Source organism: Streptomyces sp. IBSBF 2435, assembly GCF_036815005.1.
In the GTDB taxonomy this organism is placed as follows: Bacteria; Actinomycetota; Actinomycetes; order Streptomycetales; family Streptomycetaceae; genus Actinacidiphila.
This window is the reverse complement of sequence record NZ_JAJSYW010000067.1, coordinates 1-57671: the sequence shown is the minus strand read 5'-3', so window position 1 is coordinate 57671 and position 57671 is coordinate 1. Positions and strand designations below refer to the sequence as shown.

Below are 57671 nucleotides of genomic sequence, written 5' to 3'. Positions count from 1 at the left end.
GGGAAGGACGCGGGGTACGAGCCGGCGGACGGGGTGCCCGCGAGGGCGTAGACCGCGGCGATGATCGGCGAGGAGACGCTGGTGCCGCCGAAGACCTCCCAGCCCGGGTCGCCGCCGTAGGTGTCGTAGACCGCGACACCGGTGGCCGGGTCGGCGACCGCGGAGACGTCGGCGACCGTACGGCGGGTGCAGCCGGTGTCCTTCTGCCAGGTCGGCTTGGCGTCGTAGCGCGAGCAGCCGGAGCCGGCGCCGGACCAGGCGGTCTCGGTCCAGCCGCGGGGGGTGCTCGACCGCTTCAGCGTGGTGCCGCCGATCGCGGTGACGTAGCGCGAGGCCGCCGGGTATTCGACGCCGTAGCCGTTATCGCCCGAGCTGACCGTGATCGCCACGCCGGGGTGGTTGAAGTACAGGCTGTCGTACGAGGTGTCCGAGGACGACTCGCCGCCGCCGTAGCTGTTGGACACGTACTTCGCGCCGAGCGAGACCGCGGTGTTCACGGACGTGCCCAGGTTCGCCATGGTCGCCGAGTTCGCCTCCACCAGCAGGATGTGGCACTGCGGGCAGATCGCGCTGGCCATGTCCAGGTCGAGCGAGATCTCCTCGGCCCAGCCCGCGTCCGGGCTCGGCAGCGAGCCCGTGCCGTTCTGGCCGACCTTCTTGAAGCACCCGTTGGCCGTGGTGCACGGAGTCAGGCCGAACGTCGACCGGTACGTCGCGAGGTTCGACTCGGCGTTGGGGTCGTCCTGCGCGTCGACGATGGCGATCGTCGCGCCGGAACCGCCGGTGGTGGGGAGCGCGTACGCGCTGTGCAGGTCGGCCGGGCCGTAACCGGACGGCGTGGCGGCGGGGTTGACCACGCCCGACGCCGAACGGGCGGCCGGGGCCAGCGAGTCGGCGCCGCTGGTGACCTTCAGGGCGGAACACGCCATCATCCCCGGCTTGCTGGCGACCGCACAGGATCGCGCGGTGGTGAGCCGGTGCGAGGTCGTGGACGCCGCCGCGTCGGCCGAGGGTGCGGCCAGGGCGGCGCCGGACAGGACCAGGCCGGTCACCGCGGTGAGTGCCAGGCCTGCGCGGCGTAACGAGAGCGGGCCGCCGGTACGGGGGGTGGAAGAGGTGCGCAACTGGTGCCTCCTGTCGGGGTGGGGCAGAGGGCTTGCGTGACGCGTGACCACTCGGCTGCGTGGTGTGAGCGGAGTGATGGGAGGACCGTAACCTGACGTGCCCGCGTCAAGCGAAAATTTGGCAGAGGTAATACACGCGCTTTGCCAATGCTGTGGCGTACGGGACGCCGGGTACGCCGGCGCGCACGGCGCGTGCGCCGGGCGGTCACGGGGGCGTACAGCCCGGCGCGCGCGGGATCCCTACGACCGGCCCCGGGCCAGTTCCCCCAGCAGGGCCCAGGTGCGGCGCTGATCGGCTTCGCCCGCGATCTCCGTGCCCGAGAAGACCACTTCCGTCGCCCCGGCGTCCCGGTAGCGCCGCACCTCGGCGGCGACCGTCGCCTCGTCGCCGATCACGGCCACATCGGCGGCCCGCTCGCCGCCGGACAGCCCGATGACCCGTGCGTAGGACGGGAACTGCTCGTAGAAGGCGAGCTGCTCGGTGGCCTTCTCCCGCACCGCGTCGGCGTCGTCGGTCACCACCCCGTACACGAGCGCCACGATCCGGGGCGCGGGGCGGCCCGCGGACTTCGCCGCTGCGGTGACGGCCGGGACGATGTGCTCGGCCAGGGCGCGCGGCCCGGCGAGATACGGCAGGATCCCGTCGGCGAGTTCGCCGCTGGCCCGCAGCGCCTGCGGCCCCATGGCGGCGACGAGCAGCGGCACCCCGCCCTCGGCGCCCGGCACCCGCGCGGGCACCGGAGTGGTCGCGGTCAGCAGCTCGCCGTGGAAGTCGGCGGCGCCGGTCTCGGTCAACTGGCGCAGTGCGAGCAGGAATTCGCGCAGCCGGGCGATGGGCCGCTCGTACGGGATGCCGAAGCCGGCCTCGGTGAGCAGCCTGGTGCCGAGCGCGAGCCCGAGGTGGTAGCGGCCGTGCGTGGCCGCCTGCGCGGTCTGGGCCTGGCTGGAGACGAGCAGTGGGTGGCGCCCGAAGACCGGGATCGCGGACGTGCCCACCTGGAGGTCCGGTACCTCGCGCCCGACGATCGCCGCGAGCTGCGGCGAATCGGCGCCGAAGGTCTGCCCGAACCACGCGGACCGCAGTCCCGCGGCGGCGGCCTGTCTCGCGAGCGCCACCGTGGCGTCGATCTGGTTGGCAGCACCGGTCGCGTCGAGTGCAACTCCTACAGTCATGTCAGGGCGAACCACCGGCGGGCGGCGGCACATTCCGGCCCGTGTGTGACAGGTTTGTGTCGTCGCGGAGCGTCATCGGCTGCCGAGCGGCGTGAGGGGGCGGACGGGTCAGCGGCGCAGGGCGCGGCGGGCCAGCCAGTTGCCGAGGAACTGCCCGGCCTGGACGATGACGACGATCGTGGCGACGGTGATGTAGACGACCGGCCAGTTGTAGCGCTGCGAGCCGTAGGTGATCGCGAAGTCGCCGAGGCCGCCGCCGCCGAAGAGCCCGGCCTGCGCGGACATGTCCACGATCGCGACGAAGACGAAGGTGTAGCCGAGGATCAGCGGCCCGAGGGCCTCGGGTATCAGCACCGTCAGCAGGATGCCGACCGGCCGGGCGCCGGTGGCGCGGGCGGCCTCCACCACCCCGGGGTCGACGGTGAGCAGGTTCTGCTCCACGATCCGGCTGATCGCGAACGCGGCCGACAGCGACAGCGCGAAGGTGACCGCGGTCGTGCCGATCGTGGTGCCGATGGTGTGCAGCATCAGCGGCTGGATCGCGGTGATGAAGATGACGAACGGCACCGGACGCACCACGTTGACCAGCACGTTGACGGCCAGGAAGACCGCCCGGTTGCCGAGCAGACTGCCCGGGCGGGTGGCGTACAGCACCAGTCCGAGGGCCAGGCCCAGCACGCCGCCGGCCACCAGGGAGACGCTGACGATGGAGAAGGTCTGCCGGATCGCCTCCCGGTAGACCGACAGGTTGTCCAGGAACTCGTGCATCTCAGGCTTCCTCCTCGACGAGGTCGACGCCGTCCGTGCGCAGCGCCGTGAGCGCGGCGTCCACCGCGCCGTCAGGACCGGTGAGTTCGAAGGTCAGGCTGCCGACCGGGCGCTCCTGGAGTTCGCTGATGCCGCCGAAGACGATGTCGGCTGCCACCTTGTGGTCCAGGAAGGTCCGCGCCAGCCGGGTCTGGAGGCCCGCCTGGTCGCGCAGCCGGAAGGTCACCAGCCGTCCGGGGTGCCGGGCGCGCAGCCGGGCCAGTGTCTCCGGCGACGGGCGGTCGCGCAGCGTCGCGCCGGCGAAGCGCGCGGCGGCCCCGGTCCGCGGCCGGGCGAAGACGTCGTAGACGCTGCCGGTCTCGACCACCCGGCCCGAGTCGAGCACCGCGACCCGGTCGGCGACCGAGCGGATGACGTCCAGCTCGTGGGTGATGATGACGATGGTGACGCCGAGGTCGCGGTTGACCCGGCGCAGCAGCGCGAGCACCTCGCCGGTGGTCTCCGGGTCGAGCGCGCTTGTCGCCTCGTCCGCCAGCAGCAGCGAGGGCTCGGTGGCCAGCGCGCGGGCGATGCCCACTCGCTGCTTCTGCCCGCCGGACAGCCGTTCCGGGTGGTCGTGGGCGCGGTCGAGCAGTCCGACGAAGTCCAGCAGCCGCGCCACCCGGCGGTCGCGTTCGGGCTGGCGCACCCCGCCGACCTTCAGCGGGTAGGCGACATTGCCCGCGACCGTACGCGAGCGGAAGAGGTTGAACTGCTGGAAGATCATGCCGATGTCGCGCCGCACCTCGCGCCGCCCGCGCTCGCTGAGCGCCGTCAGCTCGTGCGGGCCGACGTGGACGCGGCCCGCGGTCGGCACCTCCAGGCCGTTGATCAGCCGTACCAGGGTGCTCTTGCCGGCCCCGGAATGGCCGATGACGCCGAACACCTCGCCGCGGCGTATCTCCAGGCTCACATCGGCGAGCGCCACATGCGGCGCCGCCTTGCGGTCCTTGCCGGGGAAGGACTTCCCGACCTGGTCGAAGCGTACGTGCACCGGTGCGGGCACGGGGGTCGGCCGGCTGTCGGCGGGCATCGGTCTCCTCACTCGGGGCCGGCCCGGCGGCGGGAGGACGGTGCCGCCGCCGGGCCGGTGTGCTGGGGCGCCCGAGGGCGCGTCGGACTGCTGGGTGCCGGTGGCCGGCCGGGCTACTTCTTCGCGGCCTCGGCCTGCTGCTGCACGGTCGTCAGCTCGGCCTGGAGGTCGGCGGCCGAGGTGGTGCGGAAGACGGCTGTGCCGCCGTTGGCCTGCTGGACGCCCTTCTCGACGGACGGGTCGTGGTAGAGCGCGGCGAGCTTGAGGTAGAGCGAGTCGTTCACATCGGCCTTGCGGGCGACGAAGATGTTCACGTAGGGCGCGGCGCTGGAGCTGGACGGGTCGTCCTGGAAGATCGCCCGCGAGGTGGGCAGCTTGGCGCTGGTCGCGTAGTTGTTGTTGACGATCGCGGCGGCCACCGAGCCGTTCTGCAGCGCGCCGGCGGTCTGCGAGGCGTCGAGCGCGGTGACGTCGACCTTGTGGGTGAGGATGTCGGCGGTGGTGGAGAAGGCGCTGCCGCCGTCCTTGAGCGTGAGCCGGCCGGCGGCCTGGAGCACCAGCAGGCCGCGCGCCTCGTTGATGGCGTCGTTGGGGATCGCCACCTTCGCGCCGTCCGGCAGGTCGGACGCCTTGTCGTACTTCAGCGAGTACAGCGGCAGCGGGTAGACCGCGGTGGCGCCGATCGGCTGGAGGTCGTCGTGCGCGGTGACGTTGTAGTTCGCCAGGTACTGGATGTGCTGGAATTCGTTGAGGTCGAGCTGCTTCTGCTTCAGCGCCGGGTTGGGCTGGCTGTAGTCGTTGAAGTTGACGAACTTCACGGTGACGCCGAGCTGCTTCTTGGCCAGCGCCGCGTACGTCTTCCAGTACGGCTGGGAGGCGTCGACGACGCCGACGCGTATCGTTTTGGACCCGTCGGAGCCGCCGCTCAGTGTCAGGACCAGGGTGACCACCAGCGCGGCGGCGACGACCACCGCGGCCGACACGATCCACGTGAGGCGGCGCCGGCCGGAACCGCGAGACGGCAGCTGCGGCTCGTCGGGCGACGGCTCCGGGGTTCCGCTCGACGGGGACGGCTCAGCCATGACACGTACCTCCAGCAGTTCGGGGAAAGGCAGTTCGGTCAGAGGGCAGCCGCGACCGCGGCGGGCGTACCGGAGTACGCGCACCCGGACAGGCGGCTGCGGCGATCAGTCGGTGATCGCGGAGGGGGAAGCGGGCACGGCCGTAGGGAGGTTCTGTGCGGACCTCAGGCAGTGCGGTGTCGCGACGGTGTCAGCAACACAGGGAGCTGGCGACCTGGACGTAGTCGACCGCTCGTCGGCTCGTCAACAGGGGCGCACGCATGGCGGACACGCTAGCAGCTTCCCGGGCGGTGTTTCGACGCGCGGGTGATGTGCGTGATCACACGGTCGGCCCGCGTCCTCCCCGTCGGCGCCCGGCCGCCTCGGGCGGTCCGCCGGTCGGCCCGTGCACGGCGGCATTGACACACGGTATTCCGATGGTTGTCATGAGCACATGAAACGGTGAGTGGCCGGCTGCCGCGTCCCCGCGGCTCCGGACCAGAAGGAGAGGCCGCAACGTGCCGGAGCGAGTCGTCGCCGACGTATCGCCGAGCCAGCCGGACCCGCGGCAGGACCCGTGGCGGGAGGGGGCGGACGCCGGGTCCGGGAAGGGGGCGCCGGCGCGGGATGCGCTGCGGCTGCTGGGGGAGCGCAAGGCGCTGCTGGTCCACGGGCCGGCCGGTATCGGCAAGTCGACCCTGCTGGCCGGGGTGGCGGCTGCCGCCCTGGAGCGCGGCACCGCCGTCCTGCGCTGCTCGCCCGCGCCCGAGGACGCCGCGCTGCCCTACCTCGGGCTGATCGACCTCTTCGCCCGGGTGCCCGACGAGGTGGTCGCCGCCCTTCCGGCCGGGCCGCGCACCGCGCTGCTGACCGCGCTGCTGCACCGCCCGGGACCGGGCGGCAGGCCCGACGCCCTCGCGGTGCGCGTCGCCGTGCTCGACGCGCTGCGCCGGCTGGCCGGGACCGCGCCGGTGCTGCTGGTCGTCGACGGCGTCCAGTGGCTGGACGAACCCAGCGCCGACGTCCTGGCCTTCGTGGGCAGGCGGATCGACGACGCCGGCATCCGGATCGCCGTCGCGGAGCGGGTGGCCGAGGGGCGGCGCCCCGAGTACACCCACTGGTGCCCGCCCGGCGCCGCCGAGCTGGCCGTGCCGCCGCTGGCCGACGACGGCATGGTCCGCGTGCTGCTCGCCGCCGGGATCGTCCTGCCGCTGCCCGTCCTGCGGGCCGTCCTGCGCACGGCGGCCGGAAACCCCTTCTACGCCGCCGAGTTGGGCCGGTCCGCTGCGCGGGCGGGGTTGCCAGCGGAGAGCGGCGGCCTCCTGCCGGTGCCCGCGGAGCTGCGCTCCCTCGTCCTGGCGCCGGTCGCCGCCCTCTCGCCGTCCGCCCGGCACGCCCTGCTCGTCGCGTGCGCCGCCGCCCGGCCGACCCTGCCGCTGCTGCGGGCCGCGGGTGTGGCCGAGCCGGCCGCCGCGCTGGACGAGGCCGAGCGGGCCGGAGTGGCCGCGGCGGACGCCGAGCAGTCGGTACGCATCCGGCATCCCGTGGTGCGCGCGGCGCTCTACGGCGACGCCACCGACGCCGAACGCCGCCGCGTGCACGAGCGGTTGGCCGCCGCCGTGGCCGAACCCGCCGAGGCCGCACGCCACGCCGCCCTCGCCCGCCCGGAGGAGGACGCGGGCACCGCCGCCGCCCTGATGGCCGCCGCCCGTGCGGCCCGCCACCGCGGCGAACCGGACGCCGCCGTCGAACTCGCCGGACTCGCCGTCCGCAGGACCCCGCAGGCCCGCCCGCGCGAACGCGACGAACGCCTGCTGGAGGCGGGCGACTTCGCCTGCGACGCCGGCCGCTGGGAGGAGTCAGAGCGGGCCGCCCGCACGGTGCTCGCCCGCTCCGACTCGGCCCGGCACCGGGTCCGCGCCCGGCTGGTGCTGCTGCGGGGCGCGGGCCAGGCGCTGCGCGACCACGCCGAACTCATCGAGGACGGGCTGCGCGACGCGGCCGGCGCCCCCGAACTGGAGGCGGCGCTCTACCACTGGGCGGCGCTGCGCGGCCTGCTGACCGGCGCGCTGGCGGAAGCGGCCGGGCACGCCCGGCACTCCGCCCGGTGCGCGGCGCTGGCCGGGGACGGCGGGGCGCGGATCGCCGCGCTGTCCACGCTGGCCCGGGTGCTGTCGCTGGCCGGGGAGACCGCGGGCGCCGCCGACGCCCTGGCGCAGGCCGTCGAGGTCGCGGGCGGCGGCCCCCGGAGCTGGGGCCTGATCCGGATGCGCGCGGTGCTCGCCCTGGACTCCGACCGGGTCGAGGACGCCCGCCGCGAACTGGCCGAACTCCTGCCCGCCGCAGGGGAGTCGGACGGTGTCGAGTCGACCGTGGCGACCCTGGTGGCGCTCACCCGCGCCCATGTGCGGGCCGGCGCCTGCCGCGAGGCGCTGCACACCGCGGCCCGCTGCACGCGGGTCGCCGCGGCGGCGGGCATGGAGTCGGCGCCCGCGCTCTACGCCGCGGCCCTCGCCCAGACCTTCGGCGGCACCGCGGACGAGGCGCGGCGGCTGGCCGTACGGGCCGTGCGCGCCTCGGAGGCGGACGGCGACCAGCTCTTCCTGCTGCGGGCGCTCGCGGCGCTCGGCCAGGCAGGCCTTTTCAGCGGCGACCGCATGCAGGTGGCCGAAGCGGTCGAGTCGCTGCGCCAGGTGGCCCGGATCGGGGACCGGATGGGCGCGGCCGACCCCCCGCTGCTGGGCTGGCACGCCGACCTCGCGGAGGCACTGGTGGGCCTCGGCGAGACCGCCGCCGCCGGCGAGGTGCTGCGGGAGGCCCGCGGGCACGCCGGGCGGATGCCGGGCAGCGTCCTGGCCTCGCTGGAGCGGGCCGAGGGGCTGCGGGAGGCGGCGGACGGCCGCCCCAAGGAGGGCGCGGCCCTGCTGCGGTCCTCGGCGGAGCGGCTGCGCCCGCTGAATCTGCCGGTGGACCTGGTGCGTACGCTCACCGCGCTCGGCACTGTCGAGCGCCGGGCCCGGCACCGGAGCACCGCCCGGGCGCTGCTCTCCGAGGCGCGGCTGCTCGCGGAACGCGCCGGCGCCGTACCGCTCGCCGACCGGGCCGCGGCCGAACTCGCCCGGGTGGACGGGACGGTGGACGGCGCCGGAGTCACGGAACTGACCCCGGCCGAGGCCAGGATCGCCGAACTGGTGCGCGTCGGAGCGACCAACCGCGAGGTCGCCGCCGAGCTGTTCATCAGCGTCAAGACCGTCGAGGGCACCCTGTCACGGCTCTACCGCAGATTCGGGGTGCGGTCGCGCACGGCGCTGGCCTACGCACTGGCGTCCGTGCCCCGGGTCCCGCGCGAAACGCATCCGTAACAACAGGCGCAAGGGTTCCCACGCTTATGCGGCGCCACACCGCTCCCTAGCGTTGGTCAGGTCCCGAACCGTCCGGCCCCGACCAGGGGAACCGGATTCCCCATGGAGGACCTTCGTGACCCTACGTCTGAAACTGCTGGCCGCTGCCGCCACCCCGGCCCTGCTGCTCGCAGCCGTCCCGGCCGCGTTCGCCGCCACCGCGCAGCCGGACGCCGCCCGCACCACGCTGACCGGCGACGTGCTCACCGGGCTCAACTCCCACGCCGTACGCACCGGCACCGTCGCCGCCACCGACCGCATATCCGTCGCGGTCAGCCTGGCGCCACGCGACAACAGGGCGCTGGACACCTTCGTCGCCCAGGTCAGCGACCCCGCGTCGGCCTCCTACGGCCATTACCTGACCAAGAGCCAGTTCACGGCGCGCTTCGGCCGCACCGACGCCGAGGTCAAGCAGGTCACCGACTACCTGCGCGCGCAGGGCCTCAAGGTCGGCACCGTGCACTCGGGCAACCTGCTGATCGACGCGACCGGCACCGCCGCCCAGCTGGAGAAGGCGTTCGGCACCGGCCTGTCGACGTGGAAGGACAACGCATCGGGCCGCACCTTCTACGCCAACGACGCCGCGCCCACGCTGCCGGCCTCGGTCGGCGCCCTCATCAGCGACGTCTCCGGCCTCAACAGCCGCAACCAGCTGCACCACCAGGCGCCCGCGGCCGTCACCCCGCACAACGGCCCCGGCGGCGGCTACACCCCGGCGCAGATCAAGGGCGGGTACAACGTCTCCAGCAGCAACACCGGCAGCGGCCAGCAGGTCGCCCTGCTGGAATTCGACGGCTTCCAGCAGTCCAACATCACCACGTACGACAGCCACTACGGGCTCGCCTCGACGGCTCCCACCGTACACAAGGTCAGCGGAGGCTCGGGGCCGATCGGCGGCGGCCAGGTCGAGGTCGAGCTGGACATCGAGGTGGTCAACGCCGTCGCCCCGGCCGCGAAGGTCACCGTCTTCGAGGGTCCCAACTCCGACGCGGGCGAGGTCCAGACCTACCAGGCGATCGTGGACAGCGGCATCCCCGTGACGTCCATCAGCTGGGGCCTGGCCGAGACGCTGCGCACCAGCTCCAACATCAGCGCCGTCTCCGCGGTCTTCGCGCAGGGCGCCGCCGAGGGCCTGAGCTTCTTCGCGGCCTCCGGCGACAGCGGCTCCGACGACGCGGGCAGCGGCGGCACCTCCGTCGACTACCCGGCCAGCGACCCGAACGTCACCGGTGTCGGCGGCACCACGCTGACGGTGACCTCCTCCAACGCCTGGAGCCGGGAGACCGCCTGGTCCGGCGGCGGGGGCGGCAAGTCCAGCGTGTTCAGCATCCCGAGCTGGCAGGTGCCGGTCCAGAAGAGCCAGGGCGGCGGCAAGCGCCAGGTCCCTGACGTCTCGGCGCTCGCCAACCCCTCGCCCGGGGTGTCCATCTACTCGCAGGGACAGTGGGGCCAGGTCGGCGGCACCAGCGCCGCCGCGCCCGAGTGGGCCGCCTTCGCCGCGGTCTACAACCAGCAGGCGGCGGCCGCGGGCAAGGCCCGGCTCGGCTTCGCCAACCCCGCGCTCTACAAGGCGAACGGCACCGGCTTCCACGACATCACCAGTGGCAGCAACGGTGCCTACTCCGCGGCGGCGGGCTGGGACTTCACCACCGGCTGGGGCTCCTACAACGCCGCCACCCTCGCGGCGAAGCTGCTGAGCCAGTGAACTGACCGGCGGCGACCGAACCGCCCGCCCGTCCCCGACCGGGACGGGCGGGCGGCTCAGTCCGTGTCGGCGGCGGGCCGGGCCGGGCCCCGGTAGGGCAGCGTCTGGCTGTAGACGACGCTGGTCGTCGTGCTGCCGAAACCGGCCAGCTCGTCCATCAGCGCCTCCAGCCCCGGAGTGCTGCGCGAATGGGCGCACGTCGTGGAGGGGCTCGGCTACGGCCTGCTGATGGTGTCGGACCATGTGGCCGGCACGCCCGACGTGGCCGAGCGCTGTCCTGCGCCCTTCTACGAGCCGTTCACCACACTGTCCTGGCTGGCCGGCCCCACCACCCGGCTGCGGCTGGGCACCACCGTACTGATCCTGCCCTACCTGCGTCCGCTGCTGGTTGCCCGGACGGCCGCCAGCCTCCAGCAGCTCAGCGGCGGGCGGCTGGTGCTCGGGGTGGGCGCCGGCGGGGCGCGCCAGGAGTTCGAGGCGCTGGGCGTGCCCTCCACCGAGTGCGGCAGGCTCACCGACGAGCACCTGGCCGCCCTGCGCGAGGCATGGCCCGCGGAGGCCGGCGACGGCGCGGCACCGCTGCCCGTCTGGGTCGGCGGCAACAGCGCGGCGGCAGGCGCTGCTCGACTACGACGACCTGGGCGTGGACATCATCTCGGCACGAGGCTACGACCTGCTGGACGACGCCATCGGCTTCGGCCGGCACGTCATCCCGCTGGTGCGCGAGGAAGTCGCCAGGCGCGACGCGGAAAGGACCGGCAAGTGACAGCGACCACCCCGCACTTCGAGGTGCGCACGGCGACGATGGCCGACCCGCTGGTCCGTCCGCTGCTGGAGGAGCTGGAGTACGAGTACACCACCCGCTACCCCTCGCTGGCCGGCGCGAGCAGGGAACTGGTCCGCTACCCGCCGGAGGAGTTCGAGCCGGCCGGCGGCGGGCTGCTGATCCTGCTGCTGCGGGACGGCGAGCCGGTCGCCGGCGGCGCCTTCCGCCGCTACGACGAGCAGACCGCGGAATTGAAGCGGATCTGGACGCACAGCGGGCACCGCCGCCAGGGACTGGCCCGGCGGATCGTCGCGGAACTGGAGCGGGCCGCGGCGGCGGCCGGCTATCTGCGGGTCTATCTGACCACCGGGCCGCGCCAGCCGGAGGCCAAGGGGCTGTACCTGACCACCGGTTACACCGCGCTGTTCGACGTGGCGGCCGACCCGGAGACGCTGGGCGGCCCGCTGCCCTTCGCCAAGCGGCTGGTGGGCTCGGAGCCGGTGCGCCCCGGGGACTTCCGGCCGACCCCCCCGGGTCGACTTCGGGCGCACCCCGTGACGCGGAGCGCCGGGCGGCCGTGAAGCGGCACGTCCGGGGCGTCCGGCCGCCCGGCGGGCCGGACGCCCCGGACACGCGGCGGAGTCGAGGGCAGCGCCCGGGAGGCAGCGAACGCCCAGCGCGCTCCCATCGGGCGTCGAGCGGCCCTTCGACGGGTCTTCGTAGCGTGGGTGGCCTCCCGTTCACGAACCCCTCAGGAGGACACCGTGCGGCTCGCCGGGAAAGTCGCCATCGTCACCGGTGGTACCAAGGGCCTGGGACGCGCCATCGCCGAGGCCTACGTCAAGGAGGGCTGCCGGGTCGTGTGCGCGGCCCGCGGCGCCGGGCCGGCCGGTGAACTGCCCCCGCCCGGCGGCGACCTCGCCTTCCAGCAGGCGGACGTCCGCGACCCCGAGTCCGTGCGCGCCCTGATGCGTACGGTCCACGACGCCTACGGGCGGCTCGACGTCCTGGTCGCCAACGCCGGGGTCAGCCGGCCGGGGCCGAGCGCGGACCTGGAGCCGGACGCCTGGGCCGAGGTCATCGACACCAACCTCAACGGCACCTTCCTGTGCGCCCGCGAGGCCGTGCCGTACCTGGAGAAGAGCGGCGGCGGGCGGGTCATCACCATGTCGTCCGCGCTGGCCACCAGGGTCGCCCGCGGCTCGGCCGCCTATGCCGCGTCCAAGGCGGGCATCGAGATGTTCACCCGGGTCGCCGCGGTGGAGTTCGCCGCCCGCGGCGTCACCGTGAACTGCCTCAGCCCCGGCTTCATCGACGAGGGCATGGGCCGCGAGCTGGCCCGCAACGAACGGGTGTGGAGCCACTTCAGCGGCAAGATCTCGGTCGGCAGGGCAGGCGCCGCCGACGAGGTCGCGGACGCCGCGGTCTTCCTGGCCGCCGACAGCTCCCGCTATGTCAACGGCCATGTCCTGGAGGTCAACGGCGGCCTGAGCTGGTGACACGGTCCGCCGAGCCCACGCGTACCAGCAGCGGTGGCCCGCGCCACCAGCGACCCACCAGACCTCTCTCACACGCTCGTTCGCAAGCCCGCACGTCACAGCACCCATCTCCGACAGCCAGCAGCGGAAGGTCAGCGGAATGACGGACAAGGCAACGACCGACACCGCCCGGCCGGCGCCGGGCCGACGGGTGGTCATCACCGGCATCGGGGTGATCGCCCCCGGCGGGACCGGCACCAAGGCCTTCTGGGAGACGCTCACCTCGGGACGCACCGCGACCCGGAGCATCTCCCTCTTCGACGCCTCCCCCTTCCGGTCCAGGATCGCCGGCGAGGTCGACTTCGACCCGGCCGCTGAAGGGCTCGGCCATCAGCAGATCCGGCGGCTCGACCGGGCCGCGCAGTTCGCCGTCGTCGCCACCCGGGAGGCCGTCGCCGACAGCGGCCTCGACGCCCTCGACCCCTACAGGACCGGCGTCACCATCGGCAGCGCGGTCGGCGCCACCATGAGCCTGGACCGGGAGTACGCCGTGGTCAGCGACGCCGGGCAGTCCTGGCTGGTGGACCACGCCTACGGCGCCCGGCACCTCTACGACTGGTTCGTGCCGTCCTCCTTCGCGGCCGAGGTCGCCCGCGAGGTGGGCGCCGAGGGGCCGGCCGTGGTGGTCTCCGCGGGCTGCACCTCGGGCCTGGACTCGGTCGGGCACGCCGCGGAACTCATCAGGGACGGCTCGGCCGACGTCATGATCACCGGCGCCACCGACGCGCCGATCTCCCCGATCACGGTGGCCTGCTTCGACGCCATCAAGGCCACCTCGCCGCGCAACGACGACCCCGAGCACGCCTCGCGCCCCTTCGACCGGACCCGCAACGGCTTCGTCCTCGGCGAGGGCTGCGCGATGTTCGTACTGGAGGAGCTGTCCCACGCGCTCGCCCGCGGCGCCCGCGTCTACGCCGAGATCGCCGGCTTCGCGGCCCGCTGCAACGCCTACCACATGACCGGACTGCGCCCCGACGGACGGGAGATGGCCGAGGCGATCAGGGTCGCCCTGGACGAGGCCCGGATGAACGGCGACGCCATCGACTACATCAACGCCCACGGCTCGGGCACCAAGCAGAACGACCGGCACGAGACCGCGGCCGTCAAGCGGGTCCTCGGCGACCACGCCTACCGGACCCCGATGAGCTCCATCAAGTCGGTCATCGGGCACTCGCTCGGCGCCGTCGGCTCCATCGAGATCGCCGCCTCCGCGCTGGCCATGGAGCACAGCATCGTGCCGCCCACCGCGAATCTGCACGAGCCCGACCCCGAGTGCGACCTGGACTACGTACCCCTGGTCGCGCGCGAGCACCGCACCGACGCCGTCCTCACCGTCGGCAGCGGCTTCGGCGGCTTCCAGAGCGCCATGGTGCTGGCCAGGCCCGAGCGGCGGCTCGCATGACCGCGACCGCGGTGGTGACCGGACTCGGCGTCGCGGCCCCCAACGGCCTCGGCATCGAGGACTACTGGCGGGCCACCCTCAACGGCGAGTCCGGCATCGGCCGCATCACCCGCTTCGACCCCGCCGGCTACCCCTGCCGGCTCGCCGGTGAGATCGGCGACTTCGACCCCACCGAGCACATCCCCGGCCGGCTCATGCCGCAGACCGACCACATGACCCGGCTCGCGCTGGCCGCCACCGACTGGGCGCTGTCCGACGCGGGCGCCGTCCCGACCGACCTGGACGAATTCGGCATGAGCGTGGTGACCGCCAACGCCTACGGCGGCTTCGAATTCGGCCACCGGGAGCTGGAGAAGCTCTGGAGCCGGGGGAGCAGGCACGTCAGCGCCTACCAGTCCTTCGCCTGGTTCTACGCGGTCAACACCGGCCAGATCTCCATCCGGCACGGCATGCGCGGGCCCAGCGGCGTCCTGGTCTCGGAGCAGGCGGGCGGCCTGGACGCGGCAGGCCAGGCCCGCCGCCACATCCGCAAGGGCACCCCCTTCGTGGTGACCGGCGGGGTCGACGGCGCCCTGTCGCCGTGGGGCTGGGTGGCGTACCTGTCCAGCGGCCAGCTGAGCACCGGCGACGACCCGGCACGCGCCTACCTGCCCTTCGACACCGCGGCCGGCGGCTGGGTGCCGGGGGAGGGCGGGGCGATCATCGTGGTCGAGGAGGCCGAGGCCGCGCGGGCCCGCGGCGCCGCCAAGATCTACGGCGAGATCGCCGGCTACTCCTCGGGCATCGACCCGGCGCCGTACACCGGGCGCCCCCAAGCGCTGCCGCGGGTGATCCGGCAGGCGCTGGCCGACGCGGGGCTGGAGCCGGCCGACATCGGCGTGGTGTTCGCCGACGCGGTCGGACTGCCCGAACCCGACCGGGCCGAGGCCGAGGCGATCACCGAGGTCTTCGGCGCCGGCGCGGTCCCGGTCACCGCGCCCAAGACCATGGTGGGACGGCTGGCCTCGGGCGGATCAGCGCTCGACACGGCCACCGCCTTCCTGGCGCTGCGCGACCAGGTGGTCCCGCCCACCGCCCATGTCACGGACCCGGCGGGCGCCGCGGCCGACCTCGACCTCGTCCTCGCCCCCCGGCAGGCCGCCCTGCACAGCGCGCTGGTCCTCGCCCGCGGCACCGGCGGGTTCACCGCCGCCCTCGTCGTCCGCGCGGCCGCATGACCGGCCGACCGCCGGGCCCCCGCCCGGGGCCGTTCAGGAACACCCAGGACAGGACCACACAGGAGGAGACGCAGCCATGCCCCTGATCACCCTCGACGACCTCAAGGACATGCTGACCAAGGCGGGCGGCGAGGGCGCCGACGTACCCAGCCTGGACGGCGACGCGGTCGACACGCCCTTCACCGACCTCGGGTACGACTCGCTCGCCATGCTCGAAGTGACCAGCATGGTGGAACTCGCCTACGACATCAGCCTTGAGGACGACGCGGCGCAGACGGCGGCCACTCCGCGGGAGATGCTCGATCTGGTCAACGGGCTGCTGAACGCGGCGGCCTGAGCCCGGGCGCAGCGGCGCCCCCGGGCTTCCCTCATTCGTGATCCGCGGAGAAAGCGGGGTATCTCGTGAAAGCACTCGTCACGGCGGCCGGCGGTGACTTCGGCCTGCGGCTGGACTCGGTCGCCGAGCCCGAACCCCGGCCGGGGCAGGCGCTGGTGGCGGTCGGCGCGGTGGCCGTCAACCGCGGCGAACTGTCACTGGTCGGCCAGCTTCCGCCCGGCTCACGGCTCGGCTGGGACGTGGCGGGCACCGTGCTGCGTGCCGCGGCCGACGGCACCGGGCCCGCCGCGGGCACCCGCGTGCTCGGCCTGGCCGACCTGGACGGCTGGGCCGAGCGGGTCGCGGTCGACACCGGCCGGCTCGCCGTCCTGCCCGCCTCCGTGGACCTGCCGACCGCCGCCGCGCTGCCCGTGGCAGGCCTGACCGCGCTCTACGCGCTGCTGCACGGCGGCCGGCTGCTGGGCCGCACGGTGCTGGTCACAGGCGCGGCCGGGGGTGTCGGGCGGCTCGCGGTGCAGCTCGCCGCGGCGGCCGGCGCACGGGTCGTCGCCTGGGTGGGTTCCGCCGAGCGGGCCGCGGGGCTCGCCGAGCTGGGCGCGGACGACGTCGAGCTGTACGGCGCCGAGCAGACCGAGCCCGTCGACGTCCTGCTGGACAGCTGCGGCGGCGAGGTGCTCACCCAGGCGTTCCGGACGGTCGTGCCCGGCGGGTCTGTGGTCTGCTTCGGCAACACCGCGCGCGCCGAGCTGCGGCTGCCGCTGGACTGGGGCCGGCTGCGGCCCGGGGTCGGGCTGCGGTACCTCTACCTCTTCGAGGAGATCACCCGCCAGAACGTGGCCCGGGACCTGGACTTCCTCGTCCGGTCGGTGGCCGACGGGCGGATCGACCCGCAGGTCGCCCTGGTCGCCGACTGGACCGATCCGACCGCGGCCTTCCAGCGGCTCCAGGACCGGAAGGTGGACGGGAAACTGGTGCTGGCGCTCTGAACGCCCGCCGCTTGCCCGTGTGTTGGCGGGCGGGCGGCGGGGTGTGACGGCCCCGGCCGCGGCGGTCCCCCTGCGGACCGCGGCGACCGGGGCCGCCGCGTGTGCCGCTGCCGATGAGTGTGCTCGCCGCCGTGCCGGCTGCCGTGCCCGGCGGGCGCCCGCGGCTGCCCGGCTCGGCGCGTGCCCCGGCCGTCCGGGTCGGCGGGCGGCACCGGGGCCGGCGGGCGGTCGGCGTCCCGGCTCCCGGCCGCCGCCCGGTCCGGCCCGCGCCCGCCGTTCAGCCCGCCACGAACCTCCTCCCAGCGGGGGCGGGGACCGTGGAGCCATGACTCCTCCTGTGACCCGCGCCCAGCACGCGGATCCCGCCCCGCCCCCGGCCCCGGGCCGGCCCGCGGCGCTTCCCGAACCGCCCGCGCCGGGGCCGCCGCCGGATCCGCCGTACACGCAGCGCCTCGCGGACGGCGTGCACGCCTTCGTGCAGCCGGACGGCGGCTGGTGCCTCGGCAACGCGGGGATCGTCGTCGGCGACGGCGTGACCGCGCTGATCGACACCGCCGCCACCGAGGCCCGGGTCCGGCTGCTGCGTGACGCCGTGGCCGCGCTCACCCCGCACGAGCCGGCGATCGTCGTGAACACCCACCACCACGGCGACCACCACTTCGGCAACGCCGTCTTCGCGCCCGCCGCGGCCGTCGTGGCCTCGGCGCGTACCCGGGAGGTGATGGCGGAGAAGGGCACCGCGCTGCGGTACGTGTGGCCCGACACCCCCTGGGGCGACCTCCAACTCACCCTGCCCACCGTCACGTTCGAGGACCGGCTGACGCTGCACGTCGGCGGACTGCGGGTCGAGCTGTTCGACCTCGGGACCGCGCACACCGTCAGCGACACCGTGGCGTGGCTGCCCGAGCGCCGGGTGCTCTTCGCCGGCGACGTCCTGCTGCCCGGCTGCACGCCCTTCGTCCTGATGGGCTCGGTGTCCGGTTCGCTGGCGGTCCTGGACCGGCTGCGCGCCCTTCGCCCCGAGGTGGTGGTCGGCGGGCACGGGCCGGTCGCGGGACCCGAGGTGCTGGACGCCACCGGGGCGTATCTGCGCTGGGTGCAGGGGCTCGCCGTGCGCGGTCTCGCCGACGGCCTGAGCCCGTACGAGGCCGCGGTACGCGCGGACCTGGGGCCGTACGCGGAACTGCGCGAGCCGGAGCGGCTGGTGGCGAATCTGCACCGAGCGTACGCCGAGGCGGCGGGGCTGCCACTCGACCGCCAGATCCGCTCGGGGCCGGTCTTCGAGGAGATGGCCCGCTTCAACGGCGGCCGTCCCCTGGTCTGCCGGGCCTGACGGCCCCGCGGGCACGGCCGAGGGGGGGGGGGGGGGGGGGGGGGGGGGGGGGGGGGGGGGCGGGGGGGGGGGGGGGGGNGGGGGGGGGGGGGGCACGGGGGGGGTGGGGGGGGGGGCCCGGGGGGGGGGGGGGGCGGCCGGCCGCGGGCCGCCCCTGGTCAGCCGACCTTCGACAGCCCGGCCCGCTCCTCGGCGTAGCGCTTGGCGTGGCCCAGCGTGGCCAGGCTGTTGGTGCCCAGCGCGGTGCGGACGAAGTCACGGGCGTCGGCGACGGTCGCCTCCGCCCCCAGCACGCGGGTGACCGCGTCCGGGTCCACCACGATGGTGTGCCGGGAGGTCGCCGACAGGCCCGCCGGGGTGTCGCGCAGGATCCACTCGCCGGTGTGCACGGTGAGCAGCGCGGGGACGAGCAGCTGCTTGTAGACGATCCGGCCGGGCCGGAAGCTCACCCGCACCGACTTGGTGGTGTGCTGCGAACCGTCCTTGGCGAGGGTGTCCATCTCCAGTGTCTGCATCCCCTCGCCGGGTTCGGTCAGCACCACCCGCTTGACGTGCGGCAGCCGCTCCTCCCAGGCCTCGGCCTGCCAGATGAAGTCGTGCACGTCGGCGGCCGAGCCCTGGATTGTCACCTCGTCGTCAAAGGTGAGCGACAACTCCGGCATCAGGGCGATCTGTTCGGCCGTGGCCCGCAGCCGCTCCAGCTCGGCGCCGCTGTTGCGGTCGACGGCCTGCCCGATCCACGCCACGTTCTGCGGGGTGTCGCCCACCGCGGTGAAGTCGTGGTCCAGCACCACCTCGCAGGACGCCGCCGACAGCGGCCGGATGGTCCAGGTACCGCCCATGGACGCCACCGGCGGCTGCGAGACCTGCTGGCGGAAGGTGACGGTCCGCGCGGCGGGGTCGAGCCTGCGCCGTGACGTCCAGTTCTTGACCTCGTCGTTGGCGGTCGCCCAGATCCGGACGGTCTCCTCGCCGCCGCCGAGCGGGGTCTGCTCGACGTGCACCGAAGGCGGGAAGACCCGGGGCCAGTTCGCGGCGTCGGCGATGAGGTCGTAGGCGGTGTCGGCCGGTGCGGCGACGGTGACGGTGTGCTGCGTGTGGTGCACGGTAGCCATGGGGATCCCTCCGGTATCGGCGGTCAGGGGCGGGGGCGGCCGGGGTCAGTAGTTGCCCAGGCCGCCGCAGACGTTGATGGCCTGCGCGGTGATCGGGGCCGCGGTGTCGGAGGCCAGGTAGCCGACCATGCCCGCCACTTCCGCTGGCGAGCTGTAACGGCCCAGCGGGATCTTGGCGTTGAAGCGGGTGAGCACGTCGTCGGCGGTGGTCTCCCAGGCCGCCGCGTAGCCGTCGCGGACCCGCTGGGCCATCGGCGTCTCCACATAGCCCGGGCAGACCGCGTTCACCGTGATGCCGCTGCGGGACTGCGCCAGTTCCAGGCCGAGCGCCTTGGTGAAGCCCACCACGGCGTGCTTGGAGGCGGAGTAGGGTGCGCCGAGCACGACGCCCTGCTTGCCGCCCGTGGAGGCGATGTTGATGATCCGGCCGGACGGCCTGGAGCCCAGACCGCCGGCGGTCAGCGCCTCCCTGGTCATCCGGAACACGCTGTGCAGATTGGTGTCGATCACGTCGAACCACAGCTCGTCGGTGACCTGCGAGGTCACCCCGCCGCCGCTGCGGCCGGCGTTGTTGACCAGGATGTCCAGCGGCCCGAACCGGTCCACGCACGCGGCCACCGCGCGGCTGACGTCCTCCGCCTTGCGGACGTCGGCGGCGACGCCGTCGGCGGTGATGCCGGCCGCGTCCAGCGCCTTCACGGTCGCCTCGACGTTCTCGGCGGTGCGGGCGGTGAGGAAGACCCGGATGCCGGCGCTGCCGAGGGTGTGCGCGATGGCCAGGCCGATGCCGCTGGTGGCGCCGGTGATCAGTGCGACCCGGCCCTCGGCGGGGGGTTGCGTCTGTGCGGTGGTCATGAGTGGTCCTTTCCGGGATTCGGGTGGGGGTGCGGGGCGAGGCCGGCGACGGTGCGCAGCGCGCCGCGGTGGAACACCATCGGCGGGACGGCCCCGGCGACACCGAGACCGACCACCTCCGCCACCGCGAAGTAGTGGTCGCCCAGCTTCTGGATCTGCTGCACCAGGCAGTCCAGCCACGCCGTGGTCCCCGGCAGCACCGGATTGCCGTGCGGCGACTCCCACCACGTGAGGTCGGTGAACTTGTCGCCGCCGCTGCGGGCGAAGCGGGCGCACAACTCCTGCTGGTCGTGGGCGAGGACGTTCACCGTGAACGAGCCGGCGCTGCTCATCGGCGGCCAGCTCGCCGACCGCTCGTCGATGAACACCCCGATCAGCGGGGGTTCGAGGGAGACCGAGACGAACGATCCGACGACCAGGCCCGCGGGACCGTCGCCGGTCGCCGCGGTGACCACCGTGACGGTGGTCGGCACATGGCCGAGCACCTGCCGGAACAACTGCGGCTCCACATGGGTGCCGACGGGTGGTGCCATGCCCATCTCCGGCCTCCTGCCTGGGGATGCATGGTGGGTTCGCGGCGGGTTCTTCGTGGCTTCGCGGCCGGCTCGCGACGTGCGGCCGGCCCGACGCCGATGCTGGCAGCCGGACTTGGGGAGCCGGTGGGCGTGCGGTGAAGGGCCGCAGGGGCCGCGCCGGTCCCCGGCCGCGTCATCGCGGCCCCAGCAGGTCCCCAGCGCGCTGGGCGACGATCACCGGTGCGGCCCGCCCCACGCGGCCCGCGCCCTCCCCCGACCGCCGCAGGTCCGTTCACGTCCGCCGAGGAGCCGGCCCATGCCCGTACCCCTGCAACGCGACCTCGAACTCACCCGCAAGCGCCTCACCGGCTGGCTCTCCGACCGGCTGCCGTACGCCACGGATCTGCGGATCGTGGTCGACCTCCCGCAGGCCCTCGGCTTCTCGCACGAGAGCCTGCTGGTGCACGCCGACTGGACCGAGCGCGGCATCCCGCGGCTGCGCCGGTTCGTGGTCCGGGTCGCCCCGATCCGCTACCGGGTGATGCCGGTCTCCCACCTGGACGACGAGTACACGATCCTGCGGGCGCTGGCCGGCACCGATGTGCCCGTGCCCGCCGTCCTCGGCTACGAGGCCGACCCCGGCCTGCTGGGCGCCCCCTTCTACGCGATGACCCACGTCCCCGGCTGGGTGCCGTCCGACCTGCCGTCGTACCACCGCGGCGGGCCGCTGCACGACTCGCCGCCCGCCGGGCAGGCCGCCGTGTGGTGGAGCGGCGTCGGCGTCCTGGAGCGGCTGCACCGGCTCGACCCGTACGCCCTCGGTCTCGGCGGGCTGCGCGCCCCCGCCGGGCTCTGCGCGCAGCTCGACTTCTACGAGCGGCACCTGGACCACTTCGCCGGTCCCGGCACCGGCGCGGCCGTCGAGGCGCTCGCCGTGCTGCGCGCGGACCTGCCGCCGCAGCCGGCCGCCCGCCAACTGGTCTGGGGCGACGCCCGGCTGGGGAACATCCTGTTCGCCGGCACCGGGGCGGCGGCGGTCCTGGACTGGGAAATGGCCTTCCTCGGCCCCGGCGAGGCGGACCTCGGCTGGTACCTGTGGTTCGACCGGCACCTCAGCGAAGGCGTCGGCGCCACCCGCCTGCCGGGACTGCCCGGCAGGTCCGAGACCGTGGCGCGCTACGAGGCCGGCACCGGCCGCCAGGTCGGCGCCCACCTGCACTGGTACGAACTCTTCGCCGGCCTCCGGTTCGCGCTGATCGCCAACCGGGTGGGCCGGCTCATCGTCGAGCACGGCCTGGTCGCGTCCGAGGCCGACGTCCCGCTGGCCCGCAACGCCGCCCGGCTCCTGGACCGCGCCCTGCGGTCGCCGGGCTGACCGCCGCGCGGCACCGGCCGCACCGCTCCCCCCGGAAGCCCGACCCGTACGCCCGAACGTTCCACAGAACTCCTGGAGGCCGACCCGTGGAAGACCAGCAGCACCGTACCGACGCCCTCGTCATAGGCAGCGGATACGCCGGAGCCATCGCCGCGCTGAAGCTCGCCGAGGCGGGCGTGCGCACCCTCGTGCTGGAACGCGGCCGGCGCTGGCCGGTCACCCCGCAGGGCGACACCTTCGCCACCCAGCGGAATCTGGACGGCCGCGCCGCCTGGCTCAGCGAGCGCTCGCCGCTCACCGACCAGAAGCTGGACGTCTACACCGGCGTCCTGGAGTCGCTGGACGGCGAGGGCCTGACCATGATCGCCGCGGCCGGTGTCGGCGGTGCGTCCCTGCTCAGCAACGCCACCATGGTCGAACCGTCGCCCGAGCTGTTCCGGCAGGCCTTCGGCGATGTGCTCGACCACACCGAGATGACCACCCGCTGGTACCCGCACGCCCGCGAACTCATCGGGTGCAGCCCCATCCCCGAGGACATCTACGCCTCCGACTTCTACCGCTCGGCCCGTTCCTTCGCCGAGCAGCTGGACCGGGCCGGCATCCCGTACCGGCTGATCGACCTGGCCGTGGACTGGGACGTGGTGCGCGAGGAGATGGCCGGGCGGCGGGTCGCCGCCGAGGTGGCCGGCCTCAACCTCTTCGGCGTCAACAGCGGCGCCCAGCGCAGCGTCGACGTCACGCTGCTCGCCAGGGCCGAGGCCACCGGGCTGGCCGAGGTACGCCCGCTCAGCTCAGTCACCGCCATCCGCCAGGACGGCGCAGGCGGCTACGCCGTGTCGTACGAGGAGATCGACGAGCGCGGCACCGTACTGGCCCGGCACGAGGTGCGCGCCCGCACCCTGGTGCTGGCCGCCGGCACCCTCGGCACCACCCGGCTGCTCATGCGCGCCCGGGCCACCGGGGAACTGCCGGGCCTGTCGGACGCGCTCGGCACCAAGGTCGGCAACAGCGAGGTGATCACCGCCCGCACCGGCATGCCGGAGAACAACCCGGCCCAGGGCGGCCCCTCGGCGATCCTCGTGCAGGACTGGGAGGACAACCCGCACGCGCCGGTGTCCCTGCTCAACTTCCCCTGGGTGGACGCCCCGGCCGGCCAGGGCTGGATCACCACCATCGGCGCCTGCCCGTCGCCCGCGCTGGGCAGCTTCCGGTTCGACCGGGACAAGGACGACGTGGTGCTCAGCTGGCCGGTCGACGACCCGCGGGTGACCGTGATGGCCAAGGCCGTCCAGGACACCCTGGACCGGCTCGACGCCGCCAACCCCGGCAGCAGCACCGCCTTCGCCCGGGTCGGCACGACCGGCGGCAATGTGGTCGGCGGTGTCCCGCTCGGCCTGGTCACCGGCCACGACGGCGGTGTGCACGGCTACCCGGGCCTGTACGTGGTGGACAGCTCGCTGCTGCACGGCTCCTCAGGCGGGGTGCCGCCGGCCCTCACCGTGGCCGCGGTGGCCGCCCGTACGGTGGCCGCGATGGTGCCCCAGGCCGCCGCGGGCTGAGCCCGTACCCGCGCCCGCCGCGCGCACGACACCGGCGGACGGCGGGCAGCGCACACCAGCAGCGGGGGGGGGGGGGGGGCGCGGGGGGGGGGGGGGGGGGGGGGGGGGTGTTTTGGGGGGCGCCGNCCCCCCCCCCCCCCCCCCCCCCCCCCCCCCCCCCCCCCCCCCCCCCCCCCCCCCCCCCCGCTGCTGGTGGCGCTTCTGTTTCTGCGGGGGTCATGCCGCGCCGCGGAAGTGCGGCAGCACCTGCTCGGCGAACAGCCGCAGGGTGCGCACCGACTCCTCCAGCGGCGGATTGCCCGAGATCACCTGGAGGCTGACGGTGACGTCCCCGTACCACTCGCGGATCGTCCGCAGCCGCTCGGTGACCTCGGCGGGCGTGCCGACCAGGACCTTGTTCTCCGACAGCGACCGGTCGAAGTCCGCCTTGGCGATCTTGTCGACGATCTGGTCGTAGCCCTCGTATCCCTCGCTGCGCCGCCTGCCCCAGGCCGCCACCGCGTCGACCATCACGGAGTTGGTGCGCTGCGAATACTCCTTGCCCTTGGCGCGGGCCTCGTCGGCGTCCTCGCTGAGGTAGCAGTTGTAGCTCATGTGCACCTCGTCGCCGCCCGCCGGGTGCCCGGCCTCGGCGTACGCCTTGCGGTACAGCGTCAGCATCTCCTGGACCTTCTCGCGCTTGGAGATCGACGGCACCAGCAGCAGCCCGTGGCCGTCACGGCCCGCCTGCTCGCACGACGACGGCGTGATCGCCGCGGCCACCAGGATCCGCGGGTGCGGACGCTGGTACGGGCGCGGCAGCAGCGTCACCGGGCCGAACCTGTAGAACCCGCCCTCCCAGACCACGTCCTCCTCCGCCCACAGCCGCTGGCAGGCCCGCAGGCCCTCGGCGAACCGCGGCCGGCTCTCGTCCATGGACAGCTCGAAGGCGTCGAACTCGTCGGGCAGGAAGGCCCGGCCGAAGCCCACCTGGAGCCGCCCCTTGGAGATGTTGTCCAGCATCGCCAGCTTGCCCGCGAGCTTGAGCGGGTGGGTGAACGCCGGGATCACCGCGCCCGTCACCAGCTTGATCCGCCGGGTCCTGGCGGCCACCGCGGCCAGGAAGGTCACCGGGTCCGGGCTGTAGCCGCCGTACTTGAAGAAGTAGTGCTCAACGGTTTTGACATGGTCGAACCCGAGGTCCTCGGCCAGCTCGGCCAGCCACAGCGCCTCCTCGAAGTACGTGGCGGCCGGTTTGTCGTCCGGGCCCACGGTGGGGAAGAAGTTGATACCGAATTCCATGCAGTGCTCCCTGGTCGGACGGTCCGCGGGGGGCCGGTCGGTCGGGTCGGTGCTCATGGGCTGCTCAGGGGTTCAGGCACTCGGGGGCTCAGAAGACGACTCCGGCACCGCCGTCCACCGCCACGATCAGCCCGGTGGCGAAGGACGCCTCGGGACGCGCGAGGTTCACCAGCCACCAGGCGACCTCCTCCGGCCGGCCCACCCGGCCCAGCGGCACCCGGGCGCGCTGCCGGTCGCGCATCACCGCGACCGCGGCGGCGTCGAGCCCGGAGTGCTCGCCGATCGGGGTCTCCACCGGCCCCGGCGACACCCCCGCCACCCGGATGCCGCGCGGCGCCAGCTCCAGCGCCCAGGTGCGGGTGAAGAAGTCCAGTCCCGCCTTCGTGGCGCCGTACACCGAATGGCCGGGCCAGCCGCGCTGATTGCCGGCCGTGGTCACGTTGATCACCAGGCCCTTGGCGGCCTCCAGCAGCGGCAGCGCCCGCTGGGTGAGGAAGAGCGGGGCCAGCAGATTGGTCTCCACCTGGGCGCGGGTGACGTCCTGCCCGATCCGGCCCAGCGGCGCGGAATTCATGGTGACCGCGTTGTTCACCAGGACGTCGATGCCGCCGAGTTCGCGGACCGCGGCGTCCACGATCACGTCCTCGGCGCCCGCGGCGGAGATGTCGGCCGGGCAGGCCCTGATGGCCGGGTGCAGGCCGGTCGTTCCGGCCAGCCGGTCCGCGCTGCGGCCGACCACCAGGACCCGGGCGCCCTCGTCGGCGAATGCCAGGGCGGTGGCCCGGCCGATGCCGGTGCCCCCGCCCGTCACGACGACAGAGCGGTCCCGCAGCGCGTCGCCGGTCACAGCTCGATGCGCTCGCCGGCGGAGGTCACCGGGGACCACCACATGTCGGCGCGGGGCACCCCGTCCCCGAACAGCGCGCTGCGGCCCTCGACGATCCGGCCGTTCTCCCAGCGCAGCATGTGCACGCCCTGCACCTGGAGCCGGTCGTAGGGGGAGGTGGTGCCCTCCTCTGCGCCCGGCCGGTAGCCGTCCAGCTCGTAGATGTCGATGGAGACGCCGGCCTCGGGCAGGATCAGCACGTGCTTGGTCGTCGCGCTGAACCGGCCGCCGTGCGCCTCGCCGAGCTTGGACATCTTGCTCAGGTAGTCGTCGAGGCCGTTGTACCAGCCGGAGAACTGGTGGTGTCCCGGCATCTCGAAGCGCAGGTTCTCGTCCCAGAACTCCAGGATCTTGTCCCGGTCGCCGGTCATGAGGGCTCCGTACGCGGCGTCCACCCGCTCGCGGGTCAGGTCAGCCATGGGTGTGGTCCTTCCGTGTCGGCGCGCCGGCGCTGCCCGCCGGTGCGTTGTCGTGGGAGTTGATGCGGTGCCGCACCCGCCAGTCGCCGTCCTGCCGGACCAGCACGTCCTGCCCGGTGGTGCTCAGATAGACCTCGGGCGTACCGCCCCTGGGCGTCTGGAGCAGCACCGCCCGGTAGCGGGTGCGGACCGAGCCGTCGGCGGCCGGCGCGAGGTCCAGCATCCCGATCAGGTAGCGCCGGACGGCCGCGGCCTCCTGGCGGGCGGCGACCGCGGCCCCGGCCCCCGCGGCCCCCCCCCCCCCCCCCCCCCCCCCCGACGCGCGGTTACCCGAACAAAAACGGCCCGCCAGCGNCCCCCCCCCCCCCCCCCCCCCCCCCCCCCCCCCCCCCCCCCCCCCCCCCGCGGCGCTCGGACGGGGCGTTCCCGGTCCACACCCGGCCCGCCTGCGCCTCCTGCTCGAAGAGGGCGTCCTCGGTGAAGGTCAGCGCCCACCGGTCCAGGTCGCCCTCGCCGAGGAGGTGCACCTGCCGGGCGTAGAAGCGCTCCACCTCGCCGTAGAGCACGCCGTCGGCGTACGGCGAGCGGACCGCACCGGGGACGGTGCCGGCCGGGCGGGCGGCCTCAGGCACCGTCGTGGTTGATCTCGCGGTACTTGATCCGCCAGCGGCCGTCCTCGCGGACCAGGACGTCCTTGCCGGTCGTGCTCAGATAGACCGACGCCTTGCCGCCGACCGGGGTCTCGAAGACCACCGCGTAGTAGCGGGTGTGCACCTGGTCCGCGTCGACCTGGTCGGCGACGACCATGCTCAGCCAGTGCCGGCGCACCACGTTGCGGTTCTTGAGCCGGTCCACCCCGCGCCGCATCGAGGCGGCGATGGTGGACCGGCCGCTGGTCGGCGCCGGCTTGACGTTCTGCGCGAAGACGCCGTCCTCGGTGAAGCCGTCGGCCCACTCCTCGGCCTCGGCGTTGTCGAGCAGCTGCATGTGATGGGAGTAGAACTGGACGATCTCGGCATAGGTCTGCGCGCCGACCGGCGTCGCGGTCACCGGTACGGTCTCGGTCTGCGTCATCGCACACCCCCGACGGGCTCGGCCACGCCTACCTCGACGACATCGCTCATATGCGGTTCGCCCTTGATGACGGTGCCCAGCGCCTTGAGCCGGCGCCGGAACTCCGGCTCGGCCAGCGCCTTGTCGAAGGTCTCCTGGCTCTCCCACTCGGCGACGTTGAAGTAGATGCCGGGGTCGTTCTGCGAACGGACGAGCTGGTACCGGATCAGGCCGGGCCGGGTCCGCATGAACTCGGCGACATGGGCGTAGATCCGCTCCAGGTCCTCGGCCGCGCCGGTGAGAGTCAGCTTGTTGACGAAGACGAACACGACGGCTCCTTGTCTCTGCGTGAGGGGACGGGTGCCAACTGTGCTGCGTGGTGCGGCAACCACCCTCGTACCGCCCGCTGATGGCGGGGTGGGGCGGCGGTGGGACCCGGCAGGGGCCGGGGACGGGAGACGGCCGGGGCTACCGGGCCGACACCGGGACACGGGCCGGGCAGGAGCACGGCCCGAGCGCCCCGCCAAGAGCGGTGCGCAAGCTGGCGGCACGACCAACCAGCCCGCGAGCCCCGGGAGGCGCCGCCGTGTCGGATCCGGAAGATGCCCGTGACCAGGAGTCAGGCGAGGTGGAGGAGGTACCTGTCCTCATCGCCGGCGGCGGCCTGTCCGGCCTGACCACCGCGCTGTTCCTCGGCCTGCACGGTGTGCGGCCGCTGCTGGTGGAGAAGCACCCCGGTACCTCGGTGGTGATGAAGGCCCGCGGCCAGTACCCGCACACCATGGAGGCGCTGAGGGTCGGCGGGGTCGCCGACGCGATCACTGCCGCGTCGCCCGGCGGCACCGGCGAGTTCTACATGGCGCTGGCCAAGTCCCTGTCGGGGCCGGTGCTGCGCGGCATCATGACCGAGGGCGAGATGAGCATGAGCCATGTCTCGCCCGAGGACTGGGCGATGGCCAGCCAGGAGCGCACCGAGGAGATCCTCGCCGCGCGGGCCGCCGAGCTGGGCGCCCGGCTCCGCTTCGGCACCGAGCTGGTGTCCTTCGAGGAGGACCAGGACGGGATCACCGCCGTGCTGCACGACCGCGCCGAAGGCTCCCGCCGCACCGTACGCACCCGCTATCTGGTCGGCGCCGACGGCCGGCACAGCCCGGTCCGCAAGGCGCTCGGCATCGCCATGCACGGCCGGGGATTCCTCGGCAACGTCTTCCGGGTGTTCTTCGACGCCGACATGCGCGCCGCGGTGTCCGGCCTGGAGGGCGATGTCGCAGAAGGCGGCCGGTTCGCCCTGTTCCACCTGCTCGACCCGGTGCCCGGCGTGTTCTACACCACCGACGTGCCCGGCCGGTACGGCTACATCCGCGGCATGTCCGACGACCAGCCGGACTACACGGACTGGACGACCGGGCAGTGCGAGGAACTGGTGCGCACCGGGATCGGCATCCCCGACCTGAAGATGACGGTCGTCGGCACCGGCGAGACCACGATCGTCTGCGAGGTCGCCGACCGCTTCAGCCAGGGGCGGGTCCATCTGATCGGCGACGCGGCCAAGGTGGTGCCGGCGCCCGGCGGCCTCGGCGGCAACACCGCCGTCATGGACGGCTTCTACCTGGCCTGGAAGCTGGCCATGGTGGTCAAGGGGCAGGCGGGCCCGCGGCTGCTGGACAGCCACGACGCCGAGCGCCGGCCGGTCTCGGAGATGATCGCCGAGCAGCAGTACACCAACACGGTCGAGCGGCTCGGCCCCGACCTCGACGCGAGCACCGCCGCGGCCCCCGTCCACCCGGTCACCCAGGTCTTCGGCTACCGCTACGCCGGCGGCGCCGTCGTGCCAGAGCCCGGCGAGACGGGGGAACTGCTGGAGGACCCGACCGCCCCGACCGGCCGGCCCGGCTCGCGCGCCCCCTACGTCCCGCTCGACACGGCCGGCGTGCCGTCCACCACCGCGCTCTTCGGCCGCTCCTTCGTGCTGCTGGCCGGCGCAGGACCCGAGGGCGAGCAGTGGCAGCGGGCCGGCGCCGAGGCCGCGGCCCTGCTCGGCATCGACCTGCCGGTGCACCGCCTCGACGGCTGGGAGAAGGCGTACGGCGTCACGCCGGCCGGCGCCGCCCTGGTCCGCCCGGACCGCTTCATCGCCTGGCGGGCGCAGGACCACCACGAGGCCGGCCGCCTGGAGGCCGCGCTGCGTACCGTGCTCGACCGGCCCGAGTGACCCCGGGCGCCCGCGGACCGCGGCGCCCCACCGACGAGGAGGGATGACCATGTTTCTGGTGACCGGAGCCACGGGCAACATCGGCGGCAAGGTGCTGACCCGGCTGTACGCGGCCGGCCACAAGGTACGGGCGCTGACCCGCGACCCGTCGCGGGCCCGGCTGCCCGAGGGCGTGGACGTGGTGGCCGCCGACCTCGGCGACCCCGCCACCCTGCCGGCCGCCCTCGAGGGGGTGAACAAGGTCTTCCTGATGTCGCTCGGCCACAACAAGAGCAGCCACGACGCCCGCCTGGTGGCCGCGGCGCAGCAGGCGGGCGTCACGCACATCGTGCAGCTGTCCACGCTGGGCGTCGAGGAGGTCGACGAGGAGAACGACACCCCGCTGGGCCGCTGGCACCGGATGGCCGAGCGGGCGCTGACCGAGTCCGCGGTCGGCTGGACGATCCTGCGGCCGAACGGCTTCATGACGCACGCGCTGGGCTGGGCGCCCGGCGTCCGCGGCGAGTCGGTGGTGCGCAGCCCGATCGCCGACCTGGCCGAGGCCCTCGTCGCCCCCGAGGACATCGCGGACGTGGCGGTGCGCGCCCTGACCACCGACGGGCACGAGGGTGTGGCCTACGCCCTGACCGGCCCCGAGGCGCTGACGACACGCCAGCAGGTCGCGGTGCTGGGGGAGGTGCTGGGCCGCCCGCTGCGGTTCGAGCAGATCTCCCTGGAGGAGCACCACGCCGTGCTGGCCGCCCGCTACTCGCAGGAGACCGCGGACGGCGTGGTCAAGGCGCTGCGTACCGCCCTGGAGTCCGGCGACGACTTCCGCGGCCGGGTCTTCCCCGGGGTGGAGCAGGCGCTCGGTGCCCCCGGCCGTACGTTCCGGCAGTGGGCGACCGAGCACGCCCACGCCTTCCGCTGAGCGCCGGGCGTCCCGCCGCGGCGCGCGGAGAGGGCCGGCCCACCCCGTGTCGGGGCGGGCCGGCCCTCTCCGCTTCACCGATCGCGGCGGGCGGGGCCCCGGCTCACGGGCCGCGTGCCGCGGTTCACCGCCGCGGCCCCGCGGCTCACTGGACCGCGTGCGCGGCCAGGAAATCGTCGACGACCAGCTCGACGTAGCCGGTGTCGAAGGTGCGGCCGGCCAGCAGTCTGCGGTACACCAGCGGCCCGGCGAGTTCGTCGATCGCCCGGTCGGTCTCCAGGTGCGCCGGCAGCTCGCCGCGGAATTTGGCGTCGTCGATCACCAGGCGGAAGACCTGCGAGCCGTTGCGGTACAGCGACTCCTTCAGCTCGGAGAACACCGGGTCGGCGCCGGCCCGCTCGATGACCGCCCGCAGGCCGGTCTCGCTGACCGGATCGTGCAGCAGGGCGCGCAGGCCCTCCAGCTCCTGCACCAGGTCATCGCGCAGCTCGCCGGTCGGCGTGGTGTGCGCCCCCGCTATCCGCTGCGCGATGACGTCCCTGATCAGCTCGGCCGCGTCGGGCCAGTGCCGGTAGAGCGTGGTGCGCCCGACCCCGCTGCGCGCGGCGACGGCGACATGCGTCACGGCCGACCAGCCCTGCTCCACCAGGAGCTGCTGCGCGGCGCCCAGCGCCGCGGCGCGGCTGCGTGCCGCCCGCGGATCCGGTCCGCGCTGCGGGGCGCTGGAGAACTCTCCCGCCCCGGTTGACGTGGGCATCTCGACTCCGATCCGTTCCCGCCCCCGCGCCAGTGCCTCAGGCGCGGGAGGACGGCCCCCACGGTGACTTCCTGTCGTACTTGGGGCGCCATTGCCTACGGTAAAGGAACCTGACCGGCGGCGGGACGATGGCCAGCACCCGCTGCTCCACCTGGGGCGACGCGCCCTCCAGCATCCAGGGGAAGAAGTGGGCGGCGCCCCGCAGGCCGATGGTGCGCCGCTGCTCCTGGCCGAAGGCGTCCCACTCCTGCTCGGTCAGGACCGCGTCCACCAGCGGCAGGCCCTCGGTCTCCTCGTGCGCCAGGTGCGCGGTGAGCGCCGCTGCCAGCTCCTCCAGGGTCGCCCGCAGCCGGGAGGTGTCGCCTGTTTCGAGCTGCTCGCCGACCGAGTCCATCAGCGGGTCGAGCACGGCGTGCTCGGCCTCCATGGCGTCCAGCAGCGCCACCCGGCCGGCGTCCCCGCCCACCCTGGCCCTGATCGGCGGCCACAGGCTGTTGTCCTCGGCGGTGTGGTGGATGGTCAGGTAGCGCGCGAAGTCCGCCCAGCCGTGCCGGAAGGCCGCCGGGTCGCCGGTGCGGGCGTCGGCCGCCGTGATCAGCCGTGCGGCGTCGCGCCGGAAGGCGTCGTGGGCGGCGTACATCATGGCGAAGTCCAGCTTGGACAGCGTGTCGTATCGGGTGTCGGTGCTCATCAGTGTCTCCTAGCGGGTGATCAGACGGCGACGTCGGTACGTGCCGCGTCCTCGGACGAGACCCGGATCACGGTGGCCGCGATGACCGCCGCCCCGATGAGGACGAAGCCGGCGATCAGGAATCCGATGCTGTAGCCGTGCGCCAGTGAGTCGTTGACGGCGTGCTGGACCTGCGGTGGGACCGGCCGGCTGCTCTTGCTGCCGGCGCCCTCGCTGCCGGGCAGCAGCTTCTCCATCCGGTGCCGGGTCGCGGTCGCGGCGACCGTGCCGAGCACCGCGAGGCCGAGCGCGCCGCCCACCTGCTGGCTGGCGTTGAGCAGTGCCGACGAGATACCGGTCTCCTCGCCCCTGATCCCGGCCACCGCCGCGAGTGTCAGCGGCACGAAGCACAGCCCGATACCGCTGCCCGCGATCAGCAGCGGGCCGAACAGGGACCCGAAGTACGCGCTGTCGGCGTCGATGCGGGACAGCCAGAACATGCCGCCCGCGGACACCAGCGTGCCCACGCTCAGCAGCAGCCGCGGACCGACCCGGGCCACCACGGCGCTGCTCAGCGTGGCGAAGACCGCCGCGCCCACCGCGAAGGTGAGGAAGGCGAATCCGGTCTTGAGCGGGCTGAACCGCAGCACGATCTGGATGTACAGGGTCAGGAAGTAGAACAGCACGATCAGCGCGGAGCCGACCGCGAGCATGATGGCGTAGGCGCTGGACCGGTTGCCGTTGCGGAAGATCCGCAGCGGCAGCAGCGGGGAGGCGGAGCGGGCCTCGATCAGCAGGAAGGCGATCAGCAGCGCGCCGCCGACGGCCAGCGGCACGACGGTGCCGGTGCTGCCCCACGAGTGGCTGGCCGCGTTGATCAGCCCGTACACGACCAGCGACATGCCGGCCGTCACCGACAGGGCGCCCGGCAGGTCCAGCCGGCCGCCGGCCGGACGGGACTCGCGGAAGGCCCGGGTGGCGGACGCCAGCACGAAGGCGCCGATCGGGACGTTGATGAACAGCACCCAGCGCCAGCTGAGTTCGTCGGTGAAGACGCCGCCGAGCACATTGCCCAGCGCGCCGCCGATGCCGGATACCGCGCCGTAGACGCCCATCGCCTTGTTGCGCTCGGCGCCCTCGGCGAAGGTGCTGGTGAGCAGGGCGAGGGCGGCCGGGGCGATGAGCGCGCCCGACACGCCCTGGGCGGCGCGGGCGCTCAGCAGCCACGCCTGGTCCTGGGCCAGACCGCCCAGCAGCGAGGAGACGGTGAGCAGCGCGGCGCCGGCCATGAAGGTCCTGCGCTGGCCGTACTTGTCGGCGATCCGGCCGCCGAGCAGCAGCAGGCCGCCGAAGGTCAGGGCGTACGCGTTGACGACCCATTCCAGGTTCGACGCGGAGAAGCCGAGCGCCCCCTGGATGGACGGCAGGGCCACGTTCACGACCGAGACGTCCAGCACGACCATCATCTGGGCCAGTGCGATGAGGGTGAGAGCCAGCCCCTTGCGGGAGGAGGAGGCCTGAGCAGTGTCGCCCGGGAGGGGCATGACCCCCGGCCGGACGGTTCGATCGGTCACGAGGGAACTCCTGACAGTGAGCCGCGGGAAGGGAGATGTCTGGAACAAACTGTCCCGTATCTGTGGAACAGTATGCTCTGCAAAGGGTGGGCGGGCAAGTTTCGCCCGTCGCGGCAGGCCGGCCGCCTCCAGGTGTCTGAGATCCAGCCACCATCGAGAACCACCAGAGTGGGCGCAGATCACAGCTGTGTACTGGTATTACTTCCGCTCTCAGGTCGGCCGACCACTCACTCCGCGCCCGTCAGAGGTGTCGCTCCCGTAAATTAATTTAACGACAATTTGCAATTGTCGGGGAGATGCGATCCTAATGTACTGTCGGGTATTTTGCGGGGAATGCTTGATTTCGGCTCCGGCGGCGCATAAAATCCCCACTGGTTGCGTCCAAAAAAATGATAGACCTGGCTCGCGTTTGGGGCTTCCGACTGCACCATCCCTTCTCCCGGTACGCTGCGTCACTTGGAAAGGTGGTACCAGGCCTTCATGGAATTCGCCATACTCGGCCCGCTCCGGGTGTACGAACAGGATCGCTTCTACGCTCCGACGGCTCCGAAGCAGCGCCAGCTGCTGGCGCTGCTCCTGCTGAACGCCAATCAGGTTGTGTCCACGAGCACCTGCATCGAGGAACTCTGGGAAGACAACCCGCCGAATACTGCGATGTCGACGCTGCAGTCGTACATTCTGCAATTACGGCACAAGCTGCGGCAAGTGCCGCGAATCGGCAGCCTGCAGGCGGCACGGCGCATCCTGGAGACCCGCGGCGGGGGATACCTGCTCTCCGTGCGGTGCGACGCGCTCGACGTCAACGTGTTCGCGGACCTGGTCCGCGACGGGCGGGCCGCCCTGAGCAAGGACGACGCCCGCGCCTCCCGTCTGCTGGGCCAGGCGCTGACCATGTGGAACGGCGCGGCCCTGGCCGACGTGACCGCGGGACCCATCCTGCGCACCCACCTCGTCGGCCTGGAGGAGAGCCGGATCAGCGTGCAGGAGCAGCGGATCGAGGCCGATCTGCGGCTGGGCCGCCACCATGACCTGCTCGGCGAACTCAGTTCGCTGACCAACCAGTACCCGACCCACGAGAACCTGCACGCGCAGTTCATGCTCGCCCTGTACCGCTCGGGCCGGCGCATCCAGGCCCTCGGTGTCGTGCAGCGGCTCCGCAAGGTGCTGCACGACGAACTCGGCCTGGAACCGTCGCCGCGAATCCGCCACCTGCACCAGGCGATTCTTGCCTGCGATCCGTCGATCGAGGCGCCCGAGCAGCCCGACAAACTGCTTTCGCTGGATCTCGTGTCGCATTCCGGCCACCCGAGACGGTCGATCGGGCACTCGTATCCGGTGTCGGACATGGCGGATTTCATGCCGCGCGCAGTGGACGAGTAGTACGGGGTCCGTCATAACGGGGTGCACACACCAGACAGCGGGGGCAGCGTAGCCCGCCGCTGTTCGGCAGGATCATGAAAAAGCGCCCCCCAGGGGGCGGACGGGGATACGTGCCGGCAATTCTTCAAAAACCCAGGGGTCATCCCTTTGGTGAAGTGAAAGCCGTGCCGGAGAGCTTGATCGTATCGGTCGTGGTGCCGGTACGTGTTCCTCACCGGGAAATCATCTCAATGGTTCCGTGGCGCGCCAGCGGGAATCGGCCATACTTTCTGGCCCCCAGGCCGACTGCTGTCGCCACCCCCGACCGCCCCCGCCGTAGGACGCCCGGAAGGCCCCCGTGCGGCTGTCCGGCCCTGCGAGGGCGGATTGGCGAGGGCCTTTCGCCGGTGCGACCGGGCGGAAGTCGTGCCTCCGGAACAACGGACGCCACGCGTCCGGATAAAGCAGGGACGTGACGGTCTTCTCAGGGACGCCAGGGGGCACCGGTGCCTTGATGAGGCCGGGCCGCATTCGGCGGACAAGATCCCGTCCGCGACGCCGGACCCCGCTTCGCCGTTCCATGCGTTGCGCCGGTGTCCGGTGTTCTCCCGGGGGCGCGTGATACAGCCGCGCATCATCGCGGAGAAGTCGCGGACACCCGTGCTCCCCCATTCGCACAGGGAGTCCCCGAAACTCGGCCGGGGATCGGGAAACCCCCGCTCCGCGGTGATCTCGAAGATCCGATCGCCTTGCGTTCCCATCCGTTTGTCCCGGGACGGGTCGGCAGCGGAACGGGGTGTCCCGGTGCGGGTCAGCCGGCCGGTGCGAACCGCCGGGCGATGTCCGCGGCGGCTTCGTCGAACGCGACCCTGGTCTGCTCACCGCTGACCATGTCCCGCACGGTGACCGCGCCGTCGGCGTGCTCCGCGGCTCCGTGGATGAGGCAGAAGCGGGCTCCCTGCCCACTGGCCCACTTCATCTGGCTGGCGAACTTCCGGCTCGACCCGAGGTAGACGCCGGTGCGGATCCCGGCCTGGCGGACGCGGTCGGCCAGCCGGAAGCTCTCGGCGGCCAGATCCTCGTCCATGACGGTCACGGCCACGTCGATCTGCGCGTAGTCCGCCTCCGCGCCCTGGTCGAGCAGCGGCAGGATGCGCTCGATGCCGAGCGAGCCGCCGCAGGCCGGCGAGTCCTTTCCGCCGAGCCGCCCGATCAGGCCGTCGTAGCGGCCCCCCGACGCGATCGACCCGGGCACGCCGGGCGCCACGACCTCGAAGATGATGCCGGTGTAGTAGTCCAGGCCGCGGACCAGATTCGGGGTGAAGGCGATGCGTGCGGCGGGGATCGTGTCCTTGGTGAGTGCCAGCAGGCGGTCGACCTCGGCCAGGCCCGTCTGCCCGGTCTCGCTCGCCTTGAGCCCTTCCCTGATCCTCTCGGCGGCGTCCGGCGCGGTGAGGTCGTCCACCAGGCCCTGGGCCACATCGGCCGCCAGGCCCCGGCCGGCGACCAGTTCGGCGACGACCGCCTCGGGTGAGAGCTTGTCCAGCTTGTCGAGCGTGATGAGGACGCCGGAACCCAGCTCCGCCGGGACGTCGTAGGCCTCCAGCAGCCCGAACAGCACCTGCCGGGAGTTCAGCAGGAAACGGAACTCCGGCACCCCGAGCGAGTCCAGCGCGTCGTGCAGGGCGAGCACGATCTCGGCGTCGCACAGCGGCGAGGAGGAGCCCACGATGTCCAGGTCGCACTGGACGAACTCGCGGAAGCGGCCCTTGCCGGGGCGGTCGGCCCGCCACACCGGGGCGATGGTGTAGCGCTTGTACGGCGTGGGGAGCTGGCTGCCGTACGCGGCCACCGCGCGGGCCAGCGGCACGGTGAGGTCGTAGCGCAGCGCGAGGTCGGCCTCGCCGCTGGCTTCGTGCTCCCCGCGCCGCAGGATCTTGAAGATCAGCTTGTCGCCTTCGTCGCCGTACTTGCCGGCGAGCACGTCCAGGCGCTCGAACGCGGGGGTCTGGAGCGGCTGGAGGCCGTAGCGGGCGAACACGCCGCGGATCGTGGCGAAGGCGTGCTCACGCTTCTCGTACTCTGCTGCGAGGAAATCCCGGGTCCCGGACGCGGGCTCAAACTGTTTCGATGAGGCCATGCGGGCTATCGTCCCGGAATCCGGTGCCGCGCCGCAAAACGGCCCGGCGGCGGCCCGCCCCGGCCGGGCGGGGAGGCCCGGCCGGAACGGGCGCGCCGCCTCAGCCGCCTGCCGGAGACCGCGGCACACGCCGTGACCGGCGGCGATGCGGCGCGGTGCGTACGTGCGGCACCGCGTTGACCGTATGTCGGGCCGCGTGCCGGAAATCTCTGACGTCCCAGGGGTGTGCGTGCTTGTATGTGGCTCATGTTGTCTACAGACCGCTTACTGGCATTCGCGGCCGTGTCGTTCCTGCTGATCGTGATCCCCGGCCCGAGCGTGCTGTTCGTGGTCGGGCGAGCCCTGGCGCAGGGGCGCCGGGCCGCGCTGACCACCGTCGCAGGCAATACCCTGGGGGCCTATCTGCTCGTCATCGCCGTCGCACTCGGCGTCGGCACGGTCGTGGAACGTTCCGAACTCGTCTTCACGGTGCTCAAGCTGCTGGGCGCCGCGTATCTGGTCTACCTCGGTGTCAAGGCGATGCGCCAGCGCGGCGCGCTCCAGGCCTCGTTCAGCGGTGAAGGACCCGCCTACGGCGGCGCCCGCACGCTGTGGGAGGGGTTCGCCGTCGGTGTGGCCAACCCCAAGACCATCGTGTTCTTCGCCGCGGTGCTGCCGCAGTTCGTCGACCGCCACCACGGGCACATCGCCGTGCAGATGCTGGTGCTCGGTCTGGTCTTCAATGTCATCGCCGTGGTCTCCGACAGTGTGTGGGGACTGGCGGCGGCGACCGCGCGAAGCTGGTTCGCGCGGTCGCCCAGGCGCCTCGCCCTCGTCGGCGCGATAGGCGGCCTTTCCATGATCGGACTCGGCATCATCATCGCGATTACGGGCCACAGAGACTGATTCTCCGCCTGTCGCGCGGCCCTCCCCGCGCGGCGGGCGTCCGGCCCGACCCGCCGTCCCGACGGCTCTGAGCAGCCGAATCGCTCCTTCCGGCGGCCCGGACGCCGCTCCGGAATCTTGAATTCCGTCCCGCCGTTGTGGCTGATAACCCACGCCGTGGCCGGTTCTGAACTCTTTGCGTGGCGGGTGCTCTGTGAATGGCAAAGCGCCGAGTTCGGAATTCAAGATCATCCCAAAGCGATTGTGTTGGGCACCCTTGACACGTCCGCGTTGCTGCGACAGGGTGTCGCCTGGATCAAGTCGGACCTGCGGCATTCGAATGCCGCAACCAGCGTCACAATGGTTCCGGCTAGACGAGTAGCCGACTTCAGGTGGCGGGGGATGTCATTAGATAACCGTTCTTCCCACTCGCTCAACGGAATTCACGTACCCGAGCAGGCGGCTGAAAACCAGCCAGGGCCTCCCCGTATCCGTGCCAGGGTGAGTGTTCCGCTCCAGGTCGCCGACGGCGAGTTCGCAGTGACCGAGATCATCACTTTCAACGGACTCGCCGACGGCCGCGAGCACCTTCTCGTGGTGTTCGGCGACGCCTTGTCGCAGGCCGTCCCGATCGTCCGGCTGCACTCGGAGTGCCTGACCGGCGACGTGCTCGGATCGGCCCGTTGCGACTGCGGTCCGCAGTTGCGCGAGGCCCTGCTCCTGATGCACGAGAGAGGCGGCATCCTGCTCTACCTCCGCCAGGAGGGGCGCGACATCGGGCTGTACAACAAGCTGGACGCCTACGCGCTGCAGGACACCGGCATGGACACCTTCGAGGCGAACCGGGCGCTGAACTTCCTGGACGACCAGCGCACCTATTCCTCTGCGGCGCAGATGCTTGTCGCGCTGGGCCTCAAAGAGATCGAGATTCTCTCGAACAATCCGGAAAAAATCCGGCAATTACGCGAGAGCGGCGTCGTCGTCCACAGTCAGCGGCTCACAGGTGTGCATGTCACCGATTCGAATCGCAAGTACCTCAAGGCCAAAGTCATGCACGCCGGCCATTCCATCGAAATTGACTGACGAGGAGCCTGGATCGTGATCGAGCACAAGAGTCCGATCAGCGGAATCGCCGCCTATGAGGACAAGTACATAGCGAGCGCCGGCTATGACAACCAGGTGATCCTGTGGGATCAGAGCACCGACCGCCCGGTGAACCGCGTGCTGCACGACCACTTGGCGAACCAGTGCGCCTTCAGCCCCGACGGCACCTTACTGGTGACGTCGTCGAGCGACTACACCGCGCGCCTGTGGTCCGTGCCCGACCTGCGCCTGCGCGCGGTCCTGAACGACCAGGCCGACGACGTGGAGATGTCGGCGTTCCACCCGACCAGGGAACTGGTCGCCACCGCCTCGCGCGACCACCGCCTGCGGGTCTACGACTTCAGCGGGAATCTCGTCCACTCCTGCGCGGGCCACACCGCCGACGTCATCTCGGTGGACTGGTCGGCGGACGGGTCGCAGCTCGTCACGTCGAGCGACGACGGCACCGTGAAGCGCTGGTCCTCCGACACGGGCGAGCTGCTGGAGGACATCGACCTCGGCGGCGTCGAGACCGACACGATCGTCATCGACGGCGACGGCACGATCTACGCCGGCAACGACGAGGGCCAGATCATCGTGATCCGCGGCGAGGAGCGCACCGCCGTCCAGGGACACGACGCCGGCATCAAGCGCCTGGTCCTCGGCAGCGGGCGCAATCTGCTGGTCAGCCTCAGCTACGACCGCAAGCTGCTGCTGTGGGAGACCTCCGGCGGCGACCTGCGCAGGGTCGGCCAGTCCGAGATCCCCGACGACGTGTGGCCCCGGTCCTGCGCCTTCGCGGCCGGCACCGTCCTGGTCTTCGGCACCTTCGGCGCCTCCTACCGCTCCTTCGACTACTCCAGCGGCGAGTGGAGCACCAGCGAGGTGGCCCCCACCCCGGGCGTCAACGCGGTCGTCGCGCACGGCGGCAGCGTCTACACCGTGGGCGACGCCGGCATCGTGGCCAGGGACGGCGTGGAGCAGGCCCGGATGGGCAGCCTGTGCAACTTCCTCACCCCGGTGAGCGCGACCCTGACGGTGACCGGCGGCCAGCTCGGCAAGGTGCTCGACGCCGGTACCGGCCAGGTCCTGCACCAGCACCGCTCCCCGCTCAACTGCGGCGCCCGCTTCGAGATCGACGGCGTGGCCCACGTGCTGATCGGCGCCTACACCGGCGAGGGCCTGGTCTTCCGGCTCGACGCGGACGGCGAGCTGCACCACGTGGTCGACATACCGCTGCACCCGAACGCGGTGAAGGGCGTCGCCGCCTCCGGCGACCTGCTCTTCTCCGTCTGCGCCGACACCGGTGTGGCCTGGCACGACGCGCGGACGCTGAAACTGGTGCACCGGATCGAGGCCGCGCACGACCGGATCGCCAACGGCTGCGTCGGCCTGGACGGCGGACGCTTCGCCAGCGTGGGCCGCGACCTCCAGCTGCGCCTGTGGGAGCCCGACTTCACCTCGCGCGTGGTGCCCACCACCCACCCCAACTCGATCAAGTGCGTCGCCGCCGACACCTCGGGACGGCTGATCGCGACCGGCTCCTACCACGGCCACGTCAAGATCTACGACAGCCGGAGCCAGGAGTGGGTCGTCGAGGACCGGCCGACCACGTCCGGCATCTCCTCGCTCGCCTACGACGCGGACCGCGGGCTGTTCCTGGCCGGCTCCTACGACAGCAACGTCTACGAGATACCGGGGGAACCCGCGTGACCGCTCCGTCCGGGCGGCCCCTACCGATCGTCAAGGATCCCAACCGGCTGAACGACCGGCAGGCGATGGGGCTGCCCGACTCGCTCGTGGAACGAGTGCCGCACGACGTGTTCGCCGGCCACGCCGACCTGTTCGCGCTGCCGCCGGCCGACCTCGCCGCGGTGTGCGCCGACGAGAACCAGAAGTTCGCCCGCCGCTATGCCGCGGGCTCGCTGCTGGCGCTCACCGGCGACCCCCGTATCCGGCCGGGCGACCCGGAGACGGTCCCGGTCCCGGCGGCGCGGTGCGAGATCGGGCTGCCGCCGGAGCGGGTGGCCGAGGTGGTGCGCCAGTGGGCCGACGTCGGTGTGCTGGAGTCCTGGATCCGCAAGGAGACCCCCCGCCACCGGGTCGCCATCGGGGCCTTCCGGATCATGCGCTACCCGGTGACCAACCTGGAATACCGGGTGTTCCTCGAGGACACCGGCCTGGACGCGCTGCCCACCTCCTGGGAGCTGGGCTGCTACCCCGTCCACCGCGCCAACCACCCGGTCTGGACGGTGCGCCCTGAGCACGCCGACGCCTACGCCGGCTGGCTGGCCGCGCGCACCGGCCGCCCCTTCCGGCTCCCCACCGAAGCGGAGTGGGAGTACGCGGCCGGCGCGGGCGGGGCGGACCGCGAATTCCCGTGGGGGCCGGACTTCCGCAGCGACCACGCGAACACGGTCGAGGAAGGGCCGCTGTCCACCACCCCGGTCGGCATCTACCCGGCGGGCCGGTCGCCCTTCGGCGCCGACGACATGGCCGGCAATGTCGAGGAATTCGTCGCCGACGACTACGCGGCCTACCCCGGCGGCGCCGACGTGGCCGACGACCTCACCGCCTCCGGCAGCTACCGGGTGGCGCGCGGCGGCAGCTTCACCCGCTTCGGGGACCTGGCCCGCTGCGCCAGACGCCACGGCTGGTTCGACCGGAAGATCTACGCCATCGGCTTCCGGCTGGTCGAAGAGGTGGCGCCGTGACGGTCGCGAGCGGGGAGCCGATGGCCGTCAACCTGGACATGATCGGCGACCGGCAGGCCATGCGGCTGCCGCCGTGGTTCCAGGGGCGCTCGTCGCCCGAGGACCTCGGCGGGCACGCGGCCGAGCTGCTGGGTGAGTCCCCCGACGGCCTCGCCCGGATCGCGGAGGACCCCGGGTCGCCGTTCGGGCGGCGGTACATGGCCGCGTCCCTGTGCGGCCTCGCGGGGGATCCCCGGGTACGGCCCGAGGACCCGGCCATGGTGGACATCCCGGCGGCGCGGGTGCGTATCGGGCTCGCGGAGGAGCGCATCGGCCACGTCCTGCGGCAGTGGTCGGACTCCGGGCTCCAGGAGGCGTACCTCAGGAAGGAGTGCCCGGCCCACGACGTGGAGATCGGCGCCTTCCGGATCATGCGCTATCCGGTGACGAACCTCGAATACCGCCGCTTCCTGGAGGACACCCGCGCCCGGTGGCTGCCCACCTCCTGGCACTTCGGCTGCTACCCGGACCAGCTCGCCAACCATCCGGTGTGGACGGTCCCGCCGCTGGCCGCCGACGCCTACGCGGACTGGCTGGCGGCCAGGACCGGCCGCGCCTTCCGGCTGCCGGCCGAGGCCGAGTGGGAGTACGCGGCGACCGGCGGCGAGGCCCGCGAATACCCGTGGGGCGACACCTTCCGCGAGGACGCCGCGAACACCTCGGAGGCCGGGCCGCTGTCCACCACCCCGGTCGGCATCTACCCGGCGGGCCGGTCGCCCTTCGGCGTGCTCGACCTGGCCGGGAACGTCGAGGAGTACACGGCGGACGACTACCGGCCCTACCCGGGCGGCGAGTTGATCGCCGACGACCTCGTCGCCTACCCGGCGGGCATGCAGTCCGCCGACGAGCGGCTGCGGTCGTTCAGCAGCTACCGGATCGTCCGGGGCGGCAGCTTCACCCGCCGGGGGGATCTGGCGCGCTGCCGGCGCCGGCACGGACTGTACGACCGGTCCCACTACGCGGTGGGTTTCCGGCTCGCGGAATCGCCATAGGGCGGGGAATCATGCGCAGGGCGCCCAATATCGCCGTCATCTACTACAGCAGGAGGGGAACCGTCCACGCGCTCGCGCAGGCGGCAGCCGCCGGTGCGGGTACGGGCGGCGCACACGTGCGCCTGCTCCGCGTGCCGGGGGACCCGCAGGGCGGGGAGCGGGCCGATCTGCACGGGATCCCGGTGGCCACCCCCGAGGACCTGCGCTGGGCGGACGGGGTGGTGCTGGGCACCCCCACCTACTACGGCAACATCTCGTCCCCGCTCAAGCGGTTCATCGAGTCGGCCTCCGCGCTGTGGCGCGAGGGCGCGCTCGCCGACCGGGTGGTCACCGCGATCACCACCTCCAACAGCCTGCACGGCGGGCGCGAGACCACCCTGCTGGCGCTCTACCAGAGCATGTACCACTGGGGCGCGCTGATCCTGTCGGCCGGGACCACCGACGAGGCGTTCACCGCCGCGGGCGCCAACCCCTACGGGGTCTGCGCGCCCTCGGACCAGGAAGGGGCGGTCGGCGCCGCGCCCTTGTGGGCCGCGCAGACGCTCGGGGTGCGGGTCAGCCGGGCCGCCGCGCGGATGGCGGCGGGCCGCGACGACCCGCCGGCCGGCAGCCCGGGGCGGATCGCGGTCATCTGCGATCCCCGCGAGGGCGCCACCCGCGCGCTGGCCGCCGCGCTCGCCGAGGGCGCCATGGCGGCGGGCGCCGAGGTCAGGCTGCTCCCGGTCGGCGCGTCGAGGCACTGGGGAAGCCGCGGCGCGACCCCGGCGGACGTGGAGTGGGCGGACGCGGTCGCCATGGGAGCGCACGCACGGATCGGGACCGTCTCGCCGCTGCTGCTGCAGTTCATCGAGGAGTGCGAGCCGCTGCGCGCGTCGGGAAGGCTCGACGGCAAGGCGGCCACCGGATTCGTCACGACCTCCCACCCGCACAGCGGCAGTGAATCCGCGCTGCTCGCCTTCTACAACGCCATGCACCACTGGGGAGCGGTCATCGTGCCCCCCGGCTACACGGACCCGTCGATCACCACGGCGGGCGGGAACCCGTACGGGATCTCGCACACCGCTGCCGACGGGCCGCTGCCGAGCCGCGAAACCCTGGCGGCGGCCGTCTTCCAGGGCGGCAGGCTGGCCCGCGTCACCACCCAGCTGCGCGGCCCGACCCGCCCGGCCGCCGCGGCCCCGGCGAGACCAGCCGACGCACAGGCCGCCCGCTGACACTCACCCCCCGCCCATTGGCACCCCGTTCGCGTGAGAGGAGCGGCGATGACATCTGCGAGTGACGCCGTGACGGCACGACAGACCAGCACCACCGAGATCCGGCACCTCGGCCTGCTGCTGCGGGAGCACGGCGAGCGCAGGCCCGGGGCGCCGGCGATCCTCGCGCCCGGCCTGCCCGCGCTGACCTACGGCGCTTTGCGCCGGCAGGCCGACCGGGCGGCGCAGGCGCTGGCGTCGGCGGGCGTCGGCCGCGACGACCGCGTCGCCGTCGCGCTGCCCGGCGGTCCCGACGCGGCGGTCGCCCTCGTCACCGTGGCCTGCGCGGCCGTGGTCGCCCCGCTCGACCCCGCGGGGAAGGCCCGCGAATTCGACGCCCTGTTCGCGGACATGGACATCACGGCGCTCGTCGTCCGGCGCGGCGCCGACACCCTGGCGGCGGCCGTCGCCAGGGCGCAGGGCCGCCTCGTCATCGAACTGGTGCCGGTGCCGGGCGGCGCGGCCGGCGAGTTCGACCTCGTCCCCGACACCTCGGCCCTCCCGGCCGGCCACGACCCGGCAACCCCGGCACCCCCGGTCGATTCCCCCGCCGGGAGCGGGGCCGACACCGCCTTCCTCATGCACACCTCGGGCACGACGGGCCGGCCCAAACTCGTCCCCCAGACCCACGACATCGTCTGCGCCTCCGCCCGCAACATCGCGGCCAGCCTCGCCCTCGGCGAGGAGGACCGGTGCCTGAACGTCCTGCCGCTCTTCCACGGGCACGGCCTGATGAGCCCGCTGCTGGCGACCCTGTGGGCCGGCGCGAGCGTCGTGTGCCCGCCGGGCTTCGACGCCGCAGCCTTCCCCGGCTGGCTCCGGTCGTTCGAGCCGACCTGGTACACCGCGGTACCCGCCATCCACCAGGCCGTCGCGGGCACCCTCGCGAACCGCCAGATGGCGCCGGCCCGCCCGCTGCGCTTCGTCCGCTCGGCCTCGGCGCCGCTGCCCGCTCGGCTGCGGGAGTCGCTGGAGCGCGCCACCGGCGCCCCGGTCATCGACTCCTACGGCATGACGGAGGCCTGCTCGATCATCACCAGCAACCCGCTGCCGCCCGCCGAGCGCAAGCCGGGCTCCGTCGGCGTCTCGATCGGCAACGAGCTGGCCGTGCGCGGCGAGGACGGGAAATTCCTGGCAGCGGGCGAGACCGGGGAGATCGTGCTGCGCGGCGCCACGGTCATCAGCCGCTACGACAACAATCCGGCAGCCGACGCCGCCGCCTTCGCCGACGGCTGGTTCGGTACGGGCGACAGCGGCTACCTGGACGAGGACGGCTACCTCTTCATCACCGGCCGCATCAAGGAGATCATCAACCGGGGCGGTACGAAGGTCTCGCCGGTCGAGGTCGACGAGGAACTGCTCGCGCACCCCGCGATCGTGGAGGCCGCGGCCTTCGCCCTCCCGCACGCGACTCTGGGCGAGGAGGTCGCCGCCGCCGTCGTCGTCGCGCCCGGGGCGCAGGCCACCGACGACGACATCCGCGACTTCCTCGCCGCCCGGCTCGCCGAGACCAAGATCCCCCGGCGGCTCTTCCGCGTAGCGGAGATCCCGCGCACCAGCACCGGCAAGATCCAGCGCACCGAGCTGGCCGCCCACCTGGTCCGGCCGCAGGGAGCGCCCCCGGCCGCGCCGGGTACGGCCCTGGAGAGCACGGTGGCGGGCATCTGGTGCGACCTGCTGGGCCTCGAACAGGTCACCGCGCACGACCACTTCTTCGACCTGGGCGGCAACTCGCTGCTCATCCGGCAGGTCCAGGTGCGGCTGCTGGAGGTCACCGGCCGGGACGTGCCCGTCGTGGAGCTGTTCGCCCACCCCACCGTCCAGGCACTCGGCGCGTACCTCGCCAGCGCCGGCGACCTGGGCGACCCCGGGCAGGAACTCGGCACGGCGCAAGGAAACCGACGGCTGGCGCAACAGCTTCAGCAGCGCCGACAGCAGATGGACTTCGACATATGACAACGGGCCTTGAGATAGCCATCGTCGGGATCGCCTGCCGCTATCCCGGCGCCGAGAACCCGGACGAGTTCTGGGCGAACCTGCGCGACGGCGTCGAGTCCATCACCCGATTCGGTGAGGACGAGCTGCGGGCGGCCGGCGTCCCGGAAGAGCTGCTGCGCGACCCGGACTACGTGCGGGCGCGCGGGATCCTCGGCGATCCCGCCCTCTTCGACGCGGGGTTCTTCACCATCACCCCCAGGGAAGCCGAGCTGATGGACCCCCAGCAGCGGCTCTTCCTCGAATGCGCCTGGGAGGCGCTGGAGAGCAGCGGCTACGCGGGGGACCGGCGCCCCGCCGCCACCGGCGTCTTCGCGGGGGCGTACGAGAACACCTACCGGCGGCACGTCCTCGCCGACCCCGGGACGGCCGAATCCGCCGGGTGGCTGCTGACCCACCTCAGCGGCGAGCGGGACTACCTGGCCACCAGGACGTCCTACAAACTCGACCTGCGCGGCCCGTCCCTGACCGTGCAGACCGCCTGCTCGACCTCTCTGGTGGCCGTCCACCTCGCCTCGCAGGCCCTGCTCAGCGGCGGCTGCGACCTCGCGCTGGCCGGCGGCAGCACGGTCAGGGCCCGGCAGACCGAGGGCTACCTCTACGAGCCGGAGGGCATCCTGTCCCCGGACGGCTTCACCCGCTCCTTCGACGCGGCGGCCCGCGGCACCGTCAGCTCCAGCGGCGTCGGCATCGTCGTCCTCAAGCGGCTCGACGAGGCGCTGCGGGACCGGGACACCGTCTACGCGGTGATCAAGGGCACCGCCGTCAACAACGACGGCGCCGCCAAGGTCGGCTTCAGCGCCCCCAGCGTCAGCGGCCAGGCCCGGGCGATCCGCGCGGCCCACCTGATGGCCGGCATCGACCCGGCCGCGGTCGGCTACGTCGAGACCCACGGCAGCGGCACCGCGCTGGGCGACCCGATCGAGGTCGAGGGGCTCGCCCGGGCCTTCCGCGCGGCGGGCGGCCGTACGGGCTCGCACGCCATCGGGTCGGTCAAGTCCAACATCGGCCACACCCACGCCGCCTCAGGAGTCGCCGGGCTGATCAAGACGGCGCTGGCCCTGCGCAACCGGCAGATCCCGCCGAGCCTGCACTACGAACAGCCCAACCCCGACATCGACTTCGCCCGCCTGCCCTTCCACGTGAACACCGAACTCACCGAGTGGAAGACCGACGGCGCCCTCCGGCTCGCCGGGGTCAGCTCCTTCGGCACCGGCGGCACCAACGCGCACGCCGTACTGGAGGAAGCGCCTGCCCGCCCCGCGACCGTCTCGCGGCGGCCCTGGCAGCTCCTGCCGCTGTCGGCGCACACCGACACCGCCCTGGAGACCGCCACCGACCGCCTCGCGGCGCACCTGCGCGGCAACGGGGGGCAGCAACTGGCCGACGTCGCCTACACCTTGCAGGCCGGCCGCAAGGTCTTCGCCCACCGCCAGGCCCTGGTCTGCGCCGACCCGGACGACGCCGCCGAGGCGCTGGAGACCCGGGCGCCGCGGCGGCTGCTGCGGCAGACCGCGGGACCGGCAGGCGCCCGGCAGGTCGCGTTCATGTTCTCGGGCCTGGGCGACCAGTACCCGCACATGGCCAAGGACCTCTACGCGTCGGAACCGGTCTTCCGCGCCGAGATCGACCGCTGCGCGGCGCTCTTCCGGCCGCACCTCGGCGTGGACCTGCGTACCCTGCTCTACCCCGAGTCCGCCGCGCCGGCCGGCGGCGGGATGGACCTGCGCGCGATGCTCGCCCGCGGCGCGGGCCCGTCCGCCGCGGCCGCGGAGCTGGACCGGACCGTGCACGCCCAGCCGGTCACCTTCATGGTGGAGTGGGCGCTGGCACGGCTGTGGATGGACTGGGGCATCCGCCCGCAGGCCATGATCGGCTACAGCATCGGCGAGTGGGTGGCGGCCTGCGTCGCCGGGGTCCTGACCCTTGAGGACGCCGTCTTCCTGGTCGCCAGGCGGGCGCTGCTGATCGACGAGCTGGACGGCGGCGCGATGCTCGCCGTGTCGCTGCCCGAGGAGCCGGCGGCGCTGCTGGACGAGCGGCTCTCGGTCGCGGCGGTCAACGGCCCCGCGCTGACGGTGCTCGCCGGGGCCGCCGACGCGGTCGCCGAGGTGGAGGAGCGCCTCGCCGTGGACGGTGTCGCCTGCCGCCGCTTGCAGACCACGCACGCCTTCCACTCCCGGATGATGGAGCCGGGCCGGGCGCCGTTCGTGGAACTGACCAGGACTGTGACGCTGCGCGCGCCCGAGATCCCGTACCTGTCCAACGTCACCGGCACCTGGATCACCGACAGCGAGGCGACCGACCCCGCCTACTGGGCCCGCCACATGTGCGAGACGGTCCGCTTCTCCGGCGCCGTCACCGAGCTGTGGCGCACCCCCGGGCGCATCATCCTGGAGGTCGGGCCGGGACAGGCGTACAGCAGCCTGGCGCTGCAGCTGCTGCCCGAGGGCGCGGGCGGCGACCGGATGGCGCTGTCCTCGCTGCCCGCCGACCGCACCGCCCGGTCCGCCGCGCGCTTCCTGCTCACCTCGCTCGGCCGGCTCTGGCTGGCCGGTGTCGAGCCGGACTGGGACCGGGTCCACGCAGCTGAGTCGCCGGGGCGCGTACCGCTGCCCTCCTACCCCTTCGAACGCCGGCGCTACTGGATCGACGACGCCCCCGGCGCCGGCCGCGCCCAGCACCGGCCGCAGGCCGCCTCGATGGCCAAGCGCGCGGACGTCGCGGACTGGTTCTCCGTGCCCTCCTGGACCTCCACCGCGCCGCTGGCCCCCGTCGGCGACGGGGAACTGGCCGGTGAGCCCCGGCGCTGGCTGCTGTTCACCGACGGGCAGGGCACGGGACAGCGCGTCGCGGACCGGCTGGGCGCCGCGGGACACGACGTCACCACCGTGGTCGCCGCGGAGCGCTTCGAGCAGCTCGGCGACCACCGCTTCGCCGTCACGCCGGACCGCCGCGAGGACTACCACGAGCTGCTGCGCGTCCTGGGGGAGCGGGACGCCCTGCCGCAGACGGTCGTCCACCTGTGGACGCTGACCGGCGAGAGCCCGGGGCGCCCCACCGTGGCGCACTTCGACGCCCTCCAGCGCCGCGGCTTCCACAGCCTGCTGCTGCTCACCCAGGCCTGGGGCGCGCACGGCGCCGACGCCCCGCTGCACCTGGCCGTCGTCTCCGACGGGCTGCGGCAGGTCACCGACGGGGAGCAGGTCACCCCCGCGAAGGCGACCGTCATCGGCCCCGTCACGGTGGCACCGCAGGAACACCCCGGCCTCACCGCGCAGAGCATCGACCTGGGCACGGGCCCGGCCGCACAGGGCGCCGCCGCCGCCGACCGGCTGCTGACCGAACTGGTACGCAGGCCCGCCGATCCGGTCGTCGCTCACCGCGGACGCGGCCGCTGGACACCGGGCTGGGAGCCGGTGCGCGTCGAGCAGCCCGAGCGGCCCCCGGTGCGCATCAGGGACCGCGGCGTCTACCTGATCACCGGCGGGCTCGGCGGCATGGGCCTGGCGCTGGCCGAGCACCTGGCGCGTACCGCGCGGGCCCGGCTGGTGCTGGTCGGACGCTCGCCGTTGCCGCCCAGGCAGGGCTGGGCGGGCCTGCTCGCCGCCCAGGTGGAGGGGGACGAGACCGCGGCCAGGATCCGCAAGGTGCTCGCGCTGGAGCAACTGGGCGCCGAGGTGCTGGTCCTGGCGGCCGACGTCGCGGACGAGGACCGCATGCGGGCCGCCGTCGCCGAGGCCACCGGGCGCTTCGGCGCCGTCCACGGCGTGATCCACGCGGCCGGTGTCCCCGGCGCGGGCGTGATGCAGCTCAAACGCCCGGAGGCGGCGACCGCGGTCCTCACGCCGAAGACCCACGGGGCACTGGTCCTGGACGCGCTCATGGACTCGGTCCTCGACGCGGCGGCGCTGGACTTCGTGCTGCTGTGCTCCTCCACCATCGCCTTCAGCGGCGGCCTCGGCCAGGTCGACTACTGCGCCGCGAACGCCTTCCTCGACGCCTACGCCCACCACCGGTCCGCGGCCGGCGGGCCGTACACGGTCTCGGTGAACTGGGACGCCTGGCAGGAGGTCGGCATGGCGGCCAAGGTGGTCGGCCGGCCCGCGGAGCGGGCGCCGGGACCGCGCGCCCTCGGCCATCCGCTGCTCCACACCTGCCTGGCCGACACGCCGGCCCACGCGGTCTACGCGGCCGAGTTCAGCAGCCCCCGGGACTGGCTGGTGGACGAGCACCGCATGCTCGGCATCCCGGTGATCCCCGGCACCGCGTATCTGGAGATGGTGCGGGCCGCCGCGGCCGACCAGGGGCTCGGCGACGTACTCCGCTTCGAGGACGTCCTGTTCCTGGCGCCGGTCGTGCTGGCCGACGGGCAGGCCAGGGAGGTCCATGTGGTCATGGAGAAGCTGGCGGGCGAGTGCCGGTTCTCCGTCGTCAGCGCGGCCGACCGCTCCGCCGCGGACGGCGCCGGCCGCTGGAGCGAGCATGTGACGGGCCGCGTGCTGTCCTTGGCGCCGCCGGAGCCCGACGCACCGTACAAGGTCTCGGAACTGGTGGAGCGGCACGGCCTGCGTGACGCGGGCGAGGTGCGGCACGACGGGCCGATGACCTTCGGGCCGCGCTCGCGGTGCGTGGAGCGGGTCTGGGCGGGCGAGGGCGTGGCCCTGGCCCGGCTGGCGGTGCCGGAGCGCTACGGCGAGGAGGTCGCCGCCCTCGGGCTGCACCCCTTCCTGCTCGACATCGCCACCGGGTTCGCCAGCCTCTACCTGGAGCGCGACTACCTCATGCCGCTGCGCTACCGGGCCATCGACGTCCTCGGCCCGCTGCCCGCACGGGTGCACAGCCTGCTCAGCTACCCGGGCGACCGGGAGGGCGGCACCGGGGAGACGGTCTCCTTCGACGTGACCGTCTTCGACGAGGACGGCCGGGTACTGCTGCGGGCCGAGGAGTTCGTCATGAAGCGGGCGCGCGCCCTGGACACCAAGCTGGTGGCGCTGCGCGACGACCGCTCCGACGAGGTCGGCGACTACGCCTACCCCCGGGTCCCGGGGGCCGCGGAGCGCGGTGACAACGCCTTCCTCGCCCACCTGGAGACGGGCATCCTGCCCTCGGAGGGCGTGACGGCCTTCGAACGGGTACTGTCCCGCGACCTGTCGCCCCAGGTGGTCGTCGCGACCAAGGACCTGGCGGCGATCGTCCGCAACGTCGGCGCGATCGAGTCGGGCCCCGAGGCGGCGGCCGAGGCGGGCGTACCGGCTCCGGCGCACCCCAGGCCCGCGCTCGCGACCCCGTACACCGCACCGCGCACCGCGCTGGAGCGGACGCTCGCCGAGCTGTGGCAGGACCAGATCGGTGTGGCGGAGGTCGGCGTCCACGACAACTTCTACGAGATCGGGGGCCATTCACTGCTCGGCATCAAACTGCTGGCCCGGCTGCGGGACACCCTGCACGTCCAGGTCGCCCTGCAGTCCCTGTTCGACAACCTCACCGTCGCCGAACTCGCCGCGGTCGTCGCGGCGCAGCTTCCGCACGGGCAGGACGCGCAATGACGCCGGCGCAGGGCCGCCGCGCGGTAGTTCGGCAGCACAGGTGTCCGGCCGGCGCGGTCCGCGCGGACGGACGTGGACACGACGGGAGGCGAACGTGAGCAGGGTCGGTGTGGTGGGCGCGGGTGTCATGGGCGGCGGGGTGGCCCAGAATCTGGCGACCGCCGGGCATGACGTGATTCTGATCGATGTGAGCAAGGAGGTGCTGGACCGGTCGGCCGAGCGGATACGCAACGACCTGCGCTTCAGCCGGCTGGTCGGCACGACCGCCGGCGTGGTCGACGCGGCCAGGGCGCTGGAGGCGATCACCTTCACCACCGACTACGAGGAACTGGGCGACGCGGACTTCGTGGTCGAGAACGTCACCGAGCGCTGGGACATCAAGCAGCGGGTGTACCCGGTGCTCGACGCCGTGTGCCCGGAGCGCGCGGTCTTCGCCGCCAACACCTCCGCCATCCCGATCACCCGGATCGCCTCACTGACCCGGCGGGCGCCGCGGATCGTGGGCATCCACTTCATGAACCCGGTGCCGCAGAAGAACGTCGTCGAGCTGATCCCCGGCCACCACACCACGCCGGAGACGGTCGCCACCGCGCAGGAACTGCTGGCCGGCATGGGCAAGACGGCGATCGTGGTGAAGGACTCGCCGGGCTTCGTCTCCAACCGGGTCCTGATGCTCACCATCAACGAGGCGGCTTTCCTCGTGCACGAGAACGTGGCCGGCCCCGAGGACGTGGACAAGGTGTTCACCTCCTGCTTCGGACACACGATGGGTCCGCTGGCGACCGCGGACCTGATCGGCCTCGACACCATCCTGTACAGCATCGAAGTGCTCCACGAGAGCTTCGGCGACAGCAAGTACCGACCCTGCCCCCTGCTCAAGAAGATGGTCGACGCCGGGCTCCACGGCCGTAAGACCCAGCAGGGGTTCTTCTCCTACAACTGGGAGGTCCGATGACGACACAGGTGCGTCCGGAGATCAGGAAGTTCCTGGCCGGCAGCTTTCCTAACCTGGAGATAGCCGACGACGACGATCTCTTCGAAGGGGGTATCGCGAACTCGCTGTTCACCATCCAGCTCATCATGTTCATCGAGAAGCACTTCGCGGTGCAGATCCCCAACGAGGACCTCGAACAGGACAACTTCCGTACCGTCACCGCCATGACCAAACTGGTCGACCGACTGGTGGAGACCCGCTCGGATGTCTGACCGCCCGCACGGCAGGAAGGAATTCCGGGCGGTCGTCGACGCCGAGATCGCCCCGCACGCCGGCCGCTTCGACCGCGAGCAGGCCGTCCCGGACAGCGTCCTGCGCCGCCTCGGCGAGCTGGGCTGGTGGGGGGCCATCCTGCCGGCCGGCGTCGGCGGCGCGGGGCTGGACATGGTGACCCTGGGCGAACTGCACGAGGAGGTCGGCCGGGGCTGCTCGTCGGTGCGCAGCCTGCTCACCGTCCACTCGATGGTGGCCTACGCCGTCTCCCAGTGGGGCAGCCGGGAGCAGCGCGAGCGCTGGCTGCCGCTGCTGGCCCGGGGCGAGGCGGTCGGCGCCTTCTGCCTGACCGAGCCGGAGGCCGGCAGTGACGCGGCCAACATCTCGGCCACCGCCACCCGGCAGGACGGCGGCTTCGTGCTCCGTGGCAGCAAGCGCTGGATCACCGGCGGCCAGATCGCCGACCTGCTGCTGGTGTTCGCCCGCACCGGGCGCGGCGTCTCGGCCTTCCTGGTGGAGCGCGCCCACCCGGGCGTCGTCACCCGGCCGGTCAACGGCATGCTGGGCACCAGGGGCAGCATGCTGGCCGAGATCGACTTCCAGGACTGCCTGCTCGGCCCCGACGCCCTGCTCGGCCCGGACGGCTTCGCCCTGGCCACCGTGGTCAGCGGGGTGCTCGATATCGGCAGGTACAGCGTCGCCTGCGGCTGCGTCGGCATCATCCAGGCCTGCATGGAGGCCGGCGCGGCCTTCACCGCCGAGCGCGGCGGCCGTACGAAGCCGCTGAGCGACCACCAGCTGGTCCGCCGACTGCTGACGCAGATGGTCACCGACGTCAGCGCGGCCCGGCTGCTGTGCCGGCAGGCCGGCGAGCTGAAGGACCGGCAGGACCCGCAGACCATCATGGCCACCTGGATCGCCAAATACTTCGCCTCGACCGCGGCCACCCGGGCCGCGAGCGACGCCGTACAGCTGCACGGCGCCGCCGGATGCTCCCCCGGCCATCCCGCGCAGCGCTACTACCGGGACGCCAAGATCATGGAGATCATCGAAGGCAGCACCCAGATCCAGCAGATCCAGATCGCCGAGGAGGCGTACAGGTGGACAGCCAGGTGAACCCGGTGAGCCCGCCCGCCGTGCCCGGCGGGACGCGGGAGACACCCCGGGACAAGCCGCGCAGGGGCCGGATCAAATGCGTGGTGTGGGACCTGGACCACACGGTCTGGGACGGCGTCCTGCTGGAGGACGGCAAGGTCGCCGCGCACCCGGCGGTCGTGGAGCTGATCACGGCCCTGGACGCGCGCGGCATCCTCCAGTCGGTGGCCAGCAAGAACGACGCCGGGGCGGCGATGGAGCAGCTGGAGTGCTTCGGCCTGGCCGACTACTTCCTCCACCCGCGGATCAGCTGGAACCCCAAGTCCGACTCCGTGGCCGAGATCGCCGCCGCGCTCAACATCGGCCTCGACGCCGTCGCCTTCGTCGACGACCAGCCGTTCGAGCTGGAGGAGGTGGCCTTCCGGCACCCGCAGGTGCTGTGCGTCGGGGCCGACGAGATCGGTACGGCCGTGGCGCAATGGGAGGAGTTCCAGCCGCGGTTCATCACCGACGAGTCGCGCAGGCGGCGCGCGATGTACCGCAGCGGCATCGAGCGCGACCAGGCGGAGGAGGAGGCGAAGTCGACCGGCGAGGACTTCCTCGCCACGCTGGAGATGGTCTTCACCGTCAGCGACGCGGCCGAGGAGGACCTGCGGCGGGCCGAGGAGCTCACGGTCAGGACCAACCAGCTGAACTCCACCGGCAGGACGTACTCGTACGAGGAGCTGAAGGTCCTGCGGGAGTCACCCGACCACCTCCTGCTCGTCGCCGACCTGGAGGACCGTTTCGGGCAGTACGGGAAGATCGGCCTCGCGCTGGTCGAGACCTCCGGCCCGGTCTGGAAGCTGCGGTTGCTGCTGATGTCCTGCCGGGTGATGTCGCGAGGCGTCGGCGCGGTCCTGCTCAACCACATCATGACGCTCGCCCGCGACAACGGGGCGCGGCTCCAGGCTGAGTTCGTCGAGACCGGGCGCAACCGGATGATGTTCGTGACCTACCGCTTCGCCGGCTTCCGGCAGGTCGGCGCAGACGGGGACGCCCTGCTCCTGGAGGCGGACCTGGCACGGGTGCAGCCGGCGCCGGGCTACCTGGTGGTGGCGCCCCGGCCGACCTGAACCGACCGGCGTTCCGGGACCTGACCGGGACCGGGACCGGCTCCGGCCCGGACTGGACCGGGACCGGCTCGGGCCGCCTCGGCCCGGACCCGGGCGGTCGGCCTCGGGCGGCCCAACCCCCGGGCGGCCCGGCGGTGACTGACTTCTCGTCCTCTACATCTCCTCACGGGTGGAACGGAATACGACATGGCAACTTTCGTCCTTGTCCACGGTGCCTGGAGCGGCGCGCACGACTTCCGCACGGTGCGCCGGCTGCTGCGGGCGGCCGGCCACGAGGTGTTCACGCCGAGCCTGACCGGCATCGGCGAGCGGGTGCACCTGGCGAGCCAGCAGGTCGGCCTGACGACACACATCGCCGACGTGGTCAACTGCGTCCGCTACGAGGACCTCGACGACATCGTGCTCCTCGGCTTCTCCTACGGCGGCGCCGTCGTCACCGGGGCGCTCGAACACCTCGCGGAACGCGTGCGGCACCTGGTCTACCTCGACGCGTTCGTCCTGGAGGACGGCGAGGCGGCCGGCGTCCCCGGCGCGGGGCACAGCCCGCGTCTCCCCGCGCTCGGCGACCCCTGGCTGGTGCCCGCGCCGATCCGCGCGTTCGAGGACCCCGAGGTCGGCGCGTGGATCACCGCCCGCCGCACACCGCAGCCGATCGGCACCTTCACCGAGCCGGTGCGGCTGACGCGCCCGCTGGAGGACTATCCGTTCACCCGGACGTTCATCAAGGCCACCGGCGAGCCGCGCCCCGAGCCGGCCGGTCCCTTCTGGGCCGCCGCGGACAAGGTGTCGAAGTCCGCGGCCTGGCGCTACCGGGAGATCGCCACCAGCCACCAGATCCCCAGCAACCGGCCCGGCGAACTCGCCGACCTGCTGCTGGAACTGGTCTGAGACGGCGCACGCCCCACCGGGCTGCGGCGAAGAGAACAGGACGGGTGCCGGGGTGGCGCACAGCGCACCCCGGCCCACGAACGAGGAGGCAGGGATGTTTGCCGCGCCGTGGATTTGTGTGACGTGCGGGAGCCACGTCTACCACGAGGGGGACGCGCCCCCCGAGGAGTGCGAGATCTGCGAGGACGACCGCCAGTGGGTCCCGGCGGGCGGCCAGTTGTGGACCACGCTCGAAAAGATGGCGGCCGACGGCTTCCGCACGGTGGTCCGCGAGGTGGAGCCCGGCCTGCTGGGCGTCGGCGCCGAGCCGATGATCGGCATCGGCCAGCGGGGACTCGTGCTGCGCACCGGTGAGGGCAATGTGCTCTGGGACCCGTCCCCGTATCTGGACGAGGCCGCCGTCGAGGCGGTCAGGGAGGCCGGCGGCCTGGCCGCCGTCAGCGCGAGCCACCCGCACTTCTACGGCGCGGTCGTGGAGTGGAGCCGCCTGTTCGACGCGGAGATCCTGCTGCCCGAGGTGGACATCCACTGGCTCTCGCGCCCCGCTTCGATGGAACACCTCGTCCGCACCTGGTCGGGCACGGTCCCGCTGTTCGACGGTGTGACCCTGGTCCAGTGCGGCGGCCACTTCCCCGGCAGCTCCGTCCTGCACTGGGCCGCGGGCGCCGGCGGGCAGGGGGTGCTGCTGACCGGCGACACCATCAACATCTCGCCGGGCGAGGACCGGGTCGCCTTCCTCTACAGCGCGCCGAACCGCCTCCCGCTGCCCGAGCGGGGTGTGCACGGCGTCATCGAGGCGGTGCAGCCGTACTCCTTCGACCGGATGTACGCCCACTGGTGGACCCCGGCGATCCGCGGTGACGCCCAGCGGGTCCTCAAGGAGTCGACCGACCACTACCTGAAGTTCATGCGGGGCGACGCGCCGGAGTGGCTGGCCGAGGGCCACAGCCACGGGCACAGCCACAGGCACGGCCACGCCGACTGACGCAGCCGTGGCGCCGCGCCGGCCCCGGGCAGGGGCCGGGCGGCCTCAGTCGGCGGCCGGCCCCGCGAGGGCGCCGAGCCGCCGCACGGCCTCGGTGAGCACCTCGGTCTTCTTGCAGAAGGTGAACCGGACCAGCCCGCGGGCCTCCGCCTGGGGCGCCTCGTAGAAGACCTGGTTGGGGATCGCGGCCACCGCGCACCGGCCGGGAAGCGCCCGGCAGAATTCCAGGCCGTCCTCCTCGCCGAGGCCGCGGATGCCGGTGGTGATGAAGTACGTGCCGTCCGGCGGGTAGACCTCGAAGCCGGCCGAGCGCAGGCCGCCGGCCAGCAGGTCGCGCTTGGCCAGCAGATCCTGCCGCAGCCCGTTGAAGTAGCTGTCGGGCAGCTTCAGCGCCTCGGCCACCGCGTACTGGAACGGCCCGCTGGAGACATAGGTCAGGAACTGCTTGGCCGTACGCGCCGCGGCGACCAGCGGGGCGGGTCCGGTGGCCCAGCCGACCTTCCAGCCGGTGAAGGAGAAGGTCTTTCCGGCCGAGCTGATGGTGAGCGTGCGCTCGCGCATCCCGGGCAGCGTCGAGACCGGGATGTGCTCCACCCCGAACACGAGGTGCTCGTAGACCTCGTCGGAGATCACCAGCAGGTCGCGCTCCACCGCGAGTCCGGCGATGGCGGCCAGCTCCTCGCGGGTGAGGACCATCCCGGTCGGATTGTGCGGGGAGTTGAGCAGCAGGATCCGGGTGCGCGGGGTGACCGCGGCCCGCAGCGCCGCCATGCCGGGGCGGAAGCCCGGCGGATGCAGGGTCACCGGGACGTGCGTGCCGCCGGCCATCGCGACGCACGCGGCGTAGGAGTCGTAGGTGGGCTCGAAGGCGATCACCTCGTCACCGGGCTCGATCAGCGCCAGCAGCGACGCGGCGATGGCCTCGGTGGCGCCCGCGGTCACGAGCACCTCGGTGCCCGGGTCCACGTCGATCCCGTAGAACCGCTTCTGGTGGTCGCTGACCGCCTCGCGCAGCTCCGGTATGCCCGGGCCCGGCGGGTACTGGTTCCCGCGCCCGGAGAGGATGGCGTCGGCGGCGGCACCGGCGATCTCGGCCGGGCCGTCGGTGTCGGGGAATCCCTGGCCCAGGTTGATGGAGCCGGTCTCGGCGGCGAGGGCTGACATCTCCGCGAAGATCGACGTCCCGACCTCGGACAGGCGGCTGTTGACACGGGATATGGGCATGCACGCATCGTCCCATTCCGCCGCGGCGGGGGCGGGGGAGTGTCACGAAGTTGGCCGACGCACGCCACCCGGTCCGCCGCGCCGGCCCCCGCCCCGCCCCCCCCC

General features: G+C 73.1%; 47 protein-coding genes and 2 pseudogenes (1 of these 49 running past the window's edge). 30 read left to right on the top strand and 19 right to left on the bottom strand.

All coding sequences use genetic code 11. The features are described from left to right. The 5 genes from V7E46_RS15640 to V7E46_RS15620 form a co-directional block, all read right to left on the bottom strand. Positions 1 to 1124, bottom strand: partial view of a S53 family peptidase gene (locus V7E46_RS15640; protein ID WP_333768975.1) — the 5' portion only. The gene continues 145 nt to the left of window position 1, outside the view; only the first 1124 of its 1269 coding nucleotides appear in the window; its start codon is at positions 1122 to 1124; its stop codon lies off the left edge, out of view. A gap of 240 nt (positions 1125 to 1364) precedes the next feature. Next, positions 1365 to 2297, bottom strand: coding sequence for a TIGR03564 family F420-dependent LLM class oxidoreductase (locus V7E46_RS15635; protein ID WP_333768974.1), 933 nt, complete (start codon positions 2295 to 2297; stop codon positions 1365 to 1367). Between the two features lie 108 nt (positions 2298 to 2405). Continuing rightward, positions 2406 to 3065 (bottom strand): ABC transporter permease subunit, encoded by a 660-nt coding sequence (locus tag V7E46_RS15630; protein WP_329172340.1) that lies wholly within the window; start codon positions 3063 to 3065, stop codon positions 2406 to 2408. A gap of 1 nt (position 3066) precedes the next feature. Beyond that, positions 3067 to 4137: a methionine ABC transporter ATP-binding protein gene (locus tag V7E46_RS15625; RefSeq protein WP_333768973.1), complete on the bottom strand. Its 1071-nt coding sequence runs from the start codon at positions 4135 to 4137 to the stop codon at positions 3067 to 3069. A gap of 113 nt (positions 4138 to 4250) precedes the next feature. Then, positions 4251 to 5219, bottom strand: coding sequence for a MetQ/NlpA family ABC transporter substrate-binding protein (locus V7E46_RS15620; protein WP_333768972.1), 969 nt, complete (start codon positions 5217 to 5219; stop codon positions 4251 to 4253). A gap of 497 nt (positions 5220 to 5716) precedes the next feature. Between V7E46_RS15620 and V7E46_RS15615 the strand changes: the two genes are divergently transcribed. The 11 genes and pseudogenes from V7E46_RS15615 to V7E46_RS15565 all read left to right on the top strand — a co-directional run bounded on the left by V7E46_RS15615 (position 5717) and on the right by V7E46_RS15565 (position 17883). After that, a complete protein-coding gene (locus V7E46_RS15615) occupies positions 5717 to 8560 on the top strand; it encodes an AAA family ATPase (RefSeq protein WP_333768971.1) in 2844 nt (947 codons plus the stop codon). A gap of 115 nt (positions 8561 to 8675) precedes the next feature. Further along, a complete protein-coding gene (locus tag V7E46_RS15610) occupies positions 8676 to 10304 on the top strand; it encodes a S53 family peptidase (protein ID WP_333768970.1) in 1629 nt (542 codons plus the stop codon). A 129-nt stretch (positions 10305 to 10433) separates the two neighbouring features. Continuing rightward, a pseudogene (locus V7E46_RS15605) lies at positions 10434 to 10979 on the top strand (LLM class flavin-dependent oxidoreductase); the annotation flags it as partial. Then, positions 10918 to 11070, top strand: a pseudogene (locus V7E46_RS15600) (LLM class flavin-dependent oxidoreductase); the annotation flags it as partial. The pseudogenes V7E46_RS15605 and V7E46_RS15600, both read left to right, overlap by 62 nt. A gap of 38 nt (positions 11071 to 11108) precedes the next feature. Continuing rightward, on the top strand, positions 11109 to 11651 hold the full coding sequence (locus V7E46_RS15595; protein ID WP_333768992.1) for a GNAT family N-acetyltransferase: 543 nt from the start codon (positions 11109 to 11111) through the stop codon (positions 11649 to 11651). 183 nt (positions 11652 to 11834) lie between these two features. Then, a complete protein-coding gene (locus V7E46_RS15590) occupies positions 11835 to 12569 on the top strand; it encodes an SDR family NAD(P)-dependent oxidoreductase (RefSeq protein WP_329172315.1) in 735 nt (244 codons plus the stop codon). A 139-nt stretch (positions 12570 to 12708) separates the two neighbouring features. Next, a complete protein-coding gene (locus tag V7E46_RS15585; protein WP_333768969.1) occupies positions 12709 to 14010 on the top strand; it encodes a beta-ketoacyl-[acyl-carrier-protein] synthase family protein in 1302 nt (433 codons plus the stop codon). Continuing rightward, a complete protein-coding gene (locus V7E46_RS15580) occupies positions 14007 to 15227 on the top strand; it encodes a ketosynthase chain-length factor (RefSeq protein ID WP_333768968.1) in 1221 nt (406 codons plus the stop codon). Before V7E46_RS15585 ends, V7E46_RS15580 begins: the two co-directional genes overlap by 4 nt. 76 nt (positions 15228 to 15303) lie before the next feature. After that, a complete protein-coding gene (locus V7E46_RS15575; protein WP_329172311.1) occupies positions 15304 to 15564 on the top strand; it encodes an acyl carrier protein in 261 nt (86 codons plus the stop codon). Positions 15565 to 15629: 65 nt separating this feature from the next. Beyond that, positions 15630 to 16550 carry a zinc-binding dehydrogenase gene (locus tag V7E46_RS15570; protein ID WP_333768967.1) on the top strand — a complete coding sequence of 307 codons (921 nt, stop codon included), beginning with the start codon at positions 15630 to 15632 and terminating at the stop codon, positions 16548 to 16550. A 325-nt stretch (positions 16551 to 16875) separates the two neighbouring features. Continuing rightward, positions 16876 to 17883, top strand: a complete 1008-nt coding sequence (locus tag V7E46_RS15565; protein WP_333768966.1) for an MBL fold metallo-hydrolase — start codon at positions 16876 to 16878, stop codon at positions 17881 to 17883. Positions 17884 to 18041: 158 nt separating this feature from the next. Here the strand turns inward: V7E46_RS15565 and V7E46_RS15560 are convergent, their stop codons facing one another. Genes V7E46_RS15560 through V7E46_RS15550 form a run of 3 tightly spaced genes read right to left on the bottom strand, consistent with a single transcriptional unit; the run spans position 18042 to position 20386 of the window. Next, positions 18042 to 18998 (bottom strand): aromatase/cyclase, encoded by a 957-nt coding sequence (locus V7E46_RS15560; protein WP_333768965.1) that lies wholly within the window; start codon positions 18996 to 18998, stop codon positions 18042 to 18044. Between the two features lie 45 nt (positions 18999 to 19043). Next, a complete protein-coding gene (locus tag V7E46_RS15555; protein ID WP_333768964.1) occupies positions 19044 to 19853 on the bottom strand; it encodes an SDR family NAD(P)-dependent oxidoreductase in 810 nt (269 codons plus the stop codon). Then, positions 19850 to 20386: a flavin reductase family protein gene (locus V7E46_RS15550; protein ID WP_333768963.1), complete on the bottom strand. Its 537-nt coding sequence runs from the start codon at positions 20384 to 20386 to the stop codon at positions 19850 to 19852. The genes V7E46_RS15555 and V7E46_RS15550 overlap by 4 nt, the downstream gene beginning before the upstream one ends. A 298-nt stretch (positions 20387 to 20684) precedes the next feature. On the opposite strand from V7E46_RS15550, the gene V7E46_RS15545 reads away from it, so the two are divergent. Both V7E46_RS15545 and V7E46_RS15540 read left to right on the top strand, forming a co-directional pair. Then, positions 20685 to 21743, top strand: a complete 1059-nt coding sequence (locus V7E46_RS15545) for a phosphotransferase family protein (protein ID WP_333768962.1) — start codon at positions 20685 to 20687, stop codon at positions 21741 to 21743. A gap of 86 nt (positions 21744 to 21829) precedes the next feature. Beyond that, a complete protein-coding gene (locus V7E46_RS15540; protein WP_333768961.1) occupies positions 21830 to 23302 on the top strand; it encodes an FAD-dependent monooxygenase in 1473 nt (490 codons plus the stop codon). Positions 23303 to 23518: 216 nt separating this feature from the next. Here the strand turns inward: V7E46_RS15540 and V7E46_RS15535 are convergent, their stop codons facing one another. The 6 genes from V7E46_RS15535 to V7E46_RS15510 all read right to left on the bottom strand — a co-directional run bounded on the left by V7E46_RS15535 (position 23519) and on the right by V7E46_RS15510 (position 27270). Continuing rightward, on the bottom strand, positions 23519 to 24583 hold the full coding sequence (locus tag V7E46_RS15535; protein WP_333768960.1) for an LLM class flavin-dependent oxidoreductase: 1065 nt from the start codon (positions 24581 to 24583) through the stop codon (positions 23519 to 23521). Between the two features lie 88 nt (positions 24584 to 24671). Beyond that, positions 24672 to 25430 (bottom strand): SDR family NAD(P)-dependent oxidoreductase, encoded by a 759-nt coding sequence (locus tag V7E46_RS15530; protein WP_333768959.1) that lies wholly within the window; start codon positions 25428 to 25430, stop codon positions 24672 to 24674. Beyond that, positions 25427 to 25888, bottom strand: a complete 462-nt coding sequence (locus V7E46_RS15525; RefSeq protein ID WP_329172294.1) for a nuclear transport factor 2 family protein — start codon at positions 25886 to 25888, stop codon at positions 25427 to 25429. Before V7E46_RS15525 ends, V7E46_RS15530 begins: the two co-directional genes overlap by 4 nt. Continuing rightward, positions 25881 to 26111 carry a hypothetical protein gene (locus V7E46_RS15520; RefSeq protein WP_333768958.1) on the bottom strand — a complete coding sequence of 77 codons (231 nt, stop codon included), beginning with the start codon at positions 26109 to 26111 and terminating at the stop codon, positions 25881 to 25883. Before V7E46_RS15520 ends, V7E46_RS15525 begins: the two co-directional genes overlap by 8 nt. 401 nt (positions 26112 to 26512) lie before the next feature. Continuing rightward, on the bottom strand, positions 26513 to 26962 hold the full coding sequence (locus V7E46_RS15515; RefSeq protein WP_333768957.1) for a nuclear transport factor 2 family protein: 450 nt from the start codon (positions 26960 to 26962) through the stop codon (positions 26513 to 26515). Continuing rightward, positions 26959 to 27270, bottom strand: a complete 312-nt coding sequence (locus V7E46_RS15510; protein ID WP_333768956.1) for an antibiotic biosynthesis monooxygenase family protein — start codon at positions 27268 to 27270, stop codon at positions 26959 to 26961. The genes V7E46_RS15515 and V7E46_RS15510 overlap by 4 nt, the downstream gene beginning before the upstream one ends. A gap of 299 nt (positions 27271 to 27569) precedes the next feature. Between V7E46_RS15510 and V7E46_RS15505 the strand changes: the two genes are divergently transcribed. Then, positions 27570 to 29153 carry an FAD-dependent monooxygenase gene (locus tag V7E46_RS15505; protein ID WP_333768955.1) on the top strand — a complete coding sequence of 528 codons (1584 nt, stop codon included), beginning with the start codon at positions 27570 to 27572 and terminating at the stop codon, positions 29151 to 29153. Positions 29154 to 29196: 43 nt separating this feature from the next. Then, positions 29197 to 30063, top strand: coding sequence for an SDR family oxidoreductase (locus V7E46_RS15500; protein WP_333768954.1), 867 nt, complete (start codon positions 29197 to 29199; stop codon positions 30061 to 30063). 145 nt (positions 30064 to 30208) lie between these two features. Here the strand turns inward: V7E46_RS15500 and V7E46_RS15495 are convergent, their stop codons facing one another. From V7E46_RS15495 to V7E46_RS15485, 3 genes are read right to left on the bottom strand one after another with little or no spacing between them, the layout of a single operon-like run. Further along, entirely contained in the window at positions 30209 to 30820 is a 612-nt protein-coding gene (locus tag V7E46_RS15495; RefSeq protein ID WP_333768953.1) for a TetR/AcrR family transcriptional regulator, read from the bottom strand. A 37-nt stretch (positions 30821 to 30857) separates the two neighbouring features. Then, positions 30858 to 31511 carry a hemerythrin domain-containing protein gene (locus tag V7E46_RS15490; protein ID WP_333768952.1) on the bottom strand — a complete coding sequence of 218 codons (654 nt, stop codon included), beginning with the start codon at positions 31509 to 31511 and terminating at the stop codon, positions 30858 to 30860. Positions 31512 to 31531: 20 nt separating this feature from the next. Beyond that, positions 31532 to 33064 (bottom strand): MFS transporter, encoded by a 1533-nt coding sequence (locus V7E46_RS15485; protein WP_333768951.1) that lies wholly within the window; start codon positions 33062 to 33064, stop codon positions 31532 to 31534. A 480-nt stretch (positions 33065 to 33544) separates the two neighbouring features. Here V7E46_RS15485 and V7E46_RS15480 point away from each other — a divergent pair, with 480 nt between their 5' ends. Further along, positions 33545 to 34444 carry an AfsR/SARP family transcriptional regulator gene (locus V7E46_RS15480; protein ID WP_333768950.1) on the top strand — a complete coding sequence of 300 codons (900 nt, stop codon included), beginning with the start codon at positions 33545 to 33547 and terminating at the stop codon, positions 34442 to 34444. A 790-nt stretch (positions 34445 to 35234) separates the two neighbouring features. On the opposite strand, the gene hisS is transcribed toward V7E46_RS15480, so the two are convergent. After that, positions 35235 to 36563, bottom strand: a complete 1329-nt coding sequence (hisS, locus tag V7E46_RS15475) for a histidine--tRNA ligase (RefSeq protein WP_333768949.1) — start codon at positions 36561 to 36563, stop codon at positions 35235 to 35237. A 246-nt stretch (positions 36564 to 36809) separates the two neighbouring features. Between hisS and V7E46_RS15470 the strand changes: the two genes are divergently transcribed. From V7E46_RS15470 to V7E46_RS15405, 14 genes are all read left to right on the top strand, one after another. After that, positions 36810 to 37448: a LysE family translocator gene (locus V7E46_RS15470; RefSeq protein WP_329172279.1), complete on the top strand. Its 639-nt coding sequence runs from the start codon at positions 36810 to 36812 to the stop codon at positions 37446 to 37448. Positions 37449 to 37928: 480 nt separating this feature from the next. Further along, positions 37929 to 38510, top strand: coding sequence for a GTP cyclohydrolase II (locus V7E46_RS15465; RefSeq protein WP_333768991.1), 582 nt, complete (start codon positions 37929 to 37931; stop codon positions 38508 to 38510). A 15-nt stretch (positions 38511 to 38525) separates the two neighbouring features. Further along, a complete protein-coding gene (locus V7E46_RS15460; protein ID WP_333768948.1) occupies positions 38526 to 40223 on the top strand; it encodes a WD40 repeat domain-containing protein in 1698 nt (565 codons plus the stop codon). Then, positions 40220 to 41224 (top strand): formylglycine-generating enzyme family protein, encoded by a 1005-nt coding sequence (locus V7E46_RS15455; protein WP_333768947.1) that lies wholly within the window; start codon positions 40220 to 40222, stop codon positions 41222 to 41224. The genes V7E46_RS15460 and V7E46_RS15455 overlap by 4 nt, the downstream gene beginning before the upstream one ends. Beyond that, positions 41221 to 42255, top strand: coding sequence for a formylglycine-generating enzyme family protein (locus tag V7E46_RS15450; protein WP_333768946.1), 1035 nt, complete (start codon positions 41221 to 41223; stop codon positions 42253 to 42255). The genes V7E46_RS15455 and V7E46_RS15450 overlap by 4 nt, the downstream gene beginning before the upstream one ends. 11 nt (positions 42256 to 42266) lie before the next feature. Beyond that, positions 42267 to 43469 carry a flavodoxin family protein gene (locus V7E46_RS15445; protein ID WP_333768945.1) on the top strand — a complete coding sequence of 401 codons (1203 nt, stop codon included), beginning with the start codon at positions 42267 to 42269 and terminating at the stop codon, positions 43467 to 43469. A gap of 48 nt (positions 43470 to 43517) precedes the next feature. Continuing rightward, entirely contained in the window at positions 43518 to 45464 is a 1947-nt protein-coding gene (locus V7E46_RS15440) for a non-ribosomal peptide synthetase (protein WP_333768944.1), read from the top strand. Beyond that, on the top strand, positions 45461 to 51052 hold the full coding sequence (locus V7E46_RS15435; protein ID WP_333768943.1) for a type I polyketide synthase: 5592 nt from the start codon (positions 45461 to 45463) through the stop codon (positions 51050 to 51052). Before V7E46_RS15440 ends, V7E46_RS15435 begins: the two co-directional genes overlap by 4 nt. Before the next feature lie 94 nt (positions 51053 to 51146). Next, complete coding sequence (locus V7E46_RS15430) at positions 51147 to 52007, top strand: 3-hydroxyacyl-CoA dehydrogenase family protein (protein ID WP_329172272.1); 861 nt, start codon at positions 51147 to 51149, stop codon at positions 52005 to 52007. Next, the gene (locus V7E46_RS15425; protein ID WP_329172271.1) at positions 52004 to 52258 is read left to right on the top strand and encodes a phosphopantetheine-binding protein; all 255 of its coding nucleotides are present in this window, start codon (positions 52004 to 52006) and stop codon (positions 52256 to 52258) included. Before V7E46_RS15430 ends, V7E46_RS15425 begins: the two co-directional genes overlap by 4 nt. Continuing rightward, positions 52251 to 53375, top strand: a complete 1125-nt coding sequence (locus tag V7E46_RS15420; RefSeq protein ID WP_333768942.1) for an acyl-CoA dehydrogenase family protein — start codon at positions 52251 to 52253, stop codon at positions 53373 to 53375. Before V7E46_RS15425 ends, V7E46_RS15420 begins: the two co-directional genes overlap by 8 nt. Further along, positions 53360 to 54469 (top strand): HAD-IIIC family phosphatase, encoded by a 1110-nt coding sequence (locus tag V7E46_RS15415; RefSeq protein WP_333768941.1) that lies wholly within the window; start codon positions 53360 to 53362, stop codon positions 54467 to 54469. Before V7E46_RS15420 ends, V7E46_RS15415 begins: the two co-directional genes overlap by 16 nt. 186 nt (positions 54470 to 54655) lie before the next feature. After that, positions 54656 to 55357, top strand: a complete 702-nt coding sequence (locus tag V7E46_RS15410; RefSeq protein WP_333768940.1) for an alpha/beta fold hydrolase — start codon at positions 54656 to 54658, stop codon at positions 55355 to 55357. A gap of 94 nt (positions 55358 to 55451) precedes the next feature. Further along, positions 55452 to 56342 carry an MBL fold metallo-hydrolase gene (locus V7E46_RS15405; RefSeq protein ID WP_333768939.1) on the top strand — a complete coding sequence of 297 codons (891 nt, stop codon included), beginning with the start codon at positions 55452 to 55454 and terminating at the stop codon, positions 56340 to 56342. A gap of 45 nt (positions 56343 to 56387) precedes the next feature. Here V7E46_RS15405 and V7E46_RS15400 read toward each other — a convergent pair whose 3' ends face one another. Next, positions 56388 to 57566, bottom strand: a complete 1179-nt coding sequence (locus tag V7E46_RS15400; protein ID WP_333768938.1) for a pyridoxal phosphate-dependent aminotransferase — start codon at positions 57564 to 57566, stop codon at positions 56388 to 56390. Between the last annotated feature and the right edge of the window lie 105 nt (positions 57567 to 57671).

Excerpts from the sequence above, each read along its gene's own strand:
- V7E46_RS15480 (WP_333768950.1), top strand. The coding sequence starts at position 33,545 with ATGGAATTCGCCATACTCGGCCCGCTCCGGGTGTACGAACAGGATCGC.
- V7E46_RS15435 (WP_333768943.1), top strand. The coding sequence starts at position 45,461 with ATGACAACGGGCCTTGAGATAGCCATCGTCGGGATCGCCTGCCGCTAT.
- hisS (WP_333768949.1), bottom strand. The coding sequence starts at position 36,563 with ATGGCCTCATCGAAACAGTTTGAGCCCGCGTCCGGGACCCGGGATTTC.
- V7E46_RS15560 (WP_333768965.1), bottom strand. The coding sequence starts at position 18,998 with ATGGCTACCGTGCACCACACGCAGCACACCGTCACCGTCGCCGCACCG.
- V7E46_RS15490 (WP_333768952.1), bottom strand. The coding sequence starts at position 31,511 with ATGAGCACCGACACCCGATACGACACGCTGTCCAAGCTGGACTTCGCC.
- V7E46_RS15550 (WP_333768963.1), bottom strand. The coding sequence starts at position 20,386 with ATGGCACCACCCGTCGGCACCCATGTGGAGCCGCAGTTGTTCCGGCAG.
- V7E46_RS15470 (WP_329172279.1), top strand. The coding sequence starts at position 36,810 with ATGTTGTCTACAGACCGCTTACTGGCATTCGCGGCCGTGTCGTTCCTG.
- V7E46_RS15625 (WP_333768973.1), bottom strand. The coding sequence starts at position 4,137 with ATGCCCGCCGACAGCCGGCCGACCCCCGTGCCCGCACCGGTGCACGTA.
- V7E46_RS15445 (WP_333768945.1), top strand. The coding sequence starts at position 42,267 with ATGCGCAGGGCGCCCAATATCGCCGTCATCTACTACAGCAGGAGGGGA.
- V7E46_RS15580 (WP_333768968.1), top strand. The coding sequence starts at position 14,007 with ATGACCGCGACCGCGGTGGTGACCGGACTCGGCGTCGCGGCCCCCAAC.
- V7E46_RS15525 (WP_329172294.1), bottom strand. The coding sequence starts at position 25,888 with ATGGCTGACCTGACCCGCGAGCGGGTGGACGCCGCGTACGGAGCCCTC.
- V7E46_RS15500 (WP_333768954.1), top strand. The coding sequence starts at position 29,197 with ATGACCATGTTTCTGGTGACCGGAGCCACGGGCAACATCGGCGGCAAG.
- V7E46_RS15575 (WP_329172311.1), top strand. The coding sequence starts at position 15,304 with ATGCCCCTGATCACCCTCGACGACCTCAAGGACATGCTGACCAAGGCG.
- V7E46_RS15515 (WP_333768957.1), bottom strand. The coding sequence starts at position 26,962 with ATGACGCAGACCGAGACCGTACCGGTGACCGCGACGCCGGTCGGCGCG.
- V7E46_RS15520 (WP_333768958.1), bottom strand. The coding sequence starts at position 26,111 with ATGCTGGACCTCGCGCCGGCCGCCGACGGCTCGGTCCGCACCCGCTAC.
- V7E46_RS15410 (WP_333768940.1), top strand. The coding sequence starts at position 54,656 with ATGGCAACTTTCGTCCTTGTCCACGGTGCCTGGAGCGGCGCGCACGAC.
- V7E46_RS15425 (WP_329172271.1), top strand. The coding sequence starts at position 52,004 with ATGACGACACAGGTGCGTCCGGAGATCAGGAAGTTCCTGGCCGGCAGC.
- V7E46_RS15440 (WP_333768944.1), top strand. The coding sequence starts at position 43,518 with ATGACATCTGCGAGTGACGCCGTGACGGCACGACAGACCAGCACCACC.
- V7E46_RS15400 (WP_333768938.1), bottom strand. The coding sequence starts at position 57,566 with ATGCCCATATCCCGTGTCAACAGCCGCCTGTCCGAGGTCGGGACGTCG.
- V7E46_RS15620 (WP_333768972.1), bottom strand. The coding sequence starts at position 5,219 with ATGGCTGAGCCGTCCCCGTCGAGCGGAACCCCGGAGCCGTCGCCCGAC.
- V7E46_RS15555 (WP_333768964.1), bottom strand. The coding sequence starts at position 19,853 with ATGACCACCGCACAGACGCAACCCCCCGCCGAGGGCCGGGTCGCACTG.
- V7E46_RS15545 (WP_333768962.1), top strand. The coding sequence starts at position 20,685 with ATGCCCGTACCCCTGCAACGCGACCTCGAACTCACCCGCAAGCGCCTC.
- V7E46_RS15595 (WP_333768992.1), top strand. The coding sequence starts at position 11,109 with ATGGCCGACCCGCTGGTCCGTCCGCTGCTGGAGGAGCTGGAGTACGAG.
- V7E46_RS15630 (WP_329172340.1), bottom strand. The coding sequence starts at position 3,065 with ATGCACGAGTTCCTGGACAACCTGTCGGTCTACCGGGAGGCGATCCGG.
- V7E46_RS15635 (WP_333768974.1), bottom strand. The coding sequence starts at position 2,297 with ATGACTGTAGGAGTTGCACTCGACGCGACCGGTGCTGCCAACCAGATC.
- V7E46_RS15535 (WP_333768960.1), bottom strand. The coding sequence starts at position 24,583 with ATGGAATTCGGTATCAACTTCTTCCCCACCGTGGGCCCGGACGACAAA.
- V7E46_RS15495 (WP_333768953.1), bottom strand. The coding sequence starts at position 30,820 with ATGCCCACGTCAACCGGGGCGGGAGAGTTCTCCAGCGCCCCGCAGCGC.
- V7E46_RS15420 (WP_333768942.1), top strand. The coding sequence starts at position 52,251 with ATGTCTGACCGCCCGCACGGCAGGAAGGAATTCCGGGCGGTCGTCGAC.
- V7E46_RS15585 (WP_333768969.1), top strand. The coding sequence starts at position 12,709 with ATGACGGACAAGGCAACGACCGACACCGCCCGGCCGGCGCCGGGCCGA.
- V7E46_RS15565 (WP_333768966.1), top strand. The coding sequence starts at position 16,876 with ATGACTCCTCCTGTGACCCGCGCCCAGCACGCGGATCCCGCCCCGCCC.
- V7E46_RS15405 (WP_333768939.1), top strand. The coding sequence starts at position 55,452 with ATGTTTGCCGCGCCGTGGATTTGTGTGACGTGCGGGAGCCACGTCTAC.